Genomic DNA, 55,920 nt, shown 5'->3' on the forward strand with positions numbered 1-55,920 from the left:
TCAAATCCCATCTCGTAAATAAGGCTAAGAGCGACTTCGAATGTGGACTGAATGTCGCTGCCTTGCGTTAATCGCTGTATCTGGGCGTCGGTCCAAATAGTCATTGATTATTCCCTCTGTCGGGCTCTGTAGGGTGTTGCATTGGATCCAAGGAAAACTCGAAAACCGAGTGTAGGATATTTCTTTCGGAAATGCTGAGGACTTTGTTCGAAATTGAACGATATTATTCTTAGCAAGCTCACAATGTTACATGGCATAAAAATACCCTGCTTCCTCTAATGGTCGGGAAGAGAGAGGGGATTTTTAATAGTGTTGCGATTGTTTAAACCAAACCTGGTTAGTGCAATATATAGTCAGAATCTATCACTATGCAGTCAGTCTCATTCGTTTAAAGATTATGTTGAGCGTGTGCCACCCTCACACACAGCTAGATAACATTACAAATCGCCGGTGTTCCTGGGCTCGGCTTTGCGGGAAACTGGGGTACCTGTTCAATGGAGCGCCCCATGACCGTCAGCGCCGAGAAATTTACCCGCCAAACGTTGCTCGACGTACAACCGCTGACTCCTGGTCTGTTTACGTTGCGCACCACCAGAGATCCGGGCTTCCGTTTCCAGGCCGGGCAATTTGCTCGCCTGGGGGTTACCAAAGCGGATGGCAGTACGGTGTGGCGGGCCTATTCCATGGTGTCTTCACCTCATGACGAGTTTCTTGAATTTTTTTCCATTGTCGTTCCGGGTGGTGAGTTCACCAGTGAGCTGAGTCGTTTGGGGGAGGGCGATACATTATTGGTCGAGCGCCAAGCGTTCGGTTTTCTGACCCTTGACCGCTTTGCCAGTGGCCGTGATCTTTGGTTGTTATCCACAGGTACGGGCCTTGCGCCGTTTTTGTCGATTCTACAGGACTTTGATGTGTGGGAAAAATTCGAGCGAATCATCTTGGTTTATAGCGTGCGCGAAGCACGAGAGCTGGCCTACCAGGACCTGATAGCCGGACTGGCACAGCGTGAGTACCTGGCTGAGTACGGCCATAAATTGCAGTTCATCGCGACGGTCACCCGCGAGCAGTCTCCGGGAGCCTTGAACGGGCGGATCACCCGGTTGATCGAGAGTGGCGAACTGGAGCGAGCTGCAGGCGTGGAGCTTACGGCCGAGCATTCGCGGGTGATGCTCTGTGGTAACCCGCAGATGATCGATGACACGCGTAGCATGCTTAAAAAGCGTGATATGCAACTGAGCCTGAGTCGCAGGCCCGGACAGGTTGCTGTAGAGAGTTACTGGTAAAAAAACGGCGCCTTGATGGCGCCGTTCTTTATCGCGACAGGAGCGTTCAGGCTCTGTTGTTCTGCGCTTTGAGCAGGTCGCGAATTTCGCCAAGCAGCTCTTCTTCCTTGGTCGGAACCGGCGGCAGGGTTGGCGCAACGGCCTCTTCGCGTTTCAGGCGATTGATTGCCTTCACACCCATGAAAATCGCGAACGCGATAATCAGGAAGTCGATGATGCTCTGGATGAATTTGCCATAGGCCATGACCACTGCCGGAGTGCCGCCCTGAGCCGCTTTGAGCGTGACCGCCAGGTCAGCGAAATCCACCCCACCGATCAGCAGGCCAATGGGCGGCATCACCACGTCACCTACAAATGACGAAACGATTTTGCCGAAAGCCGCGCCGATGATGATACCGACGGCCATGTCGACCACATTACCTTTGACCGCGAAGGCCTTGAACTCACTTAGCACGCCCATAGGTTATTTCCCTGTTACAGATGAGGTTGGTGAGCGCAGTGTAATTCAGCAAAACGCATCTTGCTCGACGCGACTGCTTATAGCGCTCGCAGGCATCGACCTGCCCGGCAGCAAATGGTTTACAACGTGCCCTCAATCGCGCGCGAAGTCCGTGGGGATTCCATTATCGTGGCCGAAAAGCTGAAGGGCTGCCCAAGGCCAAAGTCCTCACCTCGAACCAGCCCGGCCGATGCTCACTCATTGCTGCGGGAGGGGGTGCAAGCTTGTCGCAACGCTCTGGATCGCGGGTGGTAATATCGATGACTTATGTCTGGTTGGTTTGTTTTTATGCTCCAAAACAGTAGGTATAAACAGACGGTGTTGTAGTTCAACGGCGGTACGTCAGCAGTTGTCGGAGGAAAGCAGTAGCGCAAGTGCACCTCTAAAAGTTGACCGACGCCAGGAATCAAGTTTATGTCAAAAAGGTTCGTCGCAAAAAAGTTGCTCTAAAATGCTCATCAAGTTTTCCGGGTAAGTTTGAAGTGGCAGGACTAAGGTGATGGGCGTTGCGTTAAAGGTGCTTTTCAGCGTGTTGCTTGTACATTGCGCTTTTTAAGTAGCAAGGTTTGTACAAGCTTTGGTTTGGTTTGATGGGCCGGGTCGAGGTCTGGACTGATGCGTCAAAACGAAAGTTGTACAACTAGTACTCAATCGTAATTCGGCTGACCCATTACAGGAAATAGAACACGTTACTAAAGCGTCTGGCGAAATGGGTTGATTGAACCTGCCTTGAAGCGACTCAGCTTTGGTGTAAACGCAACGGCAAGATTGAAATCCATACGGCGTGCGCCGCGCTGATCGCCGCCAGCTGAGCTATCATCGCGGTTTTTCGTTGGAGTTCTGATGGCCAAGGCAAAGCGCATGTACGGCTGCACGGAGTGCGGCGCAACCTTCCCCAAGTGGGCCGGCCAATGCGGCGAATGCGGCGCCTGGAATACGCTGGTCGAAACCGTGCTGGAAAGCGGTGCGGCCGCGGCTCCCAGCGGACGTACTGGCTGGACCGGGCAGCAGGCTCAGATCAAGACGCTGGCCGAAGTCAGCGTTGAAGAAGTTCCGCGTTTTTCCACGGCATCCGGCGAGCTGGACCGGGTGCTCGGCGGCGGTCTGGTAGACGGTTCGGTGGTGTTGATTGGTGGTGATCCGGGCATCGGCAAGTCGACCATCCTGTTACAAACCTTATGCAGTCTTGCCGCGCGCATGCCGGCGTTGTACGTCACAGGCGAAGAGTCCCAGCAGCAAGTCGCGATGCGCGCCCGTCGCCTGGGACTGCCTCAGGACAAGCTGCGGGTGATGACCGAAACCTGCATCGAAACCATCATTGCTACGGCTCGGGTAGAAAAGCCGAAAGTCATGGTGATCGACTCCATTCAGACCATCTTCACCGAGCAACTGCAATCGGCGCCGGGTGGCGTGTCCCAGGTGCGCGAAAGTGCGGCGTTGCTGGTGCGTTACGCGAAACAGAGCGGTACCGCGATTTTCCTGGTCGGCCACGTCACTAAAGAGGGGGCACTGGCCGGGCCGCGGGTGCTGGAGCATATGGTTGATACCGTGCTGTATTTCGAAGGTGAGTCGGATGGCCGTCTGCGTCTGTTGCGGGCGGTGAAAAACCGCTTCGGCGCAGTCAATGAATTAGGTGTGTTCGGCATGACCGACAAAGGTCTGAAAGAAGTCTCTAACCCGTCGGCAATTTTCCTTACTCGCGCTCAGGAAGAAGTGCCGGGCAGTGTGGTGATGGCCACCTGGGAAGGCACCCGGCCGATGCTGGTGGAAGTCCAGGCACTGGTGGACGACACTCACCTGGCCAACCCGCGTCGGGTAACCCTGGGCCTGGATCAGAATCGACTGGCCATGCTGTTGGCGGTCCTGCATCGACATGGCGGCATTCCGACCCATGATCAGGATGTATTCCTCAACGTGGTCGGCGGGGTCAAGGTATTGGAAACCGCTTCCGACCTGGCGTTGATGGCGGCGGTGATGTCCAGTTTGCGCAACCGGCCTTTGCCCCACGATCTGCTGGTGTTTGGCGAAGTGGGTTTGTCCGGTGAAGTGCGACCGGTACCCAGCGGTCAGGAGCGCCTGAAAGAGGCCGCCAAACACGGCTTCAAGCGGGCCATCGTACCCAAGGGCAACGCACCGAAAGAGGCGCCGCCAGGGTTGCAGATTATTGCCGTGACACGCCTTGAGCAGGCATTGGACGCGTTGTTCGAATAAAGACGACTCGGGGATACAATCTTTAATGTATCCCGCCTCCAGGCGACTTGCGGCCGGCTCCTGGTTGATCCGTCATGATCAAATCTTGATCAGCGCTCCCAGCTCCCGTTCAAGTACGGCCTGATCGCCCAGATTGAGCTCGATCAAGCGCCGCAGGCGGCTGACAGATTCCAGGTTGATGTACCGGCAGACGAAGCCAAGCTGGCCGTGATCTTCATGGGTAAGCTGTACGTCCATGGCGATCTCGACCTCCTTGCTCAAGTGAATGTCGACGGAAAAAATCTGTTCCTTGTTCCCCTGCCAAGGCTCGGGACGTTCGATCAGCAAGCCCTTGAGTGACAGATCAATCAGCTGCACTGGCCAACGATTCCCGCCCTGGCTGAGTTCAGTCGTGGCGTCGAAGGCTATACGTTTGAAGCGGCGGCGATCTGCAGGGTGGTCGCTCATGGCGCAGTCCTCTTGATGTTTGCTGACTATAGACCCGCATCTGTAGAAGCTGCCACCGTCTGTGCTCACTCAGGAGGGGGAAGGGAGCCTTGAAACAAGGCTCCAGACCAATGTCGGGTATGGTCTTTAATGCAAACAGGTCTAAACTCGAGGTGAGTTTCTCTCAAGTCCACCTGGCTGGAAGAAAAAGATGAAAAACAATAATAGCCTGCTACGCCACTTACCCTGGCTGCTGCTGGCAATCGTAGGTGCGTGTGCCTTAGGGGTAGTGGCCTTGCGCCGCGGCGAGGCGATCAACGCCTTGTGGATTGTGGTTGCGGCAGTGGCTATTTATCTGGTTGCTTATCGTTACTACAGTCTGTTTATCGCTAACAATGTGATGCAGCTTGATCCACTGCGGGCCACTCCCGCAGTGCTCAACAACGACGGTCTGGACTATGTGCCGACCAACAAACATGTTCTTTTCGGTCACCACTTCGCAGCCATTGCCGGTGCGGGGCCGTTGGTCGGCCCGGTTCTGGCAGCGCAGATGGGCTACCTGCCCGGCACGCTCTGGCTGATTGCCGGTGTGGTGCTGGCTGGCGCCGTGCAGGACTTCATGGTCCTGTTCATGTCGACCCGCCGCAACGGCCGTTCTTTGGGCGACATGGTCCGTGAAGAAATGGGCCGCATTCCTGGCACCATCGCGCTGTTTGGCTGCTTCCTGATCATGATCATCATCCTCGCGGTGCTGGCGCTGATCGTGGTCAAGGCCTTGGCCGAAAGCCCGTGGGGTATTTTCACGGTGATGGCGACCATCCCGATCGCGATGTTCATGGGCATCTACATGCGCTACATCCGCCCGGGTCGCATCGGTGAAATCTCCCTTGTCGGGGTGTTGCTGTTGCTGGGCTCGATCTGGCTGGGCGGGCAGATTGCCGCCGATCCCGTGTGGGCCAAAGCGTTCAGCTTTACCGGCATCCAGATCACCTGGATGCTGATTGGCTACGGTTTCGTCGCGGCGGTACTGCCGGTCTGGCTGATTCTGGCGCCGCGCGACTACCTGTCAACCTTCCTCAAGATCGGCACCATCATTGCCCTGGCGATCGGCATTCTGATCACCATGCCCGAGCTGAAAATGCCGGCACTGACCCAGTTCACCGACGGTACCGGGCCGGTATGGAAGGGCGGGCTGTTCCCGTTCCTGTTCATCACCATCGCTTGTGGTGCGGTGTCTGGTTTCCACGCGCTGATTGCCTCCGGGACCACGCCGAAACTGCTGGATAACGAAAGCAACGCCCGTTACATCGGTTACGGCGGCATGCTGATGGAATCCTTCGTGGCCATCATGGCCATGGTGGCTGCTTCGGTGATCGAACCGGGCGTGTACTTCGCGATGAACAGCCCGGCGGCCATTGTCGGCGCTGATGCTGTTTCGGTTGCTCAAGCGGTCAGCAGTTGGGGTTTTGCAATTACCCCGGAAGCGCTGCAAGCGGTGGCCAGGGACATCGGTGAAACCACGGTTCTGGCCCGTGCTGGTGGCGCTCCAACCCTGGCGGTCGGTATCGCACAGATCCTGCACCACGTACTGCCGGGTGAAAACACCATGGCGTTCTGGTACCACTTCGCGATTCTGTTCGAGGCACTGTTCATCCTGACCGCCGTCGACGCCGGTACCCGTGCCGGTCGTTTCATGCTGCAGGACTTGCTCGGCTCTTTCGTTCCGGCTCTTCGGCGCACTGAATCCTGGACCGCCAACCTGATCGCGACCGCCGGGTGCGTGGCGATGTGGGGTTATCTGCTGTACCAAGGTGTGATCGATCCGCTGGGTGGCATCAACACCTTGTGGCCGCTGTTCGGTATCTCCAACCAGATGCTGGCCGGTATCGCGCTGATGCTCGCCACTGTCGTACTGATCAAGATGAAACGCCAGCGCTACATCTGGGTGACCTTGCTGCCGGCAGTCTGGCTGCTGATCTGCACCACCACCGCAGGCTTCATCAAGCTGTTCGACGCCAACCCGGCGATCGGTTTCCTGTCCCTGGCCAGGAAATACAGCGATGCGCTGGCCAGCGGTCAGATCCTCGCCCCGGCCAAGGACATCACCCAGATGCAGCATGTGATCTACAACGCGTACACCAATGCGACACTGACGGCGCTGTTCCTGTTTGTGGTATTCAGCATCCTGTTCTATGCGCTCAAGGTCGGTGTTTCGTCCTGGGGCAGCAAAGAGCGCACGGACAAAGAAACGCCATTCCAGGCCCAGCCGGAAGCGTAATAGAGGGTTGCAGCCATGTTCAATGACCTGAGTCGCCTCGGTAAGTACCTCGGTCAGGCCGCGCGCCTGATGGTCGGCATGCCCGACTACGACACCTACGTCGAGCATATGCAAACCAAACACCCGGACAAACCGGTGATGAGCTACGAGGCGTTCTTTCGCGAACGCCAGGAGGCTCGCTACGGAGGCAAGGGCGGTCCGAAATGCTGTTGAAATACGGCGTTTAAGCAACACACCACTGTAGGAGCACGGCTTGCCGGCGATTGCGATCCTCTGGACGTCATCGCCGGCAAGCCGTGCTCCTACAGTTTTTTCTGCATATGGGAGATCTTCGTTTTGCTACCCACCATCCCCGTCACGGTCCTTAGCGGCTTTCTCGGCGCCGGCAAAACCACGCTGTTGCGCCATTTGCTCAAGGCCGAACACGGCTTGAAAATCGCCGTGATTGAAAACGAATTCAGCGACGCCAACATAGACGCCGAGCTGCTGGGCGATGAGCCAGTGCAAGTCATGACCCTGTCCAACGGTTGCGTCTGCTGCACCATTCACACCGATCTGACCAAGGCGCTGTACTTGTTATTGGAGCGTCTGGACAGCGGAGAAATCGCCTTCGACCGGCTGGTGATCGAATGCACTGGTCTGGCGGATCCGGCGCCGGTGGCGCAAACCTTCTTCATTGATGAAGAACTGCGCGAACGCTATATCCTCGACGGCATCATCACACTGGTTGATGCGGCGCACGCCGAGCAGCACCTGACCCAGACCATCGCTCAGGCGCAGATCGGTTTTGCCGACCGCTTGCTGGTGAGTAAGCGCGATCTGGTCGACGAGGCGACGTTTAACGCTCTGAGTGAACGTCTGACCCGGATCAATCGTCGCGCGCCGATCCGCGTGGTCGAACACGGCAAGATCGATCTGGCCGAGTTGCTCGATGTGCGTGGCTTCAATCTCAACGCCGACCTCGGCGGCGGTGTAAGCCTGCGCCCGGTGAGCAAGGCGCCTTCCATCGACCGCATCTCCAGCCTGGTGCTGCGTACCGACAAAGCGCTGGATATCGACAAGCTCAGCGAGTTCATGAACGAACTGCTGGAAGACCACGGTAAGCAACTGCTGCGCTACAAAGGTGTGCTGAACATCATCAACGAACCACGACGCATGGTGTTTCAGGGCGTGCTGAAGTTGTATGGCTTCGATTGGGACGCCGAGTGGGCCGAGGATGAAGCGCGCGAGAGCGTGATCGTGTTTATCGCCGATGAATTGCCGGAAGAGAAAATCCGCGCAGGGTTTGCGCGAGTGGCGGCTGAGTAAGGTCGAATATTTCCAGCGTGTTTGAGACCGCTATCGCGAGCAGGCTCGCTCCCACACTAGATCACCTGTGAACACAATATTTGTGAACACCACCAATCCAATGTGGGAGCGGGCTTGCTCGCGAAGGCGATCTAACCGGCAACACGATTTCAACTAGACGCTAGCCCTGAGTTCAGCAGTTTCTCCTCAAGATGATCCAGATGCAGGGTCATCAACCCCTCGGCAGCCTTGGCATCCCCGCGCTCCACTGCCTCGACAATCGCCGCATGCTCCTGCCACGCACAATGACTGCACGACTGTTCTTCATAGCAGGCGATAGCCAGTGAAGTCAGCGGCACCAGGCTTCCGAGAAATTGGGCCAGCGGTGCATTGCCGGCGACTTGCGCGAGTTGCAGATGGAACTCACCCGACAGGCGAATCGCCGACCCGCGTTGGTTTTGTTCGATGCAGCGGCGTTCGCGGTCGATCAATTCGCGTAACTGCGGCAGGTGCCGGGAAGTTGGTTGTTGGCAGGCCAGTCGCACCAGGGTGGTTTCTGTCAGCCTTCGGGCGTGGAGTATCTGGCGAGTTTGTTCGGCATCGGGGGCCGCGACTTGCGGGCGATGATTGGGCCGCAGAATGATCACCTGCTGATGAGACAATCGCGCCAGTACCTGGCGGATGATACTGCGGCTGACACCGAATGCCTGGCCAAGGCTTTCTTCGGTGAATCGGCTGGCCGGGGCAATGCGTTGTTCGAGAATGGCGTCGAAAATCTGCGGATAGATGTCGTCGACGCAACGCTTTTTTTCGCTCTGGCGGCGCAGGGGCAGGGCGGCAGAAATCGAGAAAACGGGATTCTTCAAGGCGTAGGAACTCATGGCCTGTCTCCAGTCCGGTTGCCGATAGGGTTTTTTCTACTACAGCTATTAGCCCAGATTGTCGTCCGGGATGTTCAGTTCAATGCCCATGCGTTTCCCTTCCTGAAGGATGTGCCGGCGCATTTCGGCGCTGGCCAGGGCGCTGTTTTTGCTGCGGATCGCACGCACCACGGTTTCGTTTTCTTCCAGGCGCTCGGCCAAATGCTCCGGCGAATTGCGCAGCATCTCGGCGCTCTGTTTGAGCGCGTTGCTGGTTTGCTGCACGACGTTCTGGAAGATCGGGTTCGATGTCAGGGTGAACAGCTCTTCGTGGAAGTCGATGTAGGCGTTCATCCCGGCTTCGCTGTCATTGGATTCGAGGGCTTCGCGCATGTCCATCAGCGTCAGGCGCAGTTGGCCGATTTCCTTGCTGCTGATGGATTGGGCAACCAGCCCGACAATGAACGGTTCGAGGGTGTAACGCAGTTGCAGTACATCCTCCAGGCTGGCGCCGGCCACGCCACTGTCAGTGGTTGGCGCATCATCGAGGCTGGCTTCCAGTACCACCACGCCCTTGCCGGGCATGGAGCGCACCAGGCCGAGGGTCTCCAGCACAATTACCGCTTCACGCAGGCTCGGCCGACTGATGCCCAGTTGTTCAGCCAGTTCGCGTTGCCCCGGCAACATATCGCCAGAGCGCCACTGCCCACGCGCCAACGCGGCGCGAAGCTTTTGAACCACTGAATTTACAACTGTTGACGAGGTGATCACTGTTCACTCCATGAGAGTCGGTAAGGCGTTGGTTATTGTGCCTGCCAATGACAGGCACAAGGTTGGGTCAAAACTCTTGCTGATGTGCCGGTGGTGGGGCTTTACGCGGCTGGAAGGTGTAACCCTGCTCGCCGGACAGTACCTTGTTGGCACGCTGGACATCGATGTCTTTTTCCCAGCGGGCGATGGCCACGGTGGCGACACAGTTACCGATCAGGTTGGTCAGTGCCCGGCCGATGCCCATGAACCAGTCCACCGCGAGTACCAGCACCAGACCTACCACCGGAATCGCCGGGATCGCAGTCAGGGTCGCCGCCAGAATCACCAGTGCCGAGCCTGGAATGCCGTGGGCGCCTTTGGAGGTGATCAGCGAGACCAGCAGGATCGTCAGCAAATCGGTCATGGCCAGCGGCGTACCGGTGGCATTGGCGATGAACACGATGGCCAGGGTCAGGTAGATCGAAAAACCATCGAGGTTGAATGAGTATCCGGTGGGAATCACCAGGCCCACCGTCGAACTGCCGATGCCCAGATGCTCAAGTTTGCGCATGATTTGCGGCAGCACGGCGTCGGAGGAGGCGGTGCCCAGAACGATCAGCAACTCTTCGCGCAGGTACTTGAGAAACGGCAGCATCCGCAGGCCGGACAGACGCATCACCAAACCGAGGACCAGTGACACGAACACCGCACACGTCAGGTAGAACAGACCGATCAGACTGCCCAGGTGTTGCAGTGAGTCCAGGCCATATTTGCTGGTGGTGAAGGCAATCGCACCAAACACACCAATCGGTGCCAGACGCACGATCATGCCCATGATGCGGAAGATCACATGGCTAAGCTCGTTGATCAGTCGCGAGATTCCCGAAGCTGCCTCACCTACCAGGTTCAGCGCGCTGCCGAACAACACCGAAAACAGCAGCACTTGCAGGATGTTGTTGTCGGCGAATGCACCAATCACCGAGGTCGGAATCAGATCCATCAGGAACTGGGTGGTAGTGTGCATATGCTGGCCACGCTGGGCGATGTCACCCATGTCGGCGGTGGAAAGTTGATCCAGATGAATATTCGCACCACTGCCGATGCCGGTGCTGAACGCGAACACCAGACCGATCACCAAGGCGATGGTGGTCAGCACTTCGAAGTAAATCACCGATTTGAGGCCGATGCGCCCGACCTTTTTCAGATCGCCGGCGCCGGAAATGCCGCTGACTACCACGCAGAAAACGATCAGGCCGATGAGCATTTTGATCAGTTTGATAAAGCCGTCGCCGAGAGGTTTTAGCTGGGCGGAGTATTCGGGAAGGGTCAGTCCGCAGACGATGCCAAGCACCAGGCCAAGGACAACTTGAAGGAAGATTGAACGCGAGCACCATCTGAGCATGGGAGGAATCCTGGTGAGTGTCCTGGTTGCTGTGCGCAAGGTGCATCAGATTCAGGACTTAATTATTGTGGTCTTACCGGTATGTCCAGTGCAGGCGCAGTGTAGGCGCTGTTTTCAGGTGATCGCAAGCAGAAAATAATGAATTGGCTTTACCGGTCTTACCAGTTGGGTGGCGATGCCCGAGCTTGAGCTGTTTTACAGGCGAAAAAAAACCGGCCATCACTGACCGGTTTCTTTGTGTTGCGGTTAAACGGGCTGATTAAGCGCCGTATACCGGCAGCTTTTTGCAGATGGCCTTGACCTTCTCGCGAACGGCGTCGATGACGGCGTCGTTGTTCAGGTCTGCCAGGATGTCGCAGATCCAGCCGGCCAGCTCTTTGCACTCAGCCTCTTTGAAGCCACGAGTAGTGACTGCAGGTGTACCGAAACGCAGGCCGGAGGTGACGAACGGGGAACGTGGATCGTTCGGGACCGAGTTCTTGTTCACGGTGATGAAAGCCTTGCCCAGAGCGGCGTCGGCATCTTTACCGGAAATTTCCTGTTTGATCAGGGACAGCAGGAACAGGTGGTTTTCAGTACCGCCAGACACCACGTCGAAACCGCGCTCGATGAACACACCGGCCATGGCCTGGGCGTTCTTGACCACTTGTTGCTGATAGATCTTGAACTCAGGCTGCAGCGCTTCTTTGAAGCAGATCGCCTTGGCTGCGATCACGTGTTCCAGCGGGCCACCCTGGGCGCCCGGGAATACGGCGGAGTTCAGCTTCTTCTCGATGTCGGCGTTGGCGCGAGCCAGGATCAGGCCGCCACGTGGACCGCGCAGGGTCTTGTGAGTGGTGGTGGTCACGACGTCAGCAAATGGAACCGGGTTCGGGTAGACGCCAGCAGCGACCAGACCGGCTACGTGAGCCATGTCGACGAACAGGTAGGCGCCGACCTTGTCAGCGATTTCACGGAAGCGCGGGAAGTCCAGAATCTGCGAGTAGGCAGAGAAACCGGCCACGATCATTTTTGGCTTGTGTTCTACCGCCAGGCGCTCGACTTCGTCGTAGTCGATCAGGCCGTTGCTGTCGATGCCGTACTGCACGGCGTTGTACAGTTTGCCGGAGGAGGAGACGCTGGCACCGTGGGTCAGGTGACCGCCGTGGGCCAGGCTCATGCCCAGGATGGTGTCACCGGCTTGCAGCAGGGCCAGGTAAACCGCGCTGTTGGCTTGGGAGCCGGCGTGCGGTTGAACGTTGGCGTAATCGGCGCCGAACAGTTCTTTGGCGCGGTCGATGGCCAGTTGCTCAACCACGTCAACGTACTCGCAACCGCCGTAGTAGCGCTTGCCTGGGTAGCCTTCGGCGTATTTGTTGGTCAGTACCGAGCCTTGAGCTTCCATCACCGCTGGGCTGGTGTAGTTTTCCGAAGCGATCAGCTCGATGTGTTCTTCCTGGCGCTGAGCTTCTTGCTCCATGGCGGCAAAAAGGTCGGCGTCGTACTTGGCAATAGTCAAATCACGGCTGAACATGGCGGTCCTCAAGGATCGGGGGGGCAGAAAAGGAAGGCATTCTAACCCAATGGGTTTTGTCTGGCATATGAAAGGACATCATGTCGCAGACAAGTGGCTTTCATGAGGGGATTGGCGGCGATCGTGCGGGCCTCATCGCGAGCAGGCTCGCTCCCACTGGGGAACGCATACCAAATGTGGGAAGGGCCGGGCGACGTTCGCTTGCTCGCGATGGGGCCGCCCGCATCACCACAAAATCTCAATCGAACATGAAGAGCGCATCATTGCTGAACTGCGCTTCGAAGCGGTTGGCCGGCATCGGGCGGCCGAACAGGTAACCCTGCACTTCGTCACAACCGTGTTCACGGAGGAAGTCCAGTTGCTCATGGGTTTCCACGCCCTCGGCGATCACCGCCAGGTTCAGGCTGTGGGCCATGGCGATGATTGCCCGGGCGATCTGCGCGTCCTGTTCGCCAGACGGCAGGCCATCAACGAAGGTGCGGTCGATTTTCAGCACATCGATGGGGAACTGCTTCAAGTAGTTCAGTGACGAGTAGCCGGTACCGAAGTCGTCGACCGCGATGCTCAGACCGAGGTTTTTCAGGCCGGCGAGGATCTGCATCGCCTCGCTGACTTCGCGCATCAGAATGCTTTCGGTCAGTTCCAGCTCAAGGCAGGCCGGCGGCAAGCCGATGTCCTTGAGGATGGTGGCGATCCGCGTGCCGAGCTGACCGTCGGAGAACTGCCGGGCCGAGATGTTCACCGAGACTTTCGGTACCCGGACCTTGGCTTGGTGCCAGGTTTTGAGCTGACGGCAGGCCTCGCTGATTACCCAGTCGCCAACATCCACCACCAACCCGAGCTCTTCGAGCACCGGGATAAAGTCTCCCGGCGGCACCAGCCCGCGCCGTGGATGACGCCAGCGCAGCAGGGCTTCGGCGCCGGTCAGGCGTTTGCCGTCGCCGCTGAATTGCGGCTGGTAGTAGAGAACGAATTCATTTTGCTCGAGGGCATGGCGCAAATCGCTTTCCAGTTCCAGGCGTTCCAGGGCGCTGGCATTCATGTCCGCCTGATAGAACTGGAAGTTGTTCTTGCCGCGCTCCTTGGCGTGGTACATCGCAGTGTCGGCGTTCTTCATCAATTGGCTCAGCTCGTTGCCGTCCTGCGGACTCAAGGCAATACCGATACTGGCGGTGACAAAGAATTCCCGGCCTTCGAGCACGAACGGCTTGACCAGGCTGGCGAGGATTTGTTCAGCGACGTGAATGGCTCGATTCAGTGCTATTTCACGGTTGGCCCGCGGTTGCAGCAGCAAGGTGAACTCATCGCCGCCCATGCGCGCCACAGTGTCGTCATCATCGACGCAGCCGAGCAGGCGTATGGCCATTTCCTTGAGCATGCGATCGCCGGCGGCATGACCGAGGGAGTCGTTGATCGGTTTGAAGCGGTCAAGGTCGAGGAACATCAGCACTACCCAGGACTTCTGCCGCTCGGCCGATTGCAATGCGCTGTGCAGGCGATCCTGGAACAGTGTGCGGTTGGGCAGGTGGGTCAGGGCGTCGTAATACGCCAGACGGTGGATGCGCTGCTCACTGGCCTTGCGCTCGCTGATGTCGCTGAAGAAGCAGACGTAGCTGGCGAGGTCGCCTTCGTCGTCCAGCACCGCAGTGATCCCGACCCAAGCCGGGTAATGTTCACCGTTGCGTCGCTTGAGCCAGACTTCGCCTTCCCAAGTGCTGTGTTGATGAAGTTGCTTGAGGACATAATGCAGATGAGCTTCTTGCTGATCATCGACGGTCAGCATGTTTGGCAACTGATCGAGGACTTGTGCCACCGCATAACCACTGACGCGGCTGAAGGCCTCGTTGGCCTGGACGATATAGCCGGCCGGGTCGGTGATCAGAATCGCCGAGGTCGAATGCTCGAATACCGTGGCCGCCATGCGCAGATCTTTTTCCGCACGGCGTTGCTGGCTGATGTCACGGCCGACGCCGAGCACACCTTCGAAGGCACCGTGTTCGTCCCACACCAGTACCAGCCGCAGTTCGATTGGAATCTTGCGTCCGTCGGCCCGCAGGCAGTCAAAGAGGAATAACTGGGTCTGCACCTGGCTGCGCAATTGAGCAAGCTGTACGGGCTTGTCCAGGGCTTTGCTGACCCGTTCCATCAGCGTGTAGATGCCGGTCAATTGTTGTGGGTTGGCGATGATCGATTGCCAGCCGTTCTGGAAGATCCAGTCGGCGTCATAACCGAGTACGGCCTGTACCGAAGGACTGACGTAATTGAGCGCCAGCGTGCTGTCAGTGGAGAAAATCACGTCGCTGATGCTTTCAGCGAGCATGCGGTAGCGCTGCTCACTGTCGCGCAGGGATTCGCTGGCTTCGATCTGGTCGGTGATGTCCTTGGCCACGCCGATGATGCGCGTGACCTGATCGTGCTTGTCGCGGGCGAGCGCCTGTTCGCGGATATCGAAACGGCGCCATTGATTGTTGCGGTGGCGGAAGCGCAGTTGGCATTGCATTAATTGCGCGTAACCGGCTTGCCGCTGATCCTGACGCAAACGGTGATAGTGATCGGCGTCTTCGGGGTGTAACAGGATTTCCCAGAAATACTCGCCCATCTGATGCAGCTCGGTCTTGTTGTAGCCCAGCGTCTGGCCCAGATGGTGGTTGCTGTAGATCATGCGTTGGCTGATCACATCCTGCACATACAAATGATCAGGCACGGTGCGCACGACGTCGGACCAGAAGCCCTCACGCTCCAGCAGGGACAATTCGACGAGCTTGCGGCTGGTGATGTCGCTGATACTGAGAATCACCGCCCGGTAGTCGTGCTGCTCTTGCGGCAGGCGCAGTACCAGCCACAGATGCTGGTCATGACCCTGGGCATCCTTGAGCTTGATTTCCTGCTCCAGCTGCTTCTGCTGGTTGAGTACAGCCTCGAGCAACAGGTTACCGATGGCCTTGTTGTCCAGCGGGCTGCCGTCGATCAAGAATTTCCAGGCTTGCTCGCAGGACTCGACCTTGAGCAGTTGCAAGGCAACCTGGTTGACTTCGGTGATGCGCAATTCTTGCAGCAGTTTCTGGCGTTGCTCGGGATTGTTTTCCAGCCAGAGGTACAGCTGTTCGCTGGTCTGCAGTTGAATTTTGTCGAAAAACGCCTGGAGACCGGAAAGGTCGAGCACACACAGGGCAACACCAGTGCCGTCAAAAATGTCCTGATAACGGCGACGCCCTTCATTCGATTGTCGCTGTCGGCGACGCATGTTCAGCAGTGTGATCACCGGCAGAAGGGAGAAGGCCAGCCCCAGCAGGCATTTGCCGATGAAGGCAGGCAACAGTTCATTGAGCGCTGCTTGCTTATCGAATAGACCGCGCAGTTGCCAGTCGCTTTTGCTCAAGGGCGCGACCAGGACGCTGTTGGTCAGATCATCCGGGGTCAATACATCTGTTTTGGCGGTCGAAAGGCTAGCCTCGCGACTGATGATTTGATGACTGAGCTGGTTTTGCACCACCCACATCGGCGGCGCCGGTTGATCGGCCTGCTTGGTCAGGGACTGGAAAAATGTCGGCGCCAGTCGCAACACCCAATAACCGTTTGTCGCACCACTGGATGAGGGCAGCAATAGTTGCACTACCGAACCATCGGCTGCGTTGCTATAGAAGTAGCGTTGGGAACGGCTGCGTTTGACCAGATCGGCGAGCCAGGCATAGTCGTGGCTGTCCGTCGCGCTGTCACTGAGCACTTCGCCGGTCGGCCCCAGCAATGCCACGCTGCGCAGATCCGGGAGTGATAGCTGCAGTTTTTTCAGCAGCGCCTGCTGTTGGTCGATGTGCTGCGGTTGTTCGACGAGCGGTAGCAGGTTAAGAGCAATTTGCGCATTCAACGCCATGTTCAGGCTGACATGATCAGCCAGATCAGCGGTGTAATCGATGGTGTATTGAAGCTGGTGCTTTTGGGTTTGCTTGAGCTGATCGAGCAACTGCCAGAACAGCAGGGCGAGCAGCAGCAATACCAGCGTCGCCAACGCGCCTTTGAGCGTGCCGCGCAGGGTCGAGCCGGGCGCAGAGTTTGATGCGCGCGCGGAAGATGGCAGAGTGACGTTGGACAAACTGTGATCCTGCGGATTGGCTGGACTGGCGCGACGTGCACTATAAGCCGGACGCCCGGAGGGCGGCTAGCATGCCTTGAGTTGTGGCAAAGTGCCAGCCTTCGCTGGCTGGACTGAAATCCTTCATTAAGGTAGCTTTGCCGGTTACGCGGGGGCGTTCCAGCTCCTACACTCAGGCTTTTTCCGCGCGCAGGTATTGATTGCGATCAATTGCTGGCACCGCGCATGGCCTGGCTCGAGCTTCGCTCGCGCTTTATTCATCAGTCACTGACGCTAGGTTCTCCATGGCTCAATACGTCTTCACCATGCATCGGCTGAGCAAAGTTGTTCCGCCGAAGCGGGAAATTCTGAAAAACATTTCTCTGTCGTTTTTCCCCGGCGCCAAGATCGGCGTGCTCGGCCTCAACGGTTCGGGCAAGTCCACCCTGTTGAAAATCATGGCAGGCGTCGACACCGAATTCGACGGCGAAGCGCGGCCAATGCCCGAGCTGAACGTTGGTTACTTGCCGCAAGAACCGCAGCTGGATCCGACCAAGACTGTGCGTGAAGTGGTTGAGGAAGCTGTCAGCGTGATCAAGGACGCTCAGGCGCGTCTGGATCAGGTCTATGCCGAATACGCGGATCCGGATGCCGATTTCGACAAGCTGGCCGCCGAACAAGCCAAGCTCGAAGCCATCCTGCAAGCGGGCGATGGTCATAACCTTGATCGCCAACTGGAAGTCGCCGCCGATGCGCTGCGTCTGCCGGCCTGGGATGCGAAGATCGAATATCTGTCCGGTGGTGAAAAGCGTCGTGTGGCGCTGTGCCGACTGCTGCTGTCCGCTCCGGATATGCTGCTGCTCGACGAACCAACCAACCACCTGGACGCAGATTCTGTGGCCTGGCTGGAGCATTTCCTCCACGACTTCCCAGGCACCGTGGTTGCGATCACGCACGACCGGTACTTCCTGGACAACGTCGCTGGCTGGATTCTAGAGCTCGACCGCGGCGCCGGTATTCCTTACGAGGGCAACTATTCGGGCTGGCTGGAAGCCAAGTCCAATCGTCTGGCCCAGGAATCCAAGCAGCAGTCGGCCCACGAAAAGGCCATGAAAGACGAGCTGGAATGGGTACGCCAGGGCGCCAAGGCCCGTCAGTCGAAATCCAAGGCTCGCCTGCAACGCTTCGAAGAAATGCAATCGCAGGAATTCCAGAAGCGCAGCGAAACCAACGAGATCTACATCCCGGCCGGTCCGCGCCTGGGCGACAAGGTCATCGAATTCAAGAACGTTTCCAAGGGTTACGGCGATCGGGTGCTGATCGACAACCTGTCGTTCTCCATGCCTAAAGGCGCGATCGTCGGCGTGATCGGTGGTAACGGTGCCGGTAAATCGACCCTGTTCCGCATGCTGATGGGCAAGGAAACACCGGACTCCGGCACTATTGAAGTCGGTGAGACCGTGCAACTGGCTTGCGTGGATCAGAGCCGCGAGGACCTGGACGGCAGCAAATCGGTATTCCAGGCGATTTCCGATGGCTCCGATCAGATTCGTATCGGCAGCTACGAAATCCCGTCGCGCACCTACGTTGGCCGTTTCAACTTCAAGGGCGGCGATCAGCAGAAGTTCGTCAAGGACCTGTCTGGTGGTGAGCGTGGTCGCTTGCACCTGGCGCTGACCCTGAAAGAGGGGGCGAACGTCCTGTTGCTCGACGAACCGTCCAACGACCTCGACGTTGAAACCTTGCGCTCCCTGGAAGAAGCCTTGCTCGACTTCCCGGGCGCTGCCATTGTGATCTCTCACGATCGGTGGTTCCTTGACCGCGTGGCCACTCACATCCTGGCGTACGAAGACGACTCGCAAGCGGTGTTCTTCGAAGGTAACTACACCGAGTACGAAGCCGATCGTAAAAAGCGCCTCGGCGAAGCGGCCGCCCAGCCACACCGGGTACGCCACAAGAAACTGGCCTGATAAGGTCGGTGGACAAAGAACGGAGCCTTCGGGCTCCGTTTTTTTCGAGCTGAGCACATCAACCTGTGGCAGGCCCGCTTGCCACAGAGAAAACTTCATCCAGGCGTCTAGTGGCCTGTGTGGTTGGTTCTGTTAGTCAACTTCGGCGCCACAAGCCCCTATCCTGCGTTGCTGTTCCTCGCCATAGCGGGCTATGACTCGTCACAGCGCCTTGGCCAGGGACTTCCGGCATCCGAATTTGAACTAACGAACTAACCGTACAGGCCACTAGTCCGGTTCGATGCGGATGATCTCAATCAACTGATCGCCGGCCGGTCGCTTCCACTGCACTTCATCACCGGGCCTGGCGCCAAGCAGCGCACGACCCAGCGGTGAGCCCCAATTGATCAGGCCATGGGCGGCATCGGCCTGGTCTTCGCCGACCAATTGCACGCGTTGTTCCACGTTGTGTTCGTCGGCAAAGGTCACCCAACTGCCAATCTGCACTTTCTCGGTTGAAATTGCCGGTGCGACCACCTGAGCGCTTTGCAGGCGTTGATTGAAGTAACGCAGGTCGCGTTCTATATCGGCCTGGCGTTGCTTGTCAGCTCCCTCACCTAGCATCGATTGCTCATTGCGCTGCGCCTGCAGTGCTGCGACTTTGGCCTGGAGCTGAGCCAGGCCTGCGGGGGTGACGTAATTGGGCTGCGCGCTGACCTGCCGTTCTACCGGTTGGTCGGCTTGCGCGGCGGCACGATCTTCATTGACGAAGGCGCGGCTCATGGCATTTCTCCCTTGATGGAGTTTGGGCCATGATCGCAGTCTTTTAGTTTCGTCGATTGTCCGAAAGCGACCTGCTGCAAGCGGTGCCGTTATAAAACCGTTGAAACCTCTATCTCCTGTAGGAGCACAGCTTGCTGGCGATGCGAACACCTGGATGTAGCTGAATGACCGCGGCGATACCATCGCGAGCAAGCTCAGCTCCTACAGGGGGCATGGGATGGGTCAGTAGTGATACCACTTCACTTCAAGCATCACCTCGTTCTCGGGGGATGCCAAGTGGCTGAACTCGCGCTTCGCGCTGAGCCGCAAGCCGAGGTTGCGCGACAGCTCCCACTGTTGATTCAGGCTCAGGCTGCGGCGCACTTCGTCATTGGTGAAGTAATCGCCTTTGGCTTCCAGGCTGAGATTACCCAGCGGGTTTCGCCAGAGCAGGCCGGTGTTGAAACCGGCTGCCGGGGCGATGAAGCCGGCGAAGTCGGTGTTGTGCTCAATGCGCACGGTGCCGAGGGCAAATCCGAGCATCTTGTCGCTGAGCCGCCAGGTGCCGCCGGCGCCACCATTGACGTGGCTGACCAGTGTTTCATCGTCATGCTTGCCCGGCACGCGCTCCAGACCGCCCATGACTTGCCAGGACAAGGGTTGCAGCAACTCGTTACGCGGGGTCAGCGAGCGGATGGTCGCCAGGTCCAGTTGCTGCAACTGCCATTTATTGCCTTCGTACTGGCGCAGCTTCATCTGGAGGATTTCGATCTGTGCACCAAGGGGGAAGCTTTCGGCATTGTCGTTGAGGTCGTGATAGGCCATGCGCAGGCCATATTCGCCAAAGGCTTTGTCGCCCCGGGTGCCTATACCGGCTTGCCAGGTGCGCGATTGGTGACCGTTCTCGGGTAGGCCAGGGCGTTCGATCGAAAGCTGCGGCGCGGGATTCTGACTGATCGCCCGCAATAGCTCGAAACTGCGTTGCGAGCGCTGTGGATCGCGCTCCAGGCCGTTGGCGCGGTAGCGTTCAAGACGGTAGGCGGCGTCGATGATCAGAGCCTGCCGGGCCCGCGGCTGAGCCTTGAAAACCGGATCCTGCAAATACTGCTGGTCGGCACTGACTTTCAGCACCCAAGCCTGTTCTTCGCCGGTCAATGGTTCAGCACGGCTCAGGAGCTCGCGTTCGCGGGACGGTCGAAAGTCGATCTTCTCCACCAGTGCGGCTTCCTTCACGGCTTTCACGGTGTCGGTGGGGATGGCGGTCAGCGGGAATTGTTCGGTCAGCTTCAGGCTCGGTCGCGCCACTTGCAGCAGTTCCAGCAAGCGGTAGGAGCAGTTTTCGTCGAAGAAGAAGTAGTCGAACCGGATCTGCTTGAGTTCCCAGATATGCTCGACCATGCGCTCGGTTTCTTCCTGGGTCAGGTTCAGCTGGTATTCCCACAGGTCGCGGTTTTCCAGGCTGCGGTATTCCGAGAGTTTTTCCTGGTAGGGCACCAGTGCGAACAGGCCGGGATAGCCGCCCATCAGGCCTTTCCAGGCGTAAAGGATGCTGTTGTCCGAGCCTTCGATATAGGCGCCGAAGTTGATCGCGTAGCTGAGCAGGGCAGTGTGATCGCGTTGTACGTCGGCCTGGTCGATTCGCAGTAAGGTGTGACCGAACATCGACGAGGGGCTGTTCAAATAAGCCGCCGGGAAAATCATCACCGCGCTGTGTGGCGCGACGTCCTTGAACCACTGCTTGAATTCGGAGCAGTCCACGGCCGGTAAATCAGTCAGGTTCAGCTGCGCTTTCAACCATCGGGTTCGCGCCGGGTAAACGCATTGCGCGTGTTTTTCGCCGGCGCTGGCCGGGGCGTACAACGCTTGCAGGGTCGCGTTCAGCTCGGCGTCGGGATGATGGGCGCCATCGGTGGCGAGGAAAAACTTCGGATCGCTGACATAGCTGCGCCAGCCGCCGAGCTTGGCGGTTTCATAGTGACCCAGGGCAATCCAGAAGGGGGTCTTGGCCAATTGCTGCAAACGTTGATTGTCGATATGAGGCGCGGCGGACAGCGGGACGCAGACACAGAGCGCCAAGCAGGCAAGGCGTTTGAGCATGGTGGGCAACTTAGTATTCGATAAGAAAGACCCAAGGCGGGACAGGTCCAAAAAACAAATCCCGCCCCCTCAAAGGAGCGGGAGGGTCGAGCTTATGCCGGGGTAGCATATTTGGCCAGACGAGCATCGCCTTTCAGTACGGCCAGGGTATTGGTGTGCACATCCTCGGCGGTCACATCGGCTTTGTTGAAGATTTGCTGGAAGTGCTCATGGGTGACAGCAGCGAAATGCGCGCGGTCTTCAGGCGCCACACCGAGCACCACCGCGTAGGTCGTCAGCGCTTCGCCCTGACCCTTGGCCATGTCTTCGGACAGCTCGTTCATCATGCCATTCATGGCAATCCAGGACTTGCCACCGTAGGTCAGCTCAGCGTTGGTCGCGCAGCCGTTGGTGCCGGAAGTCATTCCGAAAGTTGCGTTGCCAGAAGTGCCGTTGGTGGTAGATGCCAGGAAGTGGGCCGGGGTGCCACGCTGACCTTTGAACAGCATATTGCCCCAGCCGCAGTCCGGACCGCCTGGCGCCTGGGCCATTGCATTGAGAGATACAACGGTGAAGAGAGTACCGAGAAGAATCCGTTTCATAGCTTTGTTCTCTTTTGGACAAGGGGGTCTGGCCCGTGCCGGTGCCAGTTGGGCCGGTTATTAGTCCAGCCGCGCAGTCTGGAGTTTAGGCACGAACCAGGGGTTCCGTGATTTTTTGCAAAACATTCCTCAAAAGAGCCATTTACCACGGCCCGCCTTGGGTTTGTTACTTGTCTATGCTTTCGTCTACAGCGTGCCTTGCCAGCCGGGTACACCCGGCGCCAGAATGCCGTTATCTGCCCCGCCTGATGTAAGGAAGCCCGATGCCTGATCCTGTTGCTGCCAGCTTGCGTCTAGCGCCCGAAGCGCTGACACGTCCGTTTTCCGCTGAACAGTTCAGCTTCTCTACAACCAATGATCTGGAGCCTTTTCGCGGTGTGCTAGGCCAGGAGCGTGCGGTCGAAGCGTTGCAGTTCGGCGTGGCCATGCCGCGCCCCGGTTACAACGTGTTTGTCATGGGAGAGCCCGGCACTGGCCGGTTTTCATTCGTCAAACGCTACCTCAAAGCCGAAGGCAAACGTCTGCAAACCCCGGCGGACTGGGTCTACGTCAACAATTTCGATGAGCCGCGCGAGCCACGTGCGCTGGAGCTGCCCTCGGGCGCGGCCGGTGCTTTCATTACCGATATCAATGGTCTGATCGATAACCTGCTGGCGACCTTCCCGGCAGTGTTCGAGCACCCTTCCTACCAGCAAAAGAAAAGCGCCATCGACCGCGCGTTCAACCAGCGCTACGACCGCGCACTGGATGTGATCGAGCGCCTGGCCCTGGAAAAGGAAGTCGCCCTTTATCGCGACAGCACCAACATCGCCTTCACCCCGATGAGCGAAGGCAAGGCGCTGGACGAGGCCGAGTTCGCGCAACTGCCGGAAGCCGAGCGCGAGCGTTTCCACACCGATATCGCCATACTGGAAGAACGCCTCAACGAAGAGCTGGCGAGTCTGCCGCAATGGAAGCGTGAATCCAGCAACCAGATGCGCCACCTCAACGAAGAAACCATCACCCTGGCCTTGCAGCCGCTGTTGGCGCCTCTTTCGGAAAAATACGCGGAAAACGCCGCGGTGTGCGGTTATCTGCAAGCCATGCAGGTTTACCTGCTGAAAACCGTGGTCGAGCAATTGGTCGACGACAGCAAGACCGATGCGGTGGCCCGCAAGCTTCTGGAAGAACAGTACGGCCCCAGCCTTGTTGTCGGGCACCACGCCAGCGGCGGTGCGCCAGTGGTATTCGAGCCGCACCCGACCTACGACAACCTGTTTGGCCGTATCGAATACGGCACCGATCAGGGCGCGCTCTACACCACCTATCGACAATTGCGCCCGGGGGCTTTGCATCGGGCCAACGGTGGTTTCCTGATCCTCGAAGCCGAGAAAATGCTCAGCGAGCCGTTCGTTTGGGATGCGCTGAAGCGCGCGTTGCAGTCGCGCAAACTGAAAATGGAATCACCGCTGGGCGAGCTGGGGCGGCTGGCAACGGTAACGCTGGCACCTCAGGTTATTCCGTTACAGGTCAAGGTCGTCATCATTGGTGCGAGGCAGCTTTACTACGCGCTGCAAGACCTGGATTCGGATTTCCAGGAAATGTTCCGGGTGCTGGTGGACTTCGACGAAGACATCCCGATGGTCGATGAAAGCCTCGAGCAGTTCGCTCAGTTGCTGAAAACCCGTACCTCGGAAGAAGGCATGGCGCCGCTGACCGCTGATGCCGTGGCGCGCCTGGCGACCTACAGCGCACGCCTGGCCGAGCATCAGGGGCGGTTGTCAGCACGTATCGGTGATCTGTTCCAGCTGGTCAGCGAAGCGGATTTCATCCGTCATCTGGCCGGCGACAAGATGACCGATGCCGGGCACATCGAACGTGCCTTGAAAGCCAAGGCGACCCGCACTGGACGCGTTTCTGCGCGGATTCTCGACGACATGCTGGCGGGGATCATCCTGATCGACACCGCGGGCGCGGCGGTGGGCAAGTGCAACGGTCTGACGGTGCTCGAAGTCGGTGACTCGGCGTTCGGTATACCGGCGCGGATTTCCGCCACGGTCTACCCGGGCGGCAGCGGTATTGTCGACATCGAGCGTGAGGTCAACCTTGGGCAGCCGATCCACTCCAAGGGCGTGATGATCCTTACCGGGTATCTGGGTAGCCGCTACGCCCAGGAGTTCCCGTTGGCGATCTCCGCGAGTATCGCCCTGGAGCAATCCTACGGCTATGTCGACGGTGACAGCGCCTCTTTGGGCGAAGCCTGCACCTTGATTTCGGCGCTGTCGAAAACGCCGCTCAAGCAGTGCTTTGCAATCACCGGGTCGATCAACCAGTTCGGCGAGGTTCAAGCGGTCGGAGGGGTCAACGAGAAGATCGAAGGTTTCTTCCGTCTCTGCGAAGCCCGCGGTTTGACGGGTGAGCAGGGCGCGATCATCCCGCAGGCCAACGTCGCGACCTTGATGCTCGATGAGCGCGTGCTTTCGGCGGTGCGGGCCGGGCAGTTCCACGTCTACGCGGTGCGCCAGGCTGATGAAGCACTGAGTCTGCTGGTCGGTGAACCTGCCGGCGAGCCGGATGCAGAGGGGCAATTCCCCGAGGGTAGCGTCAACGCGCGGGTGGTTGAGCGTCTGCGAGTGATCGCCGAAATGGTCAGCGATGAAGACCTCAAAGAAGCAGAAAAAGAAGCGGAAAAAGAGGCAATTCAAGAGGCGCTGGCAGCGGCCAAACCTCTCTGAGGCTGACCTGTGGCGAGGGGGAGAGCCTCTTCGCCACAAAACTGACGTCAATGTTCGAAAAATGACCATTTGGTGCCGCTGGTCTTCGCAGACCATGCAGTCCAGACTTTTCCTCTATTCTCAGGGCAAGGATATCGACAGTAATCACTGGATCGAGACAGCCTTCCTGTGGAGGCTGAATACCGGATCTACCGAGGGTCGCCGCTATGTCGCGCAACCTCAGCCTTACCCGCCAATGCCTTGGCCTGGTTACCCGTATCGAATGCAGCATTCGCCCGCTTGCAGGGGATACAGGTATGTGGACCTTACTCTTCGCCGCCGGAATGGCCGGAGAACAACCTTCCGCCATCAAGGCTCAAGGCCCGTTTCATGGGCCTTTTGTGGCCGAATCGATCCTTGAAACCATCGTTGAAAGCCTGACGTTACACGGCTACGAACTGGCCGATGATCCGCAAATCTGGTGCCTGCACCTACAGGCGCAGTTGCGGGAAATCAACGGCGGGCGCTGTCGCCCCTCGGGCGACTTTTGAATGCATCCTGGACACTGAAACGCTTACTCGACAGGGTTTTCTGTTTCCGCTTTGTCGAGTTTGACCTCGAAGCCATATTCGACAGTGTTCAGTTCGGTGCGCTGGTAGGTCTCCAGATGGGTCGGCTGGCCGTAGAAGTAATGCACATCCGATAACGCCGGCCCGTCGGCGGTCGCGCTATGACTGACCGCAAGAATTTCCTTCAAGTAATTACCGCTGTCGTCCTTGGCGTAAAAGCGCCAGTCCTGCGACGGGAACAACTTCTGGTCGACAATCAAGGCATTGCCCTTGAGCTCGAGACCTTTAGGCAGCTGGCCTGCTGCGAGGGTGTTTTTTTTGATGCTGGCGAGAAAAAATGGCACAGAACCGATGGCGTAGGTCGGTGTTTCCGGAAACAGATTCAGGTCGTAGGTGATCGTGGCGCGTAGCGGATCGACCTGGAAGGCTTCAGGTGGCAGCTCTATGGGGCCGGCGCGTTTGCCGTTCTCGTCTTGAGTGAAGAAGGTCACGGGTGTGTCGCCGGCACTGAAAGAGGAGCCCAGTAGCTCATCATTGAAGGTTTTCGGATGATCGAATTCGATGCGCGCAGCACTGGGGTCTTCGACGGATTGGCTGATGGTGATGCTTTTCTTCAGTTTGTCCTCGTCGAGGGTCGCGTCCTTCAGCCAGGTCGCTGCCTGGTCGTCATACACCACCACGGGCAGTGAGAGGCTCTGGATGGTTCTCTCGGTGGTGTTCCTGTCGAACCGACGCACCGGTAACTGCAGATCCTTGCGTGTGACCGTGGCGCCCGAGAAGTCGAGCACGCTGACTTCCAGGTTCTCGATCGCGCCGTTGAAGTAGACCTTGGTGTAATGGCTGGTCTGCTGGTATTCGAATGTGCGCTGTTCATCCTCAAGCTGTTTCTGGAAGGTCTCGCTCCAGGCCTTCTGCTTCTGCATTTCGGCCAATTGTTTTTCATAGAACGCGACTTGTCTGGCGTTCTCGTTGATCGAGCCCGAGCGCGCGAGGAATTGCCCGGTCGTGTCTTTGGCCTGAACAATCAGCGGGTTGAGCGGAGTTGCACTGACCTCAGGTGCCAGCGATGCGCTGTTACTCAGTTCGATTTCCGCGTAGTTCTTTCCCAGGGTCAACAGCGTGACGGTGATGTTTTCATCGGTGCGCTTTTTACCCACGTCCTTTTTTGTCAGGTCAAAGGTGAATACCTTGCGCGGCGCGATGACTTCCACCTTGCCCTGTAGTGTCACCGGTTGAGGCTGATTTTTGTTTTCGACTTCCAGGCCCTCGATGTAGGGGTAGGTTACCGTCAGATCATCGGGGTTGGTCAGGTTGGAGCTCGAAGGACTGAACTGAATGCCGGGATCGGTTTCCGACCATTCGGGCTGGAAGGGAACGACTTTTTTGTTGCTTAACGTTACCGACTGCCATTCCAGACCGTGAGGAAACGGGAACTCTGCTGCCATGCTGAAGTTGAACGGGAACACCGGCTGCAGGTCGGTCAGGTAGTCGGAGTCGGACGATTTACGCAGTACGAACAGACCGTTGATGTAGGTGTCGACGAAGGCTTGCGGGCTTGGATAGTGTTTGAGCAAGGCCATGGCATCTTCACCGTACTCGGTTTCGATCGGCTTGCTCTTGAGTTTGAGTTGGGCGCGCTCAAGCAACAGTAAAGAGCCGCCGAGATTGGCCACGGCGTCCTTGAGTTTCGGATCCTCGATAGCATCCAGAGACTTCTCGAACTGCGCGGTCTTGTCTTCGAGACTGGTCTGCGACTTCCCATCGCTGGGTGAGCAGCCGCCGCAGATCAGCAGTGCGATGCACAGGCCAACACTCGCTAAAGGGAATCGCAAATCCATTGTTCAGTCTTCCTGTCCGACGTCAGTGAGCTGCGTGAATGTCTTCGACACTAGCAGAAAAACACCTTGGCAGACGCGCAGGTCATGGATTTCTCTGCGGTTTATGGGTTTTTGACCGGCTGATATACTTGCCGCCATTTTCAGACCTGATGTGAGATTTAATGGAACGCTTTATCGAGAATACAATGTACGCCTCGCGCTGGTTGCTGGCGCCTATCTACTTCGGTCTGTCCCTTGGCTTGCTGGCCCTGGCCCTGAAATTCTTCCAGGAAGTCTCGCACGTTATCCCCGACGTGTTCTCAATGGCCGAGTCGGATCTGATTCTGGTGTTGTTGTCGTTAATCGACATGGCGCTGGTCGGTGGCTTGCTGGTGATGGTGATGATTTCCGGTTACGAAAACTTCGTCTCCCAGCTCGACATCGATGAAGAAAAGGAAAAGCTCAACTGGCTTGGCACGATGGACTCCTCTTCATTGAAAATGAAGGTGGCTGCCTCGATCGTGGCGATTTCCTCGATTCACCTGCTGCGCATATTCATGGATGCGAAGAATGTCGATCCTGAGCATCTGAAGTGGTACGTGATCATTCACATGACCTTCGTGATCTCAGCCTTCGCCATGGGTTACCTGGACAAGTTGACCAAGCACTGATTGCTCTGAGCGAAGTTGTGAGCCGCCCGGCCGTTGCGAAACGGACGGGCGGTGGCGTTTCTGGCTTGTGCTTTTGTGCGGCGAGGCATATGCCTGTAACTGTCCTGGGCCAAGTTTAAGTTGCGCGAGGTGCGGTCATGAACCTGCAAGAGTTGAATGCTTATGCGATCGCCGGGAAGGTTGACGAGCTGAACCTGATCTCGCTCGAAGGCGGGATTTATTTGATAGAAGCGCGCATACATGGCGCGGCCTATCCGTTGAGCGACACTCATGGCCAGATGCTTCATCTGCGTTCGGTGGAGCACGCGCGCGAAGTCCTCCATGCCTTTCCGAAGCTGCCGTTCAATCTGATTCACACCTCGGTTCACGATGAAATGTGTGGGATGTCGGGCAGCACCGAGGAAAGCTTGCGGGTGCCGATCGCTATCCATTCTGCCTGACGGCTCGGACGCGCGTTCATCACGGGGCCGACTTGTGTGCTAGTCTGCTCGCCCTTTTGGTTCCGGGCGCCCCGGAATGCGCTGTGCACGCACGGCAATTTCCAGAGCCGTCCGCACAGCGGAGCAGCGTTATGTCCGAAGTAAATCTGTCCACCGACGAAACCCGCGTCAGCTACGGTATTGGCCGTCAGCTGGGCGACCAACTGCGTGACAACCCGCCACCGGGCGTTAGCCTGGACGCGATCCTGGCAGGTCTGACCGACGCCTTCGCCGGCAAGGACAGCCGTGTTGGCCAGGAAGAAATGTCCGCCAGCTTCAAGGTTATCCGTGAAATCATGCAAGCCGAAGCGGCAGCCAAGGCTGAAGCGGCTGCTGGTGCTGGTCTGGAATTCCTGGCTGAAAACGCCAAGCGTGACGGCATCACCACTCTGGCTTCCGGCCTGCAATTCGAAGTACTGACTGCCGGTGCTGGCGCCAAGCCATCCCGTGAAGACAGCGTGCGTACTCACTACCACGGCACTCTGATCGACGGCACTGTGTTTGACAGCTCCTACGATCGTGGTCAGCCTGCAGAATTCCCGGTCGGCGGCGTGATCGCTGGCTGGACCGAAGCCCTGCAACTGATGAACGCCGGTAGCAAATGGCGTCTGTACGTGCCGAGCGAGCTGGCTTACGGCGCGCAAGGCGTTGGTAGCATTCCGCCGCACAGCGTACTGGTATTCGACGTCGAGCTGCTCGACGTACTGTAAGACCTGAAAGTAGGAGCCGAGCTTGCTTTCGATGGCATCGATACGGTTTCATGGTTAAACCGGGTTATGCGCATCGCGAGCAAGCTCGGCTCCTACAGGTTTTGCGTCAGTCATATCTGGAACTTTGTGTTCAGATCATTCACAGGGCGCAGTGCCCGCGCGTAGCAGAACAGAAACAGGTTGCGCACCAACTCCTTGAGCACCACGGGTTCGCTGGAACTCAGGCCGTTGACGTCCAGGTCGCCTTGATCCTGCAGCTCATTCAATGCTTCTTCTTCCAATACCGCACAGACTTCCCCGGTTTCCCGATGCAGGATCCTGAGGTAAGGGTGTGGGCGGTCCAGCCAGGCATCGATCAAGTAAGTCATGGTTCTCATCTCCTTTAATGGAATCTGATGAGAATAGTTCTTATTCAATTAATGGCAAGCACCTATTGGCGGTTTCTGTTTTTTTCTGTGCGGCATTGTTGCAGTCAAAAGGACTGGCCTTTTGCTATTGATGCGGGGGTGTTTGCAGGGGAGGGGGAAGCGCCATCCCGCACAAGGCGCGGGATGGAAGCCGCAGGCTCAGACCTTTCTGACGAACTCGGACTTGAGCTTCATCGGGCCGATGCCGTCGATCTTGCAGTCGATGTCGTGGTCGCCATCGCACAGGCGGATGTTCTTGACCTTGGTGCCGACCTTGACCACCAGTGAAGTGCCTTTGACCTTGAGGTCCTTGATCACGGTGATGGTGTCGCCATCTTGCAGGACATTGCCGACCGAGTCCTTTTTAACGGATTCGTCGGACGTAGCCTCGGCTTCGCCGCTAGCGGACCACTCGTGGGCACATTCCGGGCAGATCAGATGGGCGCCGTCTTCATAGGTGTATTCGGAATTGCATTTCGGGCAGGGTGGCAACGTGCTCACTAAGGCTCCTTGGATTCAGGATGGCTAAAAAGCGCACATTATATAGGGTTTTGGTGGGGAGGGTGGAGGGCGGTGTTACGCGCTGCTGTAGCAGCGGCTGCGTCGGGTCGCGAAGCGACCCTTGGCGGTCTTGGTCTTAGTGCGTGCGGGCGACTGCGAACTCGCTCAGTTCGACCAGTGCATCACGGTATTCGCTGGCTGGCAGCGCTTCGAGGCAAGTGATGGCGCGCGCCACGTAATCGCGGGCCAGTTGTGCGGTGTAGTCCAGAGAACCGGAGGCTTCCACGGCAGCGCGGATGCTTTCGAGGTCCTCGATACCACCTTTCTGGATCGCCTGGCGTACCAGTGCAGCTTGCTCGGCAGTGCCTTCGCGCATGGTGTAGATCAGCGGCAGGGTTGGTTTGCCTTCGGCCAGATCGTCACCGACGTTCTTGCCCAGGGTTTCGGCATCGCCGCGGTAATCCAGCAGGTCATCAACCAGTTGGAAGGCCACGCCAAGGTGATCGCCAAAGGTGCGCAGCGCTTCAGCCTGTTCAGGCGTGGCGTCGGCCAGGACTGCGGCACTGTGGGTCGAGGCCTCGAAGAGCATTGCGGTCTTGCCGCGGATGACTTCCATGTAGGTTTCTTCGGTGGTGCTGGCGTCACGAACCTTCGACAACTGCAACACTTCGCCTTCAGCGATGATTCGCGTGGCTTGCGAAAGGATCTTCATCACTGGCATCGAGCCCAGTTCGACCATCATCTCGAAGGAGCGCGAGTACAGGAAGTCGCCAACCAGCACGCTCGGGGCATTGCCCCACATGGCATTGGCGGTCGAGCGGCCACGGCGCATGCCTGACATGTCGACCACGTCGTCGTGAAGCAGGGTGGCGGTGTGCAGGAACTCGATGGTCGCGGCGAGCAGGCGCATGTCATCGCCTTCGCGACCCAGGGCCTTGCCACACAGCAACACCAATAAAGGGCGCAGGCGTTTACCGCCGGCCGAGGTAATGTAATCGCCGATTTTTGATACCAGCGGCACTCGGGAAGTCAGCTGCTTCTTGATGATGCCGTCGACGGCGCTAAAATCGTCCGCCACCGCGCGGTAGAAAGCTTGGGGTTGCATCAGCGACAGGTGCTCCAGAAGGGTTGCGCGGCATGCTAGGACTCAGGTCCGCAGGTGTCAAGGCGCTATACTCAGCCACTTGCATCGCCTTCCCCGCTTGCGTACAATCGCGCACCCTGAACTTCCTGGGCAGCACCTGCCTTACGCAATTGCATCTGGGCCGTTCCAGCCTCATGCAGCCATGCCAGCCAATACCTCTTCTTATAAAGAGCTGGGTGAGCAGGATTATCGGAGAAATACCATGTCTTATGCAGTAATCGTTACTGGTGGCAAGCAATACAAGGTCGCCCCGGGTGAATACCTGAAGATCGAAAAACTGGAAATCGCTACCGGCGAATCCGTTACTTTTGATCGCGTTCTGTTGGTTGCCAATGGCGACGACGTGAATATCGGTGCTCCAGTTGTTCCTGGCGCTACCGTTGTGGCTGAAGTGATCTCCCAAGGTCGTCACGATAAAATCCGCATCATCAAGTTCCGTCGCCGTAAGCACCACATGAAGCGTATGGGCCACCGCCAGTGGTACACCGAGATCAAAATCACCGGTATTCAGGCTTAATTTCAGCCTAATTCCTCACTAGGAGAATTGAACTCATGGCACACAAAAAAGCTGGTGGTAGTACCCGTAACGGTCGCGACTCAGAAGCCAAACGCCTTGGCGTGAAGATGTATGGCGGCCAGGTTATCATTCCGGGCAACATCATCGTGCGTCAGCGCGGCACCCAATTCCACGCCGGTTACGGTGTTGGCATGGGTAAGGATCACACTCTCTTCGCTAAAATCGAAGGCGTGATCAAGTTCCAGGTTAAGGGCGCCTTCGGTCGCCGTTACGTGAGCATCGTCCCGAAGACTGAAGTCGTCGCGGCGTAATTGCGTAGTTGCTGGAAAAGCCCTGTCTTGCGACGGGGCTTTTTCGTTTGTGGGGTGAGTCTCTTGCAAAACTGTTTGTATGGGCTGCTGGCGCTGGATTGTGCGGTCGTTGATTGAGGTCGCTGCGCTCATTTTTGCAAGAGTCTTATGTCTTAGTGTTTTTCGGCTCGTCCGTATGGCGAGAGGCGTTTTGTTATGAAGTTTGTTGATGAAGTTTCGATTCGAGTAAAAGCTGGCGACGGCGGCAATGGTTGCATGAGTTTCCGTCGGGAAAAATTCATCGAAAACGGTGGTCCGAACGGTGGTGATGGTGGTGATGGTGGCTCGGTCTTCATGATCGCCGACGAAAACCTCAACACCCTGGTGGACTATCGTTACACCCGGCACTTCGATGCCGAGCGTGGCGCCAACGGCGGCAGCACTGACTGCACCGGTAAAAAAGGTGAAGAGCTGGTGCTTCGGGTTCCGGTCGGTACCACTGTCATCGACTCTGCTACGCAAGAAGTCATTGGCGACCTGACCAAGGCCGGCCAGCGTCTGCTCGTGGCTCATGGCGGCTGGCACGGTCTGGGCAACACCCGTTTCAAATCCAGTACCAACCGCGCGCCGCGCCAGACTACGCCGGGCAAGCCGGGCGAGCAGCGTGATCTCAAGCTGGAAATGAAGGTGTTGGCTGACGTCGGCCTGCTGGGTTTGCCGAACGCCGGCAAAAGTACCTTTATCCGTTCGGTCTCGGCGGCCAAGCCGAAAGTTGCCGATTATCCGTTTACCACGCTGGTGCCAAACCTGGGTGTGGTCAGCGTCGATCGCTGGAAGAGCTTCGTCATTGCGGACATTCCGGGGCTGATCGAAGGGGCTTCCGACGGTGCGGGCCTGGGGATTCGCTTCCTCAAGCACTTGTCGCGTACCCGTCTGTTGTTGCACCTCGTCGACATGGCGCCGCTGGATGAAACCAGTGCTCCAGACGCTGCTGAAGTCATCGTTAGCGAGTTGACCAAGTTCAGCCCGTCCCTGGCTGAGCGTGATCGCTGGTTGGTGCTGAACAAGTGCGACCAGATTCTTGAGGAAGAGCATGAGGCTCGGGTCAAGGAGATCGTTGATCGTCTGGAGTGGACTGGTCCGGTCTATGTGATCTCGGCCATCGCTAAAGAAGGTACCGAGCGCCTGACGCGCGACATCATGCGTTATCTGGAGGATCGTGCCGATCGTCTGGCTAACGACCCGGTCTACAGGGAAGAGCTGGCCGAGCTTGATCAGAGCATCGAAGATGAAGCCCGTGCCCAGTTGCAGGCCCTGGATGACCAGCGCGCCCTGCGTCGCAGCGGTGTGAAGTCGGTCCACGACATCGGCGATGATGACTGGGATGAAGAAGATGTGGATGATGAAGATGGTCCGGAAATCATTTACGTTCGTGACTGATTCATTTGTGGCAGCCTCGCCCTTGCAGGAGTGAGGCTTGTCGGCAATGACGGTTTATCTGGTGGGGTGCGGTGTTATCATCGCTCGCAAGCCAGTTTCCAAGGCGCCGCTCTTTAGAGCGGCGTTTTGGTGTCTGTAAAACGCAAATACGAATAATCGCATGGGTGGCGCTGGGTCGCGCCGCTCGCCGGCAAAGGTTGGAAGATGATGCGGAGCAAGGTGACAGGTGCGCAGCGTTGGGTCGTGAAGATTGGCAGCGCTTTGCTGACGGCTGACGGCAAAGGGCTGGATCGCGCGGCAATGGGTGTCTGGGTTGAGCAGATGGTCGCGTTGCATGAGGCGGGTGTCGAGCTGGTGCTGGTGTCCTCGGGGGCGGTGGCGGCGGGTATGAGTCGCCTTGGCTGGACTGCACGACCCAGTGCGATGCATGAGTTGCAGGCCGCTGCCGCCATTGGTCAGATGGGGCTGGTGCAGGCCTGGGAGTCGAGCTTTGCCAAGCATGGCCGGCACACAGCGCAAATTCTCCTGACTCACGATGACTTGTCCGACCGCAAGCGTTACCTCAATGCCCGCAGTACCTTGCGCGCGCTGGTTGAGCTCAAGGTCATTCCGGTGATCAACGAGAATGACACGGTGGTCACCGACGAAATCCGTTTCGGAGACAACGATACCCTGGCGGCGCTGGTGGCCAACCTGGTCGAGGCTGATCTGCTGGTGATTCTCACGGATCGTGACGGCATGTTCGATGCTGACCCGCGTAACAATCCCGATGCCAAGCTGATTTACGAGGCGCGTGCCGATGATCCGGCGCTGGACGCGGTCGCGGGCGGCACCGGCGGTGCACTGGGCCGTGGCGGCATGCAGACAAAGTTGCGGGCGGCACGTCTGGCGGCGCGTTCGGGGGCTCACACGATCATCGTGGGTGGGCGTCTGGAGAGGGTGCTGGATCGTTTGAAGGCGGGCGAGCGCATCGGCACCTTGTTGTCGCCTGAGCGCGGCATGCTGGCGGCACGCAAGCAGTGGCTGGCCGGGCATTTGCAGACTCGCGGCACGCTGGTGCTGGACGAAGGGGCGGTATCGGCGTTGTCTCAAGGCAACAAAAGCTTGCTGCCGGTCGGCGTGAAGCTGGTTCAGGGCAGCTTCCGTCGCGGTGAGATGGTGGTGTGCGTGGCGCCGGATGGTCGTGAGATCGCTCGTGGTCTGGCCAACTACAGTGCGCTTGAGGCGCAAAAAATCATCGGTCAATCGTCTGAGGCGATTGTCGGTTTGTTGGGTTACATGGCGGAGCCGGAGCTGGTTCACCGCGATAACCTGATTCTGGTTTAAGGAAAACGCGTATGCGCATGGCAAAAGGGTTGTTGGGGCTGCTGTTGGCGATGCCGCTGCTGGCTTCGGCGGAAGAAATCGGACAGGTATCGACCGTGTTCAAATTCGTCGGGCCGAATGATCGTATCGTCGTCGAGGCTTTCGATGATCCGAAGGTCGATGGCGTGACTTGCTACCTGTCGCGCGCCAAGACGGGTGGTGTGAAGGGTGGGTTGGGATTGGCTGAGGATCGGTCGGAGGCGTCCATCGCTTGTCGTCAGGTCGGGCCGATCAGCTTCAAGGGTGAGCTCAAGGATGGTGAAGAGGTGTTCAAGGAACGCACGTCCCTGGTGTTCAAGACCATGCAAGTGGTGCGTTTTCTCGACAAGAAGCGCAATACCCTGGTTTATCTGGTCTACAGCGACCGTCTGATCGAGGGCAGTCCGCAGAATGCGGTGACCGCGATTCCGATTCTGCCTTGGGCGCATCAGTGATCTGAGGATTGCTATCGCGGGCAAGCCTCGCTCCTGCAAGGTGTGCGATCCGTAGGGGGCGAGGCTTGCGTGCGAAGGCGATGTCTCGGGCGCTGCATTTCTCGGCTGTCAGGCTCAAATCGCAGGCAATAAAAAACCGACCCTGGGGTCGGTTTTTTAACAAGCGTGTCGCTTAGGCTGCAGCAGCAAGGTTCAGAGCCTTGATGTGGCCATTCAGGCGACCTTTATGGCGAGCAGCTTTGTTCTTGTGGATGATGCCTTTATCGGCCATACGGTCGATAACTGGCACGGCCAGAACGTAAGCAGCTTGCGCTTTTTCAGCGTCTTTTGCGTCGATGGCTTTAACTACATTCTTGATGTAGGTACGAACCATGGAACGCAGGCTGGCGTTGTGGCTGCGACGCTTCTCAGCCTGTTTTGCACGTTTTTTGGCGGAAGGTGTGTTGGCCACCGTCGAGCTCCTCGAAAGACTTTTTAGGAAATAGCAAACAAAATAGGCCGCGAATCATGCCGATGAGTTGAAGTCTTGTCAAGGGCGGGTGATGCGTTCCGCTGAGTGGTAGATGCGGAGCGCCGGGATATTTCTTTCCGGCGTGCGACCTGTAAACTCGCGAGCTTTGGCTCTGTGCTGTTGCGGCGCGGAGTATCGCATATGTGGGCGCTTTGTTCGCCTGCTCTTTATCTACAGGCAAAAACTCTTTCAATGAATCTGCTCAAGTCGTTGGCCGCCGTCAGCTCTATCACGATGCTTTCCCGGGTTCTGGGGTTTGTGCGTGACACCATCATCGCGCGCGCATTTGGCGCAGGGATGGCCACGGATGCGTTCTTTATTGCGTTTAAACTGCCCAATCTGCTGCGGCGAATCTTCGCCGAGGGGGCGTTTTCCCAGGCATTCGTACCGATTCTGGCTGAATACAAAAACCAGCAGGGTGAAGAGGCGACGCGCACTTTTATTGCCTACGTCTCGGGCTTGCTGACGCTGGTGTTGGCGCTGGTCACGGCGCTGGGGATGATTGCTGCGCCCTGGGTGATCTGGGCGACCGCGCCGGGTTTCGCCAATACACCGGAAAAGTTCGCGCTGACGTCCGATCTGCTGCGGGTGACCTTTCCTTATATATTACTGATCTCCCTGTCTTCGCTGGCCGGGGCGATTCTCAATACCTGGAACCGTTTCTCTGTGCCGGCCTTTGTGCCGACCCTGCTCAACGTCAGCATGATCATCTTTGCGGTGTTCCTGACACCGTACTTCGATCCACCGGTCATGGCATTGGGCTGGGCAGTCCTGGCCGGCGGTCTGGCGCAGTTGCTGTACCAGCTGCCGCACCTCAAGAAGATCGGCATGCTCGTGTTGCCGCGCCTGAACCTGCGTGATACTGGCGTCTGGCGGGTGATGAAGCAGATGCTACCGGCGATACTCGGGGTTTCGGTGAGCCAGATCTCGTTGATCATCAACACCATCTTCGCCTCGTTCCTGGTGGCGGGCTCGGTGTCGTGGATGTATTACGCTGACCGCTTGATGGAGCTGCCGTCCGGGGTGCTGGGTGTGGCGCTGGGGACAATTCTGTTGCCGACGCTGGCCAAGACCTATGCCAACAAGGATCGCCACGAATACTCGCGGATTCTCGATTGGGGCTTGCGCCTGTGTTTCATGCTGGTGCTGCCGTGCTCTCTGGCGCTGGGGATTCTGGCCGAGCCGCTGACCGTTTCGCTGTTCCAGTATGGCCATTTCAGTGCGTTTGACGCGTTGATGACCCAGCGAGCCTTGATCGCCTATTCGGTGGGGTTGCTCGGGATTATAGTGATCAAGGTGCTGGCTCCCGGTTTTTATGCGCAGCAAAACATCCGTACGCCGGTCAAAATCGCCATCTTCACGCTGATCGTCACGCAGTTGCTCAACCTTGCCTTTATCGGGCCGCTGAAGCATGCGGGCCTGGCGTTGGCCATCAGCGTCGGCGCTTGCATCAATGCCGGTCTGCTGTTTTATCAACTGCGCAAGAAGAAAATGTTTCAGCCGCAACCGGGCTGGGGGAAGTTTGGTCTGAAGCTGGTGGTCGCGGTGGCGGTAATGTCCGCGGTATTGCTGGGTTCGATGCGGTTCATGCCGGCCTGGGATCAGGGGCAAATGCTTGAGCGTTTCCTGCGTCTGGGGGCGTTGGTCGTGGCGGGCGTGGTGGCGTACTTCGGCATGCTGGCGCTGATGGGCTTCCGCCTTCGGGATTTCAATCGCAAGGCGTTGAACTAACGATTTTTCACGGATAAGCGCGGGTCAAACGTCGATTTTATCGGTTCGACCACTTTGGGTTGCGGTGTTGCCTGTCGTCGGCCGCCGGGTGTGGTTATAATCGACCACTTTATAAGCAAGAAGCGTGTTATGCAGCTGGTTCGAGGCCTCCACAATTTGCGCCCCCAGCATCGGGGCTGTGTCGCCACTATTGGCAACTTTGACGGTGTTCATCGTGGTCACCAGGCTATCCTGGCCAGGCTGCGTGAGCGTGCGCTTGAGTTGGGCGTACCCAGCTGTGTGGTGATTTTCGAGCCGCAGCCGCGTGAGTTTTTCGCGCCAGACACGGCTCCAGCCCGCTTGGCGCGATTGCGCGACAAGCTGCAGCTGCTGGCCTGCGAGGGGGTCGACCGGGTCTTGTGCCTGGCCTTCAATCAACGGTTGAGCAAGCTCAGCGCCGCCGAGTTCGTCGATACTATTCTGGTCGATGGCCTTGGAGTGCAGCATCTGGAGGTCGGTGACGACTTCCGTTTCGGCTGCGACCGGGCAGGGGATTTCGATTTTCTGCAACAGGCCGGGGTCGTTCAGGGTTTTACCGTCGAAGCGGCGCAGACCGTTGAACTGGACGGTATACGTGTCAGTAGCACCCAGGTACGCAATGCCTTGGCCGCTGCTGATTTTGCTTTGGCCGAGCGTCTGCTCGGTCGTCCGTTCCAGATTGCCGGGCGGATACTGCATGGGCAGAAGCTGGCGCGCCAATTGGGCACGCCAACGGCCAATGTGCAACTCAAACGCCGTCGCGTGCCACTGACCGGGGTTTATCTGGTAAGTGTCGAAATCGACGGTCAACCCTGGCCCGGTGTCGCCAATATAGGCGTTCGGCCAACGGTTGCAGGTGATGGCAAAGCCCACCTGGAAGTCCATCTTTTAGATTTTGCCGGCGATCTGTATGACCGGCGTTTGACGGTGGTTTTCCACCACAAGCTGCGCGAAGAGCAGCGTTTTGCCTCTCTGGAGGCGCTTAAGACGGCGATCAATGCGGATGTCGCCGCCGCCCGTGCCTATGCCGCACCTAGCGCCAATCGCTAATGAAGAGCCTTAAATGACCGACTATAAAGCCACGTTAAACCTTCCGGACACCGCCTTCCCGATGAAGGCCGGCCTGCCTCAGCGCGAACCGCAGATTCTGCAGCGCTGGGACAGCATTGGCCTGTACCAGAAGTTGCGTGAGATTGGTAAGGATCGTCCGAAGTTCGTTCTGCACGACGGTCCTCCGTACGCCAACGGCACTATTCACATCGGTCATGCGCTGAACAAAATTCTCAAGGACATGATCATCCGCTCGAAAACCCTTTCGGGTTTCGACGCGCCTTATGTTCCGGGCTGGGACTGCCATGGCCTGCCGATCGAACACAAAATCGAAGTGACTCACGGCAAGAACCTGTCCGCGGACGAAACCCGCGAGCTGTGCCGTGCCTACGCCACCGAGCAGATCGAAGGGCAGAAGTCCGAGTTCATCCGCCTCGGCGTGCTCGGCGACTTCGCCAACCCCTACAAAACCATGGATTTTGCCAACGAGGCTGGAGAAATCCGTGCGCTGGCGGAAATGGTCAAGGGCGGTTTCGTGTTCAAGGGGCTCAAGCCCGTGAACTGGTGTTTTGACTGCGGCTCGGCGTTGGCTGAAGCGGAAGTCGAGTATCAGGACAAAAAGTCCTCGACCATCGACGTAGCCTTCCCGATCGTTGACGAAGCCCAACTGGCGACCGCTTTCGGCGTTGCTGCCCTGAGCAAGCCAACCTCGATCGTGATCTGGACCACTACCCCGTGGACCATCCCGGCCAACCAGGCGCTGAACGTTCACCCGGAGTTCGAGTACGCCCTGGTCGATGTCGGCGACAAGCTGCTGGTGCTGGCTGAAGAGCTGGTCGAATCCTGCCTGGCTCGCTACAACCTGCAAGGTTCGGTGATCTCCACCGTTCCAGGCGCGGCACTGGAGCTGATCAATTTCCGTCACCCGTTCTACGATCGTCTGTCGCCGGTTTACCTGGCCGACTACGTCGAACTGGGCGCAGGCACCGGCGTGGTTCACTCCGCGCCAGCCTACGGTGAAGACGACTTCGTGACCTGCAAGCGTTACGGCATGGTCAACGACGACATCCTCACGCCAGTGCAGAGTAACGGCGTGTATGCCCCTTCGCTGGAGTTCTTTGGCGGCCAGTTCATCTGGAAAGCCAACCCGGCCATCGTCGACAAACTCGCTGAAGTCGGTGCATTGCTGAACACCGAAACCATCAGCCACAGCTACATGCACTGCTGGCGGCACAAGACCCCGCTGATCTACCGCGCTACCGCGCAGTGGTTCGTCGGCATGGACAAACAGCCGGCTACCGGCGAGACCCTGCGCAAGCGTGCGATCAAGGCCATCGAAGACACCACGTTCGTTCCGGCCTGGGGCCAGGCGCGTCTGCACTCGATGATTGCCAACCGTCCGGACTGGTGCATCTCCCGTCAGCGTAACTGGGGCGTGCCGATTCCGTTCTTCCTGAACAAGGAAAGCGGTGAATTGCACCCACGTACCGTCGAACTGATGGAAGAAGTTGCCAAACGCGTCGAAGTGGAAGGTATCGAAGCCTGGTTCAAGATGGACGCTGCCGAGCTGCTCGGTGACGAAGCAGCGCTTTACGACAAGATCAGCGATACCCTCGACGTCTGGTTCGACTCGGGCACCACTCACTGGCACGTGCTGCGTGGTTCGCACTCGATAGGCCACGAGAGCGGTCCGCGTGCCGACCTGTACCTGGAAGGCTCTGACCAGCACCGCGGCTGGTTCCACTCGTCGTTGTTGACCGGTTGTGCCATCGACAATCACGCGCCGTACCGCGAGTTGCTGACCCACGGTTTCACTGTCGACGAGAGTGGCCGCAAAATGTCCAAGTCCTTGGGCAACGTGATCGCGCCGCAGAAGGTCAACGACACCCTGGGCGCCGACATCATGCGTCTGTGGGTAGCATCCACTGACTATTCGGGCGAGATCGCGGTTTCCGAGCAAATCCTGCAACGCAGTGCGGACGCCTACCGGCGGATCCGTAACACCGCGCGTTTCCTGCTCTCGAACCTGACCGGTTTCAACCCGGCCACCGACATCCTGCCGGCTGAAGAAATGCTTGCGCTGGACCGTTGGGCGGTGGATCGCACATTGTTGCTGCAACGCGAGTTGCAAGAGCATTACGGCGAGTACCGTTTCTGGAACGTTTACTCGAAAGTGCACAACTTCTGCGTGCAGGAGCTGGGCGGTTTCTACCTGGATATCATCAAGGACCGTCAGTACACCACTGGCACCGACAGCAAGGCCCGGCGCTCCTGCCAGACCGCGTTGTTCCACATCAGCGAAGCGCTGGTGCGCTGGATCGCACCGATTCTGGCCTTCACCGCCGACGAGCTGTGGCAGTACCTGCCGGGCGAGCGTAACGAATCGGTCATGCTCAACACCTGGTACGAAGGCCTCAGTGAGTTGCCGGAAGGCTTCGAGTTGGACCGCGCCTACTGGGAGCGGATCATGGCGGTCAAGGTCGCGGTCAACAAAGAACTGGAAAACCAGCGTGCGGCCAAGGCCGTTGGCGGCAACCTGCAGGCTGAAGTGACGCTGTTCGCCGAGGAGTCGCTGTCGGCCGACCTGGCCAGGCTGAGCAACGAACTGCGCTTCGTCCTGATCACCTCGACCGCCAGCGTTGCACCTTTGGTGCAAGCGCCGGCCGATGCAGTGGAAACCGAAGTGGCTGGCCTCAAGCTGAAAGTGGTCAAGTCCTCTTTCGCCAAGTGCGCCCGTTGCTGGCATTGCCGCGAGGACGTCGGGATCAATCCCGAGCATCCGGAAATCTGCGGTCGCTGCGTCGACAACATCAGCGGTGCTGGCGAGGTTCGTCACTATGCCTAACGCTGCTAGCCGTTTCGGACGGCTGAGCTGGCTCTGGTTGAGCGTGCTGGTACTGGTCATTGACCAGGCCAGCAAGTTCTACTTTGCAGGCTCGCTGACGATGTACCAGCAGATTGTGGTGATCCCGGATTACTTCAGCTGGACGTTGGCCTACAACACCGGTGCAGCGTTCAGTTTCCTGGCTGATAGCTCCGGCTGGCAACGCTGGCTGTTCGCTTTGATCGCGATCGTGGTCAGTGCGGTGCTGGTGATCTGGCTCAAGCGTCTGGGGCGCAACGAAACCTGGCTGGCGATTGCGCTGGCGCTGGTTCTTGGCGGTGCTCTGGGCAACCTGTACGACCGCATTGCCTTGGGCCATGTGATCGATTTCATTTTGGTGCATTGGCAGAATCGCTGGTATTTCCCGGCATTCAACTTTGCCGACAGCGCCATCAGTGTTGGTGCGGTAATGCTGGCGCTGGATATGTTCAAAAGTAAAAAGACTGGAGAAACCGTTCATGACTGAACAGTTATTGGCTGAGCAACGCATCGGCCAGAACACGGAAGTCACCTTGCATTTCGCATTGCGCCTGGAGAACGGCGACACCGTCGACAGCACCTTCGACAAGGCCCCGGCGACCTTCAAGGTCGGTGACGGCAACCTGCTGCCGGGTTTCGAAGTGGCGTTGTTCGGCTTCAAGGCTGGCGACAAGCGCAACCTGCAGATCCTGCCGGAAAACGCTTTCGGTCAACCAAACCCGCAAAACGTGCAGATCATCCCGCGTTCGCAGTTCCAGGATATGGAGCTGTCCGAAGGCTTGCTGGTGATTTTCAATGATGCGGCGAATACCGAGCTGCCCGGTGTGGTCAAAGCGTTCGATGATGCCCAGGTGACCATCGACTTCAACCACCCGCTGGCTGGCAAGACGTTGACCTTTGACGTCGAGATCATTGAAGTCAAAGCGCTTTAAAGGCAGCGCGAACAACCGCGAAGCGGTTGCAATGAACTAACTTCTTGCGCACACAGCCACGAGGCACAGTATGCAAATCAAACTCGCCAACCCCCGTGGCTTCTGCGCCGGTGTCGACCGGGCGATCGAAATCGTCAATCGCGCCCTGGAAGTCTTCGGACCGCCAATCTATGTGCGCCACGAAGTGGTCCACAACAAATTTGTCGTCGAAGACCTGCGCGCTCGCGGAGCGATCTTCGTCGAAGAACTGGATCAGGTGCCGGACGACGTCATCGTGATCTTCAGCGCCCACGGTGTTTCCCAGGCAGTGCGTACCGAAGCGGCAGGCCGTGGCCTGAAAGTCTTCGATGCGACCTGTCCGTTGGTGACCAAGGTTCACATTGAAGTCGCGCGTTACAGCCGCGACGGTCGCGAGTGCATCCTTATCGGCCACGCCGGTCACCCGGAAGTCGAAGGCACCATGGGCCAGTACGACAGCAGCAGTGGCGGGGCGATCTACCTGGTAGAAGATGAAAAAGACGTCGCCGCGTTGCAAGTGCGCAATCCAGAGAACCTGGCGTTCGTGACCCAGACCACTTTGTCCATGGATGACACCAGTCGCGTCATCGACGCACTGCGCAGTCGTTTCCCGGCCATTGGTGGTCCGCGCAAGGACGACATCTGCTACGCCACGCAAAACCGTCAGGACGCAGTCAAGCAACTGGCGGACGAGTGCGATGTGGTGTTGGTAGTCGGCAGTCCGAACAGCTCCAACTCCAACCGCCTGCGCGAACTGGCCGAGCGCATGGCCACCCCGGCCTATCTGATCGACGGTGCTGAAGACCTGCAGCTCAGCTGGTTCGATGGCGTCGAGCGGATTGGCATCACCGCCGGCGCTTCAGCACCGGAAGTGCTGGTGCGCGGCGTGATTCAGCAATTGCAGGCCTGGGGCGCAACCGGTGCCGATGAGCTGGCCGGTCGCGAGGAGAACATCACCTTCTCCATGCCTAAAGAACTACGTGTTCGCTCGCTGCTGTGAGGTGTCACCCTCGCACAGCTTCTGCTCGGTCTTATCGCTGCGCAGACTGATGCGGCCAGTCTTGGCCAGCACCACTTGATGGTGACTGATACCTTGGTCCGTGGCACAAACATACATGGTCCCGGCGCGAAAGGCACCGCCTGACCCTGACAGCAACGCTTCGCCCAAACCGGTGAAACGAACATAGTTCTTCACCGGTCCATTTCCGACAATCGTCACCCGCCCGCTTTCCTGGCGCTCAAGCAGCACCGGGTTATCGCTGTCCTTATGACCCTTGCCACTGATATCCAGAATGATTCGCCAACCCTGGCTCCAGTCGTCGTCCACTGCATGGATGACGATGATCTGGTTGCGCAGGATGGCTTCTGTACGGGCATTGCGCAGGCCACTGACGAGCGTTTGAGCAGCATTCTCTCGGTGCATCGACTCGATCAGTCCCTTGAACGGCGGGCTGGCAAGTTGCAGGAGGAGGGCGGTAATGGCCAGTCCTGCTAGCAGTTCAATCAGACTGAAACCTTTCTGAGGCATAGCGTCTCCCTCCATGGAGATGGTGTGAGCATGCGCGATCCGTGCGCGGGTCCTGGCAAATCAACCTACATCAAGTCGATGAATGATCCTGGTTGTAGGGTTAGTTATAGCCGATGACAGTGTCTGGACTGCGCAGCTTTCGATTTACGACGGTACCGGCAACCCGGCGAATGTATTGCCGGTTGTGCCAGCCATGAGCAGCGACGCGACGTTGACGCTAACCTTCGGGGTATCCAGCATCGATTTCAACAATCTGCGCAGGTTGTCGATGCCAGCCACAGCCGTGGTCATCAATTATGTGTCGCAAGCGCAAACAAGGACGATGAATGACGGTATCGGGAACGCGTGCACAGGACGGCATGACACTGATTGAAGTATTGGTTGCGGTATTGATCCTCGGCGTAGGGTTGTTGGGCGCGGCGGCAATTCAGTTGAATGCGCTGAAATACACTGACAGTTCGCTGATGACCAGCCAGGCCAGTTTTATCGCCTATGACATGCTGGACCGCATTCGGGCCAACTCCGGCGCCGATTACAGCGTCACGCCTCCCGGCTCGAGCAACCTGAATGTTGCCCGGGATCAGGACCTCTACGACTTCACTACCAACATCATCAATTTTGGCGGGCCGACGGCGACCGGGAGCGTTACGGTGAACCAGCGAGTGTTCACAATCACCATCAACTGGGACGATTCACGCGCTGGCACAGCGGCCAACCCCGGTCAGAGCAGCCCCCCTCAGCGAAGTTTTGTCCTGACCAGCCGCGTCGCCGCCGACCCTGCGGTGACGCCGTGAACAGGTTGCTCAGAGGTTTCGGCCTGATCGAGATGATGGTGGCGTTGGCGTTGAGTCTGATCGTGGTGCTGGGTGTAGCGCAGATATTCATTTCGGCGAAAAACACCTACGTCAGCCAGAACGCCTCAGCCAACATGCAGGAGGATGCGCGTTTCGTCCTGAGCAAAATGCTCCAGGAAATACGTATGGTCGGCATGTTCGGTTGCCTTGGGGCGATCACCGATTCGAGCTCGGCCTCGGACTTCGCTGCCAGCTCGGTAACGCCCATCAGCTGGGACAATGCCAATCTCAAGTTGACACTGGTGACCGCCGACGTCGGCAACAACGGCGGTGCGCCGATCTGGACTGTAATCTCCGACTGTCGAAACAGCGCAACGGCCTATTCCGGCGCTCATGCGGCCCCGACCGGGCAGTTGGCGTTCCCGATCCGCCGATTGACCTACACCTTCAGCAACAATCAATTGTGGGTGGCCATTGGCACCCAGGCCAGCCAGGTGCTGGTGAACAACGTCAGCGCTTTCGGCGTGACCTTCGGGGTCGCCAGTACAGCCACTGATATCGCAGCTTCCAGCTACACCAGCAACCCCTCCGATCCGGCGCGTATACGCAGTGTGCGCTTGACCTTGACCCTGACGGACCCGAACAGCCGCGTACGCAACCAGACCTATAACGTGGTTGCCGCTTTGCGCAACCGGTTGCTGTAGGGCGCGGTGCCAATGAGTATTCCTCGAATGACGGCACGGTCCGAGCGCGGCATGGCACTGCTGGTCAGCCTGGTGTTTCTCTTGCTGTTGACGCTAATCGGCATTTCATCGATGCAGAACGCGACCTTGCAAGAAAAAATGGCCGGCAGCGTAATTCTGCGCAATCAGTCGTTTCAACTGGCCGAAGCCGCATTGCGGATCGGTGAAAGCGCCGTGCAGCAGAACGCCTACTCACTATCGGTTTGCGCGGGAACTCGGTGCGCGCCGCCTGCCGAATCGTCGGTGGTGGCTACCGCCGGCCTCAATTCCTCCTCAGGGGTGAACTGGATCGCCGCCGGTGACGGCTTTTATGGGGTGCAGAACATCGGCACGACAATGATCGCCGTCAATGTCCCAGGCAACACCTGCGCTACGCTGTATCGGGTCACGGCGGTCGGGCGGGTGGGTAACTCACGCAGCGTGCTGGAGAGTATTTATGCGAAGTATTGAGGCCCGCGTAAGCTGGCAACGTTGGTTGCTGCAGTTGTTCTGCGCCACTGTGTCGAGTCTGTACCTGGCGGCGCCGACTTACGCCGTCGAGTCCTCGGACTCACCACCTTTGCTCGACAGCATCCAGGTCAACCCAGTGTTGGGGCACAAAGTATTGACCGGTACGGGCGTGGATACGGCGGACCTCTGTTCCAGCGTCGGCGCCGGTAAACTGGTCGAACTGGATGCGTTCAGCGGTAAGATGCTCAACTGTGCAGTACTCGATACCAACGGTGATGGGGGGATCGACAGCATGGATACACTGTCCAGTGGCGTGATCTTTAGTGGCGGTATTCCAGTACCGACCGCGATCATCGACGACGCGACCGGCAAGATAGTGAACGATTCCAGTGGTGGCATTTCCACGCTGGTAGAAAAACCGGGCGGTGCAAGCCGACGGATCATGTGGCGACAAATACAGTAAGTGAGATGTAGGCATGCGTAGATTCAACCAAGGTTTCACCCTGATTGAAATAATGATCGTAATCGCGATCATCGGGATTGTGGTGACCATCGGCTACCCGGCAATTACCGAATACGTGAAGAAAACCCACCGCACCGCAATCGCCGGGCTGCTCTCCGAGCAGGCACAGAATCTGGAGCGGTTCTATTCGAAGAACAATGTGTACACCAACGCCACCGGCCTCAGCGTGGGCAACGACTACTACACCATCACCCCGACGCTGACCGATCAGGCCTTCTCGCTGACAGCGGCACGTAAAAGCGGATCAATGATGGAGAGTGACAAGTGTGGTGATTTCACGATCACCAATACCGGCGTCAGAACCATTACCAATGCGGCTAGCGGCCTGACCGCCAAAGATTGCTGGGGTCGTTGAGTCCATTTTTCAGGCGTCCTTTGCGCCCTTTGTCTTTTTATTGTTGGATCAGAAGATGGCCAAGCAACAGCAAGTGGTGATTGTCGGCGGTGGGGTTATTGGCCTGCTGACGGCGTTTAATCTGGCTTCTGAAGTGCAGAGTGTGGTCCTGCTGGATCGCTCGAATGTGGGGCAGGAGTCGTCCTGGGCTGGCGGCGGGATTGTTTCGCCGCTGTACCCGTGGCGCTACAGTCCGGCGGTCACTGCGCTGGCCCATTGGTCGCAGGATTTTTATCCACAGCTCGCCGAGCGCCTGTTTGTAACGACCGGTATTGATCCGCAGGTGCACAAGACCGGTCTGTACTGGCTTGATCTGGATGATGAGGCCGAGGCACTGGCCTGGGCCGTGAGGGAAAACCGCCCGCTGAGCAAGGTGGATATTTCGGTTGCGCACGATGCAGTGCCCGTACTGGGCGCCGGGTTCTCGCGGGCGCTCTACATGGCGGATGTGGCCAACGTGCGTAATCCGCGATTGGTAAAGTCGCTCAAGGCCGCGTTGCTGGCATTGCCGAATGTCACGATTCATGAGCAATGCGAAGTCAGCGGTTTTGTTCGCCAGGGCGAGAGGGTCGTCGGCGTACAAACGTCAGCGGGCGAGATTCATGCGGATCAGGTGGTGCTATCGGCGGGGGCCTGGAGCGGTGAGTTGTTGCAAAGCCTTGGGCTGGAATTACCGGTCGAGCCGGTAAAGGGTCAGATGATCCTCTACAAATGCGCGTCTGACTTCCTCTCGAGTATGGTCCTGGCCAAAGGTCGGTATGCGATTCCGCGCCGTGACGGCCATGTGCTGATCGGCAGTACGCTGGAGCATGAAGGCTTTGACAAAACTCCCACTCAGTCCGCCCTGGAAAGCCTGAAGGCCTCGGCCATCGAATTGATTCCAGCGTTGGTGGATGCCGAAGTGGTGGGGCATTGGGCGGGGCTGCGGCCGGGTTCGCCAGAGGGCATTCCCTATATTGGTAAGGTTCCGGGGTTTGAAGGGTTGTGGCTCAACTGTGGGCATTACCGAAATGGCCTGGTGCTGGCGCCGGCCTCCTGCCAGTTGTTCGCCGACTTGATGCTTGGCCGCGAGCCGGTCATTGATCCCGCGCCGTATGCCCCGGCAGGGCGCATTTAGCGGGGATTGGGTTCGGTTATTCATTGTGGCGAGGGAAGCTCCTTCACCACAATGAGTCGCCTGAGGGATGCTCTCGCAAGAGTCCCTGCTCAATCCAGCCCTAGTTTCTTCAAGCGATAGCGCATCGAACGAAACGACAGATTCAGACGCCGAGCTGCTGCCGTGCGGTTCCAGCGGTTCTCTTTGAGGGCCTGGAGAATCAATTTGCGTTCGACGTTTTCCAGGTAGTTTTCCAGGTTGTCGATGTGCGCCAGATCCGGCTCACCGGGTTCGGCTGTGCAACTGCCTTCTGCCAGACGCAGGTCACCCGCTTCGATCTGTTTGTTTTCGCAGAGGGTATGCGCACGTTCAAGCACGTTCTCCAGTTCGCGCACATTGCCCGGGAAGCGATAGCTTTTGAGCGCGTCCAGGGCTTGCGGGTGCAGCTGCGCCGCCGGCAAGCCGCTGTCCGCGGCCAGTCGCTTGAGGACGTTGCTGGCCAACGGCTCAATATCGTCGCGTCGCTCGCGCAGTGGCGGCACCCGCAGTTCGATCACATTCAACCGATAATAAAGATCCTGACGAAAGCGTTCAGCGGCGACTTCGGCGTCCAGATCCTTATGCGTGGCACACAAAATGCGCACCTGGACCACGACTTCCTGTTGCCCTCCGACGCTGCGAATGGCTTTCTCCTGAATCGCCCGCAACAGTTTGACCTGCATCGCCAAAGGCAGGTCGGCCACTTCGTCAAGGAACAGCGTGCCACCGTTGGCTGCCTGAAACAGCCCGGGTTTGTCTTCGATTGCGCCGCTGAAGCTGCCTTTGCGATGGCCGAAGAATTCGCTCTCCATCAGTTCTGACGGAATCGCGCCACAGTTGACTGGCACGAATGGTCGGCTGGCACGCGGGCCTTGCTCATGAATCAGCCTGGCCACCAGCTCCTTGCCACTACCAGATTCTCCGCTGATGTACACCGGTGCCTTGCTGCGAGCCAGTTTATCAATGTGTTTGCGCAGGCTGCGCATTGGCAAAGAGTCGCCGAGCAGACGGCTGTCGATGGACGGAGACTGGCTACCCGCAGCAGGCAGGCGAAGGGCGCTTGCCACCAGCTCCCGCAAGCGGCTCAGGTCCACCGGTTTGGTCAAAAAGTCGAAGGCGCCGGCTTTCAGGGCGTTGATCGCCGTTTCCAGGCTGCCATAGGCGGTGATCATCGCCACCGGAGTCTGCGGGTAGCGCTGCTGGATGTGCTGCACCAGTTCCAGCCCGGTGCCGTCGGGCAAACGCATGTCGGTCAGGCATAGATCGAAAGGTTCCTGAGCCAGCCAGCGACGAGCTTCGCTGGCATTGCGGGCACTTTGGGTGTCGAGCTTCATCCGGCCTAAAGTGATTTCCAGGAGTTCGCGAATATCCTGCTCGTCATCGACGATCAGGACTTTTTGCCGTGGGCCCATATTCAACTCTGTTTTCGTCCGTGAGCAAAGGTGATGCAAAAGCAATCGCCGCCTTGGCGTGATTCGAAGTCTAGGCTGGCCTGGTTGCTTTCGCACAGCTCACGGGACAGATAGAGACCCAGGCCAGTGCCCTGGATATCGGTGGTGAAGAAGGGGTCGAACAAATGCACCCGATGTTCATCGTCCACACCGGGGCCGTTATCCAGTATTTACAGGGTCGGCAGCTCGTTTTCGGGTTCGATGAACAACTTCAGCCGGACCTCGGCGTGTTCGTGAGACTTGGCGTTGTGGCGAAATGCATTTTGTCGCAAGTTGTTTAGTTCTTGGGGCCGTTGATTCGGGTCCATCAAGGTGTCGAAAGAACCCGTACCGATCTGCAGATAAATCTGTTTGATGTCAGCCAATGTGAGGCTGAAGACTTCAACGGGCCTGTTTGCCGCCGGGACTTAAGGTTTCAGCGGTCACGTGAATCCGGGCCTTGCTCCAGGTGCGCCTGGCTGCAATACCACTGTTGTTGAAGACGTAACGCACGGTCGCGGGGCAAATGCACACCGCAGTGGGCACAGCGGACCATAGGCGGCGCGCTTTGCTCACTGGGCGTATTGGTCGCAGAAGTTGAGTGCTTGATCTTGCGCCAGAACCATACCGCAGCAGCAATCAGAGCGATCCAGAACAGTAAACGAACCATGGTGACCAGCTTTTCGACGAATGATCCGGCAGTTTAGCCAAGGACAAGACAAGCGCACAGCGCAATAAAAAAGGGAGACTCGAAAGTCTCCCTTTTGGCACCACGCTGGCGTCAGTCGAACACGCCGAAGGTCATACGGCTGAACCACGAACGGCCGCCCTTGTTACCTTCCGCTTCGTGTTGTTCTTCTTTGACCGCATCACCGTTTGCATCTTTAGGCTTGAGATCGGCCGGGATCGCGTCTTTGGCATCCTGGAACTGCCTCATCACGTCCTGGTTGGCGCGGGTTTCACCCGGCGGCAGCGGCGGACGGGATTCGATCAGGCCCAGGGTTACTTTGCTCAGCCACGAACGGTTGTCCGCTTCGGCAACCCGCGGTACGAACTGGCCGTCCACCAGCGTCGGGTGGTTCGGGTAGTTGAGCTTCAGGGTTTCCAGACTGGTATTGGCCAGTTCGTCCAGGTGCAGACGCTGGTAGGACTCGACCATCACCGCCAGGCCGTCACCGACCGAAGGGGTTTCCTGGAAGTTTTCCACCACATAACGACCGCGGTTGGCAGCGGCTACATAGGCCTGACGGGTCAGGTAGTAGTCAGCCACATGGATCTCGTAGGCCGCCAGCAGGTTGCGCAGGTAAATCATGCGCTGCTTGGCATCCGGCGCGTAGCGGCTGTTCGGGTAACGGCTGGTGAGTTGCGCGAACTCGTTGTAAGAGTCTCGAGCGGCACCCGGGTCACGCTTGGTCATGTCCAGAGGCAGAAAACGCGCCAGTAGGCCGACATCCTGGTCAAAGGAGGTCAAACCCTTCAGGTAGTACGCATAATCCACGTTCGGATGTTGCGGGTGCAGTCGGATGAAACGCTCGGCGGCGGACTTGGCAGCTTCGGGCTCGGCGTTCTTGTAGTTAGCGTAGATAAGCTCAAGTTGAGCCTGATCAGCGTAGCGACCGAATGGATAGCGTGACTCCAGAGCCTTCAGCTTGGCTGTGGCGCTGGTGTAGCTGTGGTTGTCCAGGTCGGCCTGCGCCTGCTGGTACAGCTCGACCTCGCTCAGGTTTTCGTCGACGACTTCCTTCGATGAGCAAGCAGCGGTCAATGCGAGGATGGCGATCAGCAGCAGGTGTTTCACTTGCATGGCGGCTTGCGTCCCTATGACGGCCGCTGTCTTGGGCGTGGCCGTCCTGTTATGATGAACGCCCCGTTGTAAGCCACGGGGCAAAAGACGCCGTATTTAACCACAAGCGCGCAGCCGAAACCAAAGGCTGTGCCGACGCCTAGTCTGAGCATGTCCGATAAAATTGAACTTCGCGCAGAGGTGCCGTCCGAATTGGGCGGCCAACGCCTCGATCAAGTCGCCGCACAATTATTCGCTGAGCACTCGCGCTCGCGCCTTTCCGCCTGGATCAAAGACGGCCGCCTGACTGTGGATGGAGCGGTTATCCGCCCGCGAGACATAGTCCATGGTGGCGCCATTCTTGAGCTGACTGCCGAGCAGGAAGCCCAAGGAGAATGGATCGCTCAAGACATCAAGCTCGATATCGTCTATGAAGACGACGACATCCTGGTAATCAACAAGCCTGCGGGCCTGGTGGTGCACCCGGCTGCCGGTCATGCTGATGGCACGCTGCTCAACGCCTTGCTGCACCACGTGCCGGACATCATCAATGTGCCGCGCGCCGGTATCGTGCACCGTCTCGACAAGGACACCACCGGTCTGATGGTGGTGGCCAAGACGATTCAGGCGCAGACCCAGCTGGTCACCCAGTTGCAGAGCCGCAGCGTCAGCCGGATCTACGAGTGCATCGTGATCGGTGTGGTCACCGCCGGCGGCAAGATCAACGCGCCGATCGGTCGTCACGGCCAGCAGCGTCAGCGCATGGCGGTGATGGAAGGCGGCAAGCAGGCGGTCAGTCATTACCGCGTACTCGAGCGTTTCCGCTCCCACACTCACGTGCGGGTCAAGCTGGAAACCGGTCGTACGCACCAGATTCGCGTGCACATGGCCCACATCAACTTCCCGTTGGTCGGAGACCCTGCCTACGGCGGACGTTTCCGCATCCCGCCGGCCGCTAGCTTGACCATGGTCGAATCGCTGAAAACGTTCCCGCGTCAGGCACTGCACGCGCGTTTCCTTGAGTTGGACCATCCGACCACCGGTAAACGCATGAGCTGGGAATCACCACTGCCGGACGACTTCGTCTGGTTGCTGTCACTGCTCAAGCAGGACCGCGAGGCGTTCATCGGATGACGAATTGGTTGATTCCTGACTGGCCTGCGCCGGCCGGGGTGAAAGCCTGCGTCACCACTCGAGCGGGCGGCGTCAGTCTGGCGCCGTTCGACAGCCTCAACCTGGGCGACCATGTCGAGGACAGCCCTGCGGCAGTTGCCGAGAATCGCCGTCGTCTGACTGAACACTTCTCTATTGAGCCGGTCTGGCTGCAGCAAGTTCATGGCGTTGCCGTGGCTCATGCAGATCCCGATCTGGTCGCAACCGCTGACGCCAGTTGGTCCGCGACACCGGGCATCGCCTGTACGGTGATGACAGCGGACTGCCTGCCTGCGTTGTTCTGTGACCGCGCCGGCACTCGTGTCGCAGCGGCCCATGCCGGGTGGCGCGGGCTGGCGGCTGGCGTGCTTGAAGCCACGCTGGACAGTCTTGCCGTGCCACCTTCCGAGGTACTGGTCTGGTTGGGGCCTGCCATCGGCCCGCAAGCGTTTGAAGTCGGTCCGGAAGTTCGCGAGGCCTTTGTCCAGCAACTTCCCGAAGCGGATCAGGCCTTTGTCCCGAGTCACAACACCGGCAAGTTCATGGCCGACATCTATCTGCTGGCGCGCCTGCGTCTGGCAGCTTGCGGCGTTACGGCCGTGTACGGCGGCGGTTTCTGTACCGTGACCGATCCACGCTTCTATTCTTACCGCCGCAGTCCTCGCACCGGTCGGTTTGCCTCCCTTGTCTGGCTCGAACACTAGACTCTCCTGACCTGCGTCAACCCTGCGTCGCTTGAATCTTCCAGAATCGACCGCATCTTGTGGGGTATCTGGCAGGTTTTCTTCATTAAGGTGTGTCCATCGCTCCGGCCTGCCCAACTAGGAAGGTGACTCATGCGTATAGACCGTTTAACCAGCAAATTACAGTTAGCCTTATCCGATGCCCAATCTCTGGCAGTCGGCCTCGATCATCCGGGCATTGAACCTGCGCACCTGATGCACGCGCTGCTTGAACAGCAGGGTGGCTCGATCAAGCCGTTGCTGATGCAAGTGGGCTTTGACGTCAACAGTCTGCGCAAAGAGTTGAGCAAAGAGCTCGACCATCTACCAAAAATCCAGAACCCTACCGGCGACGTCAACATGTCGCAGGATCTGGCGCGCCTGCTCAATCAGGCGGATCGCCTGGCGCAGCAAAAAGGCGACCAATTCATTTCCAGCGAACTGGTGTTGCTCGCGGCAATGGACGAGAACAGCAAGCTCGGCAAGTTGCTGCTCGGCCAAGGCGTCAGCAAGAAAGCACTGGAGAATGCGATCAACAATCTGCGTGGCGGCGAAGCGGTCAATGACGCCAACGTTGAGGAATCGCGCCAGGCCCTGGACAAATACACTATCGACCTGACCAAGCGCGCCGAAGAAGGCAAGCTTGACCCGGTGATCGGCCGTGACGACGAAATTCGCCGGACTATTCAGGTGCTGCAACGGCGTACCAAGAACAACCCGGTCTTGATCGGTGAGCCAGGCGTGGGTAAAACCGCTATCGCCGAGGGCCTGGCCCAGCGGATCATCAACGGCGAAGTGCCTGATGGCCTAAAAGGCAAGCGCCTGCTGTCGTTGGATATGGGTTCGCTGATCGCGGGTGCCAAGTACCGTGGTGAGTTCGAAGAGCGCCTGAAGTCGTTGCTCAACGAGCTGTCGAAGCAGGAAGGGCAGATCATCCTGTTCATCGACGAGCTGCACACCATGGTGGGCGCCGGTAAGGGCGAAGGCTCGATGGATGCAGGCAATATGCTCAAGCCGGCGCTGGCGCGAGGCGAGTTGCATTGCGTTGGCGCGACTACTCTCAATGAATACCGCCAATACATAGAGAAGGACGCTGCGCTCGAGCGGCGTTTCCAGAAAGTATTGGTAGACGAACCGAGCGAAGAGGACACCATTGCGATCCTGCGCGGTTTGAAGGAGCGTTACGAAGTCCACCACAAGGTGGCGATCACCGACGGCGCAATCATCGCCGCGGCCAAGCTGAGTCATCGTTACATCACCGATCGCCAGCTGCCGGACAAGGCCATCGACCTGATCGACGAAGCGGCCAGCCGTATACGTATGGAGATCGACTCCAAGCCAGAAGTGCTCGATCGCCTGGAGCGCCGTTTGATTCAGCTTAAGGTTGAATCCCAGGCGCTGAAGAAGGAAGACGACGAAGCCGCGATCAAACGCCTGGAGAAGTTGCAGGGGGAAATTGTCCGGCTGGAGCGTGAGTATTCGGATCTGGAAGAAATCTGGACCTCGGAAAAAGCCGAAGTGCACGGCTCTGCGCAGATTCAGCAGAAAATCGAACAATCCCGTCAGGAGCTGGAAGCTGCCCGTCGCAAAGGTGATCTCAACCGTATGGCCGAGCTGCAATACGGGGTGATCCCGGACCTGGAGCGCAGCCTGCAGATGGTCGATCAGCACGGCAAAAGCGAAAATCAGTTGCTGCGCAACAAAGTGACCGAAGAAGAGATCGCTGAAGTCGTTTCGAAGTGGACCGGTATTCCGGTATCGAAAATGCTCGAAGGTGAGCGCGACAAGCTGTTGAAGATGGAAAGCTTGTTGCACCAGCGCGTTATCGGTCAGGACGAGGCCGTGGTGGCGGTAGCCAACGCGGTGCGGCGTTCTCGTGCCGGGTTGTCCGATCCGAACCGTCCAAGTGGCTCGTTTATGTTCCTGGGCCCTACCGGTGTGGGTAAAACCGAGCTGTGCAAGGCACTGGCCGAATTCCTTTTCGATACCGAAGAGGCGATGGTGCGCATCGATATGTCCGAGTTCATGGAGAAACACTCTGTGGCGCGGCTGATTGGTGCCCCTCCGGGCTACGTAGGCTATGAGGAGGGCGGCTACCTGACTGAGGCGGTGCGTCGCAAACCCTATTCGGTGATCCTCCTGGACGAGGTTGAGAAGGCCCACCCGGACGTGTTCAACGTGCTGCTGCAAGTCCTGGAAGATGGCCGGTTGACTGACAGCCACGGGCGGACCGTGGATTTTCGCAATACGGTGATCGTGATGACCTCCAACCTGGGCTCGGTGCAGATTCAGGAGTTGGTGGGTGATCGTGAAGCGCAGCGGGCTGCGGTGATGGATGCGGTGTCTACCCACTTCCGTCCGGAGTTCATCAACCGGATCGATGAAGTCGTGATCTTCGAGCCTTTGGCCCGGGATCAGATTGCTGGCATCACCGAAATCCAGCTGGGCCGTCTGCGTAGCCGTCTGGCTGAGCGTGAGCTGAAACTGGAGCTCAACAGCGAGGCGCTGGATAAGCTGATCGCGGTGGGTTACGACCCGGTATACGGCGCACGACCGCTCAAACGAGCGATTCAGCGCTGGATCGAGAACCCGTTGGCGCAGTTGATCCTTTCGGGGCGGTTTATGCCTGGGGCCAGCATAAAGGGGACTGTGGAGAACGACGAGATCGTTTTCGCCTGATCATCCGCTACGCTGCTATAGAAGAGGCCTCGCACTGCGAGGCCTTTTTTTTCGATAGGGCGTTGAACTGTAAGGCAAAGGCTTGTAAAGTGCGCCCCGCAGTATGTCAGCCCAGCGGTTTCTTCTCCCCAAGGAGAAATCTGAAAAAAGTCGCAAATCATTGTCTTAAAAGCATTTTAAAGGGTTGACAGGGGTTTTTAAGATTGTAGAATAGCGCGCCTCAGACACACGAACGCAGCGATGCGAACATGTAGAAGAGAGTGAAGTAAGCAGCAAATGTTGTAATTGAAATATGTAGTTCCGTGATAGCTCAGTCGGTAGAGCAAATGACTGTTAATCATTGGGTCCCAGGTTCGAGTCCTGGTCACGGAGCCAATTTCAAGCCGGGGTATAGCGCAGTCCGGTAGCGCGCCTGCTTTGGGAGCAGGATGTCAGGAGTTCGAATCCCCTTACCCCGACC

At 58.1% G+C, this 55,920-nt stretch carries 50 protein-coding genes, 2 tRNA genes and 3 pseudogenes (1 of these 55 only partly in view); 34 read left to right on the forward strand and 21 right to left on the reverse strand.

The genetic code is table 11. The annotated features are described in order from the left end of the window. Window positions 1–104 carry the 5' end (the start) of an autoinducer binding domain-containing protein gene (locus AC07UI_RS16965; protein ID WP_494993579.1) on the reverse strand. The gene continues 607 nt to the left of window position 1, outside the view, so the window shows 104 of its 711 coding nt (coding positions 1–104); its start codon is at window positions 102–104; its stop codon lies off the left edge, out of view. Between the two features lie 402 nt (window positions 105–506). Here AC07UI_RS16965 and AC07UI_RS16970 point away from each other — a divergent pair, with 402 nt between their 5' ends. After that, a complete protein-coding gene (locus AC07UI_RS16970; RefSeq protein ID WP_494993580.1) occupies window positions 507–1,283 on the forward strand; it encodes a ferredoxin--NADP reductase in 777 nt (258 codons plus the stop codon). A 46-nt stretch (window positions 1,284–1,329) separates the two neighbouring features. On the opposite strand, the gene mscL is transcribed toward AC07UI_RS16970, so the two are convergent. After that, window positions 1,330–1,743, reverse strand: coding sequence for a large-conductance mechanosensitive channel protein MscL (gene mscL, locus AC07UI_RS16975; protein ID WP_494993581.1), 414 nt, complete (start codon window positions 1,741–1,743; stop codon window positions 1,330–1,332). Window positions 1,744–2,625: 882 nt separating this feature from the next. Here mscL and radA point away from each other — a divergent pair. Then, the gene (radA, locus tag AC07UI_RS16980) at window positions 2,626–3,993 is read left to right on the forward strand and encodes a DNA repair protein RadA (RefSeq protein WP_494993582.1); all 1,368 of its coding nucleotides are present in this window, start codon (window positions 2,626–2,628) and stop codon (window positions 3,991–3,993) included. A 78-nt stretch (window positions 3,994–4,071) separates the two neighbouring features. On the opposite strand, the gene AC07UI_RS16985 is transcribed toward radA, so the two are convergent. Beyond that, window positions 4,072–4,440: a PilZ domain-containing protein gene (locus tag AC07UI_RS16985; RefSeq protein ID WP_494993583.1), complete on the reverse strand. Its 369-nt coding sequence runs from the start codon at window positions 4,438–4,440 to the stop codon at window positions 4,072–4,074. Window positions 4,441–4,630: 190 nt separating this feature from the next. Between AC07UI_RS16985 and AC07UI_RS16990 the strand changes: the two genes are divergently transcribed. From AC07UI_RS16990 to yjiA, 3 genes are all read left to right on the forward strand, one after another. Then, window positions 4,631–6,697, forward strand: coding sequence for a carbon starvation CstA family protein (locus AC07UI_RS16990; RefSeq protein ID WP_494993584.1), 2,067 nt, complete (start codon window positions 4,631–4,633; stop codon window positions 6,695–6,697). A gap of 15 nt (window positions 6,698–6,712) precedes the next feature. Then, window positions 6,713–6,910: a YbdD/YjiX family protein gene (locus AC07UI_RS16995; RefSeq protein ID WP_010448516.1), complete on the forward strand. Its 198-nt coding sequence runs from the start codon at window positions 6,713–6,715 to the stop codon at window positions 6,908–6,910. A 123-nt stretch (window positions 6,911–7,033) separates the two neighbouring features. Then, on the forward strand, window positions 7,034–8,005 hold the full coding sequence (yjiA, locus tag AC07UI_RS17000) for a GTPase (RefSeq protein WP_494993585.1): 972 nt from the start codon (window positions 7,034–7,036) through the stop codon (window positions 8,003–8,005). Between the two features lie 149 nt (window positions 8,006–8,154). Here yjiA and AC07UI_RS17005 read toward each other — a convergent pair whose 3' ends face one another. From AC07UI_RS17005 to AC07UI_RS17025, 5 genes are all read right to left on the reverse strand, one after another. Then, window positions 8,155–8,865 carry a GntR family transcriptional regulator gene (locus tag AC07UI_RS17005; protein WP_494993586.1) on the reverse strand — a complete coding sequence of 237 codons (711 nt, stop codon included), beginning with the start codon at window positions 8,863–8,865 and terminating at the stop codon, window positions 8,155–8,157. A 48-nt stretch (window positions 8,866–8,913) separates the two neighbouring features. Then, entirely contained in the window at window positions 8,914–9,615 is a 702-nt protein-coding gene (locus AC07UI_RS17010; protein ID WP_494993587.1) for a FadR/GntR family transcriptional regulator, read from the reverse strand. 67 nt (window positions 9,616–9,682) lie between these two features. Further along, window positions 9,683–10,996, reverse strand: a complete 1,314-nt coding sequence (locus AC07UI_RS17015; RefSeq protein ID WP_494993588.1) for a C4-dicarboxylate transporter DctA — start codon at window positions 10,994–10,996, stop codon at window positions 9,683–9,685. Between the two features lie 259 nt (window positions 10,997–11,255). Beyond that, window positions 11,256–12,509 carry a serine hydroxymethyltransferase gene (gene glyA / locus AC07UI_RS17020; protein WP_494993589.1) on the reverse strand — a complete coding sequence of 418 codons (1,254 nt, stop codon included), beginning with the start codon at window positions 12,507–12,509 and terminating at the stop codon, window positions 11,256–11,258. A gap of 238 nt (window positions 12,510–12,747) precedes the next feature. After that, window positions 12,748–16,599, reverse strand: a complete 3,852-nt coding sequence (locus tag AC07UI_RS17025; RefSeq protein ID WP_494993590.1) for a sensor domain-containing protein — start codon at window positions 16,597–16,599, stop codon at window positions 12,748–12,750. 284 nt (window positions 16,600–16,883) lie between these two features. Between AC07UI_RS17025 and ettA the strand changes: the two genes are divergently transcribed. Next, window positions 16,884–18,548 (forward strand): energy-dependent translational throttle protein EttA, encoded by a 1,665-nt coding sequence (gene ettA / locus AC07UI_RS17030; protein ID WP_494993591.1) that lies wholly within the window; start codon window positions 16,884–16,886, stop codon window positions 18,546–18,548. Between the two features lie 267 nt (window positions 18,549–18,815). On the opposite strand, the gene AC07UI_RS17035 is transcribed toward ettA, so the two are convergent. The 3 genes from AC07UI_RS17035 to AC07UI_RS17045 all read right to left on the reverse strand — a co-directional run bounded on the left by AC07UI_RS17035 (window position 18,816) and on the right by AC07UI_RS17045 (window position 21,967). Further along, window positions 18,816–19,310, reverse strand: coding sequence for a GreA/GreB family elongation factor (locus AC07UI_RS17035; protein WP_494993592.1), 495 nt, complete (start codon window positions 19,308–19,310; stop codon window positions 18,816–18,818). Window positions 19,311–19,532: 222 nt separating this feature from the next. Beyond that, window positions 19,533–21,386: an Lnb N-terminal periplasmic domain-containing protein gene (locus AC07UI_RS17040; RefSeq protein ID WP_494993593.1), complete on the reverse strand. Its 1,854-nt coding sequence runs from the start codon at window positions 21,384–21,386 to the stop codon at window positions 19,533–19,535. Between the two features lie 92 nt (window positions 21,387–21,478). Then, the gene (locus tag AC07UI_RS17045; RefSeq protein WP_494993594.1) at window positions 21,479–21,967 is read right to left on the reverse strand and encodes a DUF3015 domain-containing protein; all 489 of its coding nucleotides are present in this window, start codon (window positions 21,965–21,967) and stop codon (window positions 21,479–21,481) included. A 263-nt stretch (window positions 21,968–22,230) separates the two neighbouring features. On the opposite strand from AC07UI_RS17045, the gene AC07UI_RS17050 reads away from it, so the two are divergent. Continuing rightward, window positions 22,231–24,681: a Lon protease family protein gene (locus AC07UI_RS17050; protein WP_494993595.1), complete on the forward strand. Its 2,451-nt coding sequence runs from the start codon at window positions 22,231–22,233 to the stop codon at window positions 24,679–24,681. A gap of 206 nt (window positions 24,682–24,887) precedes the next feature. Then, window positions 24,888–25,211: a PA4575 family protein gene (locus AC07UI_RS17055; RefSeq protein WP_494993596.1), complete on the forward strand. Its 324-nt coding sequence runs from the start codon at window positions 24,888–24,890 to the stop codon at window positions 25,209–25,211. Window positions 25,212–25,234: 23 nt separating this feature from the next. Here AC07UI_RS17055 and AC07UI_RS17060 read toward each other — a convergent pair whose 3' ends face one another. After that, window positions 25,235–27,067, reverse strand: a complete 1,833-nt coding sequence (locus AC07UI_RS17060) for a hypothetical protein (RefSeq protein ID WP_494993597.1) — start codon at window positions 27,065–27,067, stop codon at window positions 25,235–25,237. A 161-nt stretch (window positions 27,068–27,228) separates the two neighbouring features. Here AC07UI_RS17060 and AC07UI_RS17065 point away from each other — a divergent pair, with 161 nt between their 5' ends. From AC07UI_RS17065 to bamJ, 3 genes are all read left to right on the forward strand, one after another. Further along, entirely contained in the window at window positions 27,229–27,717 is a 489-nt protein-coding gene (locus tag AC07UI_RS17065; protein WP_494993598.1) for a TIGR00645 family protein, read from the forward strand. 137 nt (window positions 27,718–27,854) lie between these two features. Then, complete coding sequence (locus tag AC07UI_RS17070) at window positions 27,855–28,157, forward strand: DUF6482 family protein (RefSeq protein WP_494993599.1); 303 nt, start codon at window positions 27,855–27,857, stop codon at window positions 28,155–28,157. Window positions 28,158–28,288: 131 nt separating this feature from the next. Then, window positions 28,289–28,906, forward strand: a complete 618-nt coding sequence (gene bamJ, locus AC07UI_RS17075) for a BamJ family beta-barrel-assembly machinery protein (RefSeq protein WP_494993600.1) — start codon at window positions 28,289–28,291, stop codon at window positions 28,904–28,906. A gap of 110 nt (window positions 28,907–29,016) precedes the next feature. On the opposite strand, the gene AC07UI_RS17080 is transcribed toward bamJ, so the two are convergent. The 3 genes from AC07UI_RS17080 to AC07UI_RS17090 form a co-directional block, all read right to left on the reverse strand. Continuing rightward, complete coding sequence (locus AC07UI_RS17080; protein WP_494993601.1) at window positions 29,017–29,274, reverse strand: PA4570 family protein; 258 nt, start codon at window positions 29,272–29,274, stop codon at window positions 29,017–29,019. Between the two features lie 198 nt (window positions 29,275–29,472). Next, on the reverse strand, window positions 29,473–29,814 hold the full coding sequence (locus AC07UI_RS17085) for a zinc ribbon domain-containing protein YjdM (protein ID WP_494993602.1): 342 nt from the start codon (window positions 29,812–29,814) through the stop codon (window positions 29,473–29,475). Between the two features lie 136 nt (window positions 29,815–29,950). Continuing rightward, window positions 29,951–30,919 (reverse strand): polyprenyl synthetase family protein, encoded by a 969-nt coding sequence (locus AC07UI_RS17090; protein ID WP_494993603.1) that lies wholly within the window; start codon window positions 30,917–30,919, stop codon window positions 29,951–29,953. 241 nt (window positions 30,920–31,160) lie between these two features. Here AC07UI_RS17090 and rplU point away from each other — a divergent pair, with 241 nt between their 5' ends. From rplU to AC07UI_RS17115, 5 genes are all read left to right on the forward strand, one after another. Beyond that, window positions 31,161–31,475: a 50S ribosomal protein L21 gene (gene rplU / locus AC07UI_RS17095; protein WP_003443915.1), complete on the forward strand. Its 315-nt coding sequence runs from the start codon at window positions 31,161–31,163 to the stop codon at window positions 31,473–31,475. A 35-nt stretch (window positions 31,476–31,510) separates the two neighbouring features. Then, entirely contained in the window at window positions 31,511–31,786 is a 276-nt protein-coding gene (rpmA, locus tag AC07UI_RS17100) for a 50S ribosomal protein L27 (protein WP_150641122.1), read from the forward strand. 195 nt (window positions 31,787–31,981) lie between these two features. Further along, the gene (gene cgtA / locus AC07UI_RS17105; protein ID WP_494993604.1) at window positions 31,982–33,205 is read left to right on the forward strand and encodes an Obg family GTPase CgtA; all 1,224 of its coding nucleotides are present in this window, start codon (window positions 31,982–31,984) and stop codon (window positions 33,203–33,205) included. A 207-nt stretch (window positions 33,206–33,412) separates the two neighbouring features. After that, the gene (gene proB / locus AC07UI_RS17110; protein WP_494993632.1) at window positions 33,413–34,531 is read left to right on the forward strand and encodes a glutamate 5-kinase; all 1,119 of its coding nucleotides are present in this window, start codon (window positions 33,413–33,415) and stop codon (window positions 34,529–34,531) included. 11 nt (window positions 34,532–34,542) lie between these two features. Further along, window positions 34,543–35,004, forward strand: a complete 462-nt coding sequence (locus AC07UI_RS17115) for a CreA family protein (protein ID WP_494993605.1) — start codon at window positions 34,543–34,545, stop codon at window positions 35,002–35,004. Between the two features lie 172 nt (window positions 35,005–35,176). On the opposite strand, the gene rpsT is transcribed toward AC07UI_RS17115, so the two are convergent. Next, a complete protein-coding gene (gene rpsT, locus AC07UI_RS17120; protein WP_003215870.1) occupies window positions 35,177–35,455 on the reverse strand; it encodes a 30S ribosomal protein S20 in 279 nt (92 codons plus the stop codon). 252 nt (window positions 35,456–35,707) lie between these two features. Here rpsT and murJ point away from each other — a divergent pair, with 252 nt between their 5' ends. The 6 genes from murJ (at window position 35,708) to ispH (ending at window position 43,127) form a co-directional block, all read left to right on the forward strand. Then, the gene (murJ, locus tag AC07UI_RS17125) at window positions 35,708–37,246 is read left to right on the forward strand and encodes a murein biosynthesis integral membrane protein MurJ (RefSeq protein WP_494993606.1); all 1,539 of its coding nucleotides are present in this window, start codon (window positions 35,708–35,710) and stop codon (window positions 37,244–37,246) included. A 129-nt stretch (window positions 37,247–37,375) separates the two neighbouring features. Further along, window positions 37,376–38,314, forward strand: a complete 939-nt coding sequence (gene ribF / locus AC07UI_RS17130) for a bifunctional riboflavin kinase/FAD synthetase (RefSeq protein ID WP_494993607.1) — start codon at window positions 37,376–37,378, stop codon at window positions 38,312–38,314. 13 nt (window positions 38,315–38,327) lie between these two features. Then, a complete protein-coding gene (ileS, locus tag AC07UI_RS17135) occupies window positions 38,328–41,159 on the forward strand; it encodes an isoleucine--tRNA ligase (protein ID WP_494993608.1) in 2,832 nt (943 codons plus the stop codon). Then, window positions 41,152–41,664, forward strand: a complete 513-nt coding sequence (gene lspA / locus AC07UI_RS17140; RefSeq protein ID WP_494993609.1) for a signal peptidase II — start codon at window positions 41,152–41,154, stop codon at window positions 41,662–41,664. Before ileS ends, lspA begins: the two co-directional genes overlap by 8 nt. A gap of 7 nt (window positions 41,665–41,671) precedes the next feature. After that, entirely contained in the window at window positions 41,672–42,109 is a 438-nt protein-coding gene (gene fkpB, locus AC07UI_RS17145) for an FKBP-type peptidyl-prolyl cis-trans isomerase (protein WP_494993633.1), read from the forward strand. A gap of 70 nt (window positions 42,110–42,179) precedes the next feature. Next, window positions 42,180–43,127: a 4-hydroxy-3-methylbut-2-enyl diphosphate reductase gene (ispH, locus tag AC07UI_RS17150; protein WP_494993610.1), complete on the forward strand. Its 948-nt coding sequence runs from the start codon at window positions 42,180–42,182 to the stop codon at window positions 43,125–43,127. Here the strand turns inward: ispH and AC07UI_RS17155 are convergent. Continuing rightward, window positions 43,104–43,655: a GspH/FimT family pseudopilin gene (locus AC07UI_RS17155; RefSeq protein WP_494993611.1), complete on the reverse strand. Its 552-nt coding sequence runs from the start codon at window positions 43,653–43,655 to the stop codon at window positions 43,104–43,106. The genes ispH and AC07UI_RS17155 overlap by 24 nt on opposite strands. Before the next feature lie 109 nt (window positions 43,656–43,764). Here AC07UI_RS17155 and AC07UI_RS17160 point away from each other — a divergent pair. The 7 genes and pseudogenes from AC07UI_RS17160 to thiO all read left to right on the forward strand — a co-directional run. Continuing rightward, window positions 43,765–44,028: pseudogene (locus AC07UI_RS17160) on the forward strand (hypothetical protein); the annotation flags it as partial. Continuing rightward, a complete protein-coding gene (pilV, locus tag AC07UI_RS17165; RefSeq protein WP_494993612.1) occupies window positions 43,982–44,449 on the forward strand; it encodes a type IV pilus modification protein PilV in 468 nt (155 codons plus the stop codon). The pseudogene AC07UI_RS17160 and the gene pilV, both read left to right, overlap by 47 nt. Continuing rightward, the gene (locus AC07UI_RS17170) at window positions 44,446–45,153 is read left to right on the forward strand and encodes a PilW family protein (RefSeq protein ID WP_494993613.1); all 708 of its coding nucleotides are present in this window, start codon (window positions 44,446–44,448) and stop codon (window positions 45,151–45,153) included. Before pilV ends, AC07UI_RS17170 begins: the two co-directional genes overlap by 4 nt. Window positions 45,154–45,165: 12 nt before the next feature. Then, window positions 45,166–45,642 (forward strand): pilus assembly PilX family protein, encoded by a 477-nt coding sequence (locus AC07UI_RS17175; protein ID WP_494993614.1) that lies wholly within the window; start codon window positions 45,166–45,168, stop codon window positions 45,640–45,642. Window positions 45,643–45,766: 124 nt separating this feature from the next. Next, window positions 45,767–46,105 (forward strand): annotated as a pseudogene (locus AC07UI_RS17180) (pilus assembly protein); the annotation flags it as partial. Between the two features lie 13 nt (window positions 46,106–46,118). Then, a complete protein-coding gene (locus AC07UI_RS17185; RefSeq protein WP_494993615.1) occupies window positions 46,119–46,520 on the forward strand; it encodes a type IV pilin protein in 402 nt (133 codons plus the stop codon). 55 nt (window positions 46,521–46,575) lie between these two features. Then, window positions 46,576–47,676, forward strand: a complete 1,101-nt coding sequence (gene thiO, locus AC07UI_RS17190; protein WP_494993616.1) for a glycine oxidase ThiO — start codon at window positions 46,576–46,578, stop codon at window positions 47,674–47,676. 89 nt (window positions 47,677–47,765) lie between these two features. Here thiO and AC07UI_RS17195 read toward each other — a convergent pair whose 3' ends face one another. The 4 genes and pseudogenes from AC07UI_RS17195 to AC07UI_RS17210 all read right to left on the reverse strand — a co-directional run bounded on the left by AC07UI_RS17195 (window position 47,766) and on the right by AC07UI_RS17210 (window position 50,928). Next, a complete protein-coding gene (locus tag AC07UI_RS17195) occupies window positions 47,766–49,106 on the reverse strand; it encodes a sigma-54-dependent transcriptional regulator (RefSeq protein ID WP_494993617.1) in 1,341 nt (446 codons plus the stop codon). Between the two features lie 2 nt (window positions 49,107–49,108). Next, window positions 49,109–49,498, reverse strand: a pseudogene (locus AC07UI_RS17200) (sensor histidine kinase); the annotation flags it as partial. 62 nt (window positions 49,499–49,560) lie between these two features. Then, the gene (locus AC07UI_RS17205; protein WP_494993618.1) at window positions 49,561–49,794 is read right to left on the reverse strand and encodes a PP0621 family protein; all 234 of its coding nucleotides are present in this window, start codon (window positions 49,792–49,794) and stop codon (window positions 49,561–49,563) included. A gap of 111 nt (window positions 49,795–49,905) precedes the next feature. Then, a complete protein-coding gene (locus AC07UI_RS17210; RefSeq protein ID WP_494993619.1) occupies window positions 49,906–50,928 on the reverse strand; it encodes an outer membrane protein assembly factor BamD in 1,023 nt (340 codons plus the stop codon). 150 nt (window positions 50,929–51,078) lie between these two features. Between AC07UI_RS17210 and rluD the strand changes: the two genes are divergently transcribed. The 5 genes from rluD to AC07UI_RS17235 all read left to right on the forward strand — a co-directional run bounded on the left by rluD (window position 51,079) and on the right by AC07UI_RS17235 (window position 55,918). Beyond that, window positions 51,079–52,041 (forward strand): 23S rRNA pseudouridine(1911/1915/1917) synthase RluD, encoded by a 963-nt coding sequence (gene rluD / locus AC07UI_RS17215; protein ID WP_489070717.1) that lies wholly within the window; start codon window positions 51,079–51,081, stop codon window positions 52,039–52,041. Beyond that, window positions 52,038–52,763 (forward strand): peptidoglycan editing factor PgeF, encoded by a 726-nt coding sequence (gene pgeF / locus AC07UI_RS17220; RefSeq protein ID WP_494993620.1) that lies wholly within the window; start codon window positions 52,038–52,040, stop codon window positions 52,761–52,763. Before rluD ends, pgeF begins: the two co-directional genes overlap by 4 nt. Before the next feature lie 132 nt (window positions 52,764–52,895). After that, window positions 52,896–55,460: an ATP-dependent chaperone ClpB gene (clpB, locus tag AC07UI_RS17225; protein ID WP_494993621.1), complete on the forward strand. Its 2,565-nt coding sequence runs from the start codon at window positions 52,896–52,898 to the stop codon at window positions 55,458–55,460. Window positions 55,461–55,759: 299 nt separating this feature from the next. After that, window positions 55,760–55,835: transfer RNA gene (locus AC07UI_RS17230), tRNA-Asn, on the forward strand. A gap of 9 nt (window positions 55,836–55,844) precedes the next feature. Beyond that, window positions 55,845–55,918, forward strand: a tRNA-Pro gene (locus AC07UI_RS17235). Window positions 55,919–55,920 lie beyond the last annotated feature (2 nt).

The sequence above is a fragment of the Pseudomonas sp. GW821-FHT04C07 genome, from assembly GCF_059420325.1.

Coding starts and splice junctions, on each gene's coding strand:
- AC07UI_RS16970 (WP_494993580.1), top strand. CDS start 507: ATGACCGTCAGCGCCGAGAAATTTACCCGCCAAACGTTGCTCGACGTA.
- mscL (WP_494993581.1), bottom strand. CDS start 1,743: ATGGGCGTGCTAAGTGAGTTCAAGGCCTTCGCGGTCAAAGGTAATGTG.
- radA (WP_494993582.1), top strand. CDS start 2,626: ATGGCCAAGGCAAAGCGCATGTACGGCTGCACGGAGTGCGGCGCAACC.
- AC07UI_RS16985 (WP_494993583.1), bottom strand. CDS start 4,440: ATGAGCGACCACCCTGCAGATCGCCGCCGCTTCAAACGTATAGCCTTC.
- AC07UI_RS16990 (WP_494993584.1), top strand. CDS start 4,631: ATGAAAAACAATAATAGCCTGCTACGCCACTTACCCTGGCTGCTGCTG.
- AC07UI_RS16995 (WP_010448516.1), top strand. CDS start 6,713: ATGTTCAATGACCTGAGTCGCCTCGGTAAGTACCTCGGTCAGGCCGCG.
- AC07UI_RS17005 (WP_494993586.1), bottom strand. CDS start 8,865: ATGAGTTCCTACGCCTTGAAGAATCCCGTTTTCTCGATTTCTGCCGCC.
- AC07UI_RS17015 (WP_494993588.1), bottom strand. CDS start 10,996: ATGCTCAGATGGTGCTCGCGTTCAATCTTCCTTCAAGTTGTCCTTGGC.
- glyA (WP_494993589.1), bottom strand. CDS start 12,509: ATGTTCAGCCGTGATTTGACTATTGCCAAGTACGACGCCGACCTTTTT.
- ettA (WP_494993591.1), top strand. CDS start 16,884: ATGGCTCAATACGTCTTCACCATGCATCGGCTGAGCAAAGTTGTTCCG.
- AC07UI_RS17035 (WP_494993592.1), bottom strand. CDS start 19,310: ATGAGCCGCGCCTTCGTCAATGAAGATCGTGCCGCCGCGCAAGCCGAC.
- AC07UI_RS17040 (WP_494993593.1), bottom strand. CDS start 21,386: ATGCTCAAACGCCTTGCCTGCTTGGCGCTCTGTGTCTGCGTCCCGCTG.
- AC07UI_RS17045 (WP_494993594.1), bottom strand. CDS start 21,967: ATGAAACGGATTCTTCTCGGTACTCTCTTCACCGTTGTATCTCTCAAT.
- AC07UI_RS17050 (WP_494993595.1), top strand. CDS start 22,231: ATGCCTGATCCTGTTGCTGCCAGCTTGCGTCTAGCGCCCGAAGCGCTG.
- AC07UI_RS17055 (WP_494993596.1), top strand. CDS start 24,888: ATGTCGCGCAACCTCAGCCTTACCCGCCAATGCCTTGGCCTGGTTACC.
- AC07UI_RS17060 (WP_494993597.1), bottom strand. CDS start 27,067: ATGGATTTGCGATTCCCTTTAGCGAGTGTTGGCCTGTGCATCGCACTG.
- AC07UI_RS17065 (WP_494993598.1), top strand. CDS start 27,229: ATGGAACGCTTTATCGAGAATACAATGTACGCCTCGCGCTGGTTGCTG.
- AC07UI_RS17070 (WP_494993599.1), top strand. CDS start 27,855: ATGAACCTGCAAGAGTTGAATGCTTATGCGATCGCCGGGAAGGTTGAC.
- bamJ (WP_494993600.1), top strand. CDS start 28,289: ATGTCCGAAGTAAATCTGTCCACCGACGAAACCCGCGTCAGCTACGGT.
- AC07UI_RS17080 (WP_494993601.1), bottom strand. CDS start 29,274: ATGACTTACTTGATCGATGCCTGGCTGGACCGCCCACACCCTTACCTC.
- AC07UI_RS17090 (WP_494993603.1), bottom strand. CDS start 30,919: ATGCAACCCCAAGCTTTCTACCGCGCGGTGGCGGACGATTTTAGCGCC.
- rplU (WP_003443915.1), top strand. CDS start 31,161: ATGTCTTATGCAGTAATCGTTACTGGTGGCAAGCAATACAAGGTCGCC.
- rpmA (WP_150641122.1), top strand. CDS start 31,511: ATGGCACACAAAAAAGCTGGTGGTAGTACCCGTAACGGTCGCGACTCA.
- cgtA (WP_494993604.1), top strand. CDS start 31,982: ATGAAGTTTGTTGATGAAGTTTCGATTCGAGTAAAAGCTGGCGACGGC.
- proB (WP_494993632.1), top strand. CDS start 33,413: ATGCGGAGCAAGGTGACAGGTGCGCAGCGTTGGGTCGTGAAGATTGGC.
- AC07UI_RS17115 (WP_494993605.1), top strand. CDS start 34,543: ATGCGCATGGCAAAAGGGTTGTTGGGGCTGCTGTTGGCGATGCCGCTG.
- murJ (WP_494993606.1), top strand. CDS start 35,708: ATGAATCTGCTCAAGTCGTTGGCCGCCGTCAGCTCTATCACGATGCTT.
- ribF (WP_494993607.1), top strand. CDS start 37,376: ATGCAGCTGGTTCGAGGCCTCCACAATTTGCGCCCCCAGCATCGGGGC.
- ileS (WP_494993608.1), top strand. CDS start 38,328: ATGACCGACTATAAAGCCACGTTAAACCTTCCGGACACCGCCTTCCCG.
- lspA (WP_494993609.1), top strand. CDS start 41,152: ATGCCTAACGCTGCTAGCCGTTTCGGACGGCTGAGCTGGCTCTGGTTG.
- ispH (WP_494993610.1), top strand. CDS start 42,180: ATGCAAATCAAACTCGCCAACCCCCGTGGCTTCTGCGCCGGTGTCGAC.
- AC07UI_RS17155 (WP_494993611.1), bottom strand. CDS start 43,655: ATGCCTCAGAAAGGTTTCAGTCTGATTGAACTGCTAGCAGGACTGGCC.
- pilV (WP_494993612.1), top strand. CDS start 43,982: ATGACGGTATCGGGAACGCGTGCACAGGACGGCATGACACTGATTGAA.
- AC07UI_RS17175 (WP_494993614.1), top strand. CDS start 45,166: ATGAGTATTCCTCGAATGACGGCACGGTCCGAGCGCGGCATGGCACTG.
- AC07UI_RS17185 (WP_494993615.1), top strand. CDS start 46,119: ATGCGTAGATTCAACCAAGGTTTCACCCTGATTGAAATAATGATCGTA.
- thiO (WP_494993616.1), top strand. CDS start 46,576: ATGGCCAAGCAACAGCAAGTGGTGATTGTCGGCGGTGGGGTTATTGGC.
- AC07UI_RS17195 (WP_494993617.1), bottom strand. CDS start 49,106: ATGGGCCCACGGCAAAAAGTCCTGATCGTCGATGACGAGCAGGATATT.
- AC07UI_RS17205 (WP_494993618.1), bottom strand. CDS start 49,794: ATGGTTCGTTTACTGTTCTGGATCGCTCTGATTGCTGCTGCGGTATGG.
- AC07UI_RS17210 (WP_494993619.1), bottom strand. CDS start 50,928: ATGCAAGTGAAACACCTGCTGCTGATCGCCATCCTCGCATTGACCGCT.
- rluD (WP_489070717.1), top strand. CDS start 51,079: ATGTCCGATAAAATTGAACTTCGCGCAGAGGTGCCGTCCGAATTGGGC.
- pgeF (WP_494993620.1), top strand. CDS start 52,038: ATGACGAATTGGTTGATTCCTGACTGGCCTGCGCCGGCCGGGGTGAAA.
- clpB (WP_494993621.1), top strand. CDS start 52,896: ATGCGTATAGACCGTTTAACCAGCAAATTACAGTTAGCCTTATCCGAT.